Source organism: Sneathiella sp. P13V-1 (assembly GCF_015143595.1).
In the GTDB taxonomy this organism is placed as follows: domain Bacteria; phylum Pseudomonadota; class Alphaproteobacteria; order Sneathiellales; family Sneathiellaceae; genus Sneathiella.
On sequence record NZ_WYEU01000002.1, the window covers coordinates 115,343 to 173,013 of the forward strand.

52 protein-coding genes (2 of these 52 running past the window's edge) are annotated in these 57,671 nt (G+C 47.1%); 33 read left to right on the forward strand and 19 right to left on the reverse strand.

Annotated features, from left to right (window positions below; genetic code table 11):
• The 11 genes from mraY to lpxC form a co-directional block, all read left to right on the forward strand.
• Positions 1–987, forward strand: the 3' portion of a protein-coding gene (gene mraY, locus GUA87_RS07480; RefSeq protein ID WP_193715948.1) for a phospho-N-acetylmuramoyl-pentapeptide-transferase. 102 nt of this gene lie to the left of the window's left edge; 987 of the gene's 1,089 nt are visible here — the last part of the coding sequence; its start codon lies off the left edge, out of view; the stop codon is at positions 985–987.
• 4 nt (positions 988–991) lie between these two features.
• Positions 992–2,359, forward strand: coding sequence for a UDP-N-acetylmuramoyl-L-alanine--D-glutamate ligase (murD, locus tag GUA87_RS07485; RefSeq protein ID WP_193715949.1), 1,368 nt, complete (start codon positions 992–994; stop codon positions 2,357–2,359).
• A complete protein-coding gene (gene ftsW / locus GUA87_RS07490) occupies positions 2,356–3,477 on the forward strand; it encodes a putative lipid II flippase FtsW (RefSeq protein ID WP_193715950.1) in 1,122 nt (373 codons plus the stop codon). The genes murD and ftsW overlap by 4 nt, the downstream gene beginning before the upstream one ends.
• Positions 3,477–4,619, forward strand: a complete 1,143-nt coding sequence (gene murG / locus GUA87_RS07495; RefSeq protein WP_193715951.1) for an undecaprenyldiphospho-muramoylpentapeptide beta-N-acetylglucosaminyltransferase — start codon at positions 3,477–3,479, stop codon at positions 4,617–4,619. The genes ftsW and murG overlap by 1 nt, the downstream gene beginning before the upstream one ends.
• Positions 4,616–6,043 (forward strand): UDP-N-acetylmuramate--L-alanine ligase, encoded by a 1,428-nt coding sequence (gene murC, locus GUA87_RS07500; protein WP_193715952.1) that lies wholly within the window; start codon positions 4,616–4,618, stop codon positions 6,041–6,043. The genes murG and murC overlap by 4 nt, the downstream gene beginning before the upstream one ends.
• Before the next feature lie 17 nt (positions 6,044–6,060).
• Positions 6,061–6,969, forward strand: coding sequence for a UDP-N-acetylmuramate dehydrogenase (murB, locus tag GUA87_RS07505; protein WP_227711796.1), 909 nt, complete (start codon positions 6,061–6,063; stop codon positions 6,967–6,969).
• The gene (locus GUA87_RS07510; protein WP_193715954.1) at positions 6,966–7,874 is read left to right on the forward strand and encodes a D-alanine--D-alanine ligase; all 909 of its coding nucleotides are present in this window, start codon (positions 6,966–6,968) and stop codon (positions 7,872–7,874) included. Before murB ends, GUA87_RS07510 begins: the two co-directional genes overlap by 4 nt.
• Positions 7,862–8,863, forward strand: a complete 1,002-nt coding sequence (locus GUA87_RS07515) for a cell division protein FtsQ/DivIB (protein WP_193715955.1) — start codon at positions 7,862–7,864, stop codon at positions 8,861–8,863. Before GUA87_RS07510 ends, GUA87_RS07515 begins: the two co-directional genes overlap by 13 nt.
• Before the next feature lie 35 nt (positions 8,864–8,898).
• Positions 8,899–10,140, forward strand: coding sequence for a cell division protein FtsA (gene ftsA / locus GUA87_RS07520; RefSeq protein ID WP_193715956.1), 1,242 nt, complete (start codon positions 8,899–8,901; stop codon positions 10,138–10,140).
• A 107-nt stretch (positions 10,141–10,247) separates the two neighbouring features.
• Positions 10,248–11,954, forward strand: a complete 1,707-nt coding sequence (gene ftsZ, locus GUA87_RS07525) for a cell division protein FtsZ (protein WP_193715957.1) — start codon at positions 10,248–10,250, stop codon at positions 11,952–11,954.
• A 193-nt stretch (positions 11,955–12,147) separates the two neighbouring features.
• The gene (lpxC, locus tag GUA87_RS07530; RefSeq protein ID WP_227711797.1) at positions 12,148–13,083 is read left to right on the forward strand and encodes a UDP-3-O-acyl-N-acetylglucosamine deacetylase; all 936 of its coding nucleotides are present in this window, start codon (positions 12,148–12,150) and stop codon (positions 13,081–13,083) included.
• Between the two features lie 67 nt (positions 13,084–13,150).
• Here lpxC and GUA87_RS07535 read toward each other — a convergent pair whose 3' ends face one another.
• Entirely contained in the window at positions 13,151–13,537 is a 387-nt protein-coding gene (locus tag GUA87_RS07535) for a helix-turn-helix domain-containing protein (protein ID WP_193715958.1), read from the reverse strand.
• 338 nt (positions 13,538–13,875) lie between these two features.
• Between GUA87_RS07535 and GUA87_RS07540 the strand changes: the two genes are divergently transcribed.
• From GUA87_RS07540 to ligA, 3 genes are read left to right on the forward strand one after another with little or no spacing between them, the layout of a single operon-like run.
• Positions 13,876–14,742, forward strand: coding sequence for an outer membrane protein assembly factor BamD (locus tag GUA87_RS07540; protein WP_227711798.1), 867 nt, complete (start codon positions 13,876–13,878; stop codon positions 14,740–14,742).
• A gap of 13 nt (positions 14,743–14,755) precedes the next feature.
• Complete coding sequence (recN, locus tag GUA87_RS07545; protein ID WP_193715959.1) at positions 14,756–16,417, forward strand: DNA repair protein RecN; 1,662 nt, start codon at positions 14,756–14,758, stop codon at positions 16,415–16,417.
• 4 nt (positions 16,418–16,421) lie between these two features.
• Entirely contained in the window at positions 16,422–18,521 is a 2,100-nt protein-coding gene (gene ligA, locus GUA87_RS07550) for an NAD-dependent DNA ligase LigA (RefSeq protein WP_193715960.1), read from the forward strand.
• Here ligA and GUA87_RS07555 read toward each other — a convergent pair.
• On the reverse strand, positions 18,511–20,544 hold the full coding sequence (locus tag GUA87_RS07555; RefSeq protein WP_321575888.1) for an aminopeptidase P family protein: 2,034 nt from the start codon (positions 20,542–20,544) through the stop codon (positions 18,511–18,513). The genes ligA and GUA87_RS07555 overlap by 11 nt on opposite strands.
• A gap of 192 nt (positions 20,545–20,736) precedes the next feature.
• On the opposite strand from GUA87_RS07555, the gene GUA87_RS07560 reads away from it, so the two are divergent.
• Positions 20,737–21,024: a hypothetical protein gene (locus tag GUA87_RS07560; protein WP_193715961.1), complete on the forward strand. Its 288-nt coding sequence runs from the start codon at positions 20,737–20,739 to the stop codon at positions 21,022–21,024.
• A 43-nt stretch (positions 21,025–21,067) separates the two neighbouring features.
• Positions 21,068–21,595 (forward strand): DUF1127 domain-containing protein, encoded by a 528-nt coding sequence (locus GUA87_RS07565; RefSeq protein ID WP_193715962.1) that lies wholly within the window; start codon positions 21,068–21,070, stop codon positions 21,593–21,595.
• Between the two features lie 51 nt (positions 21,596–21,646).
• Here the strand turns inward: GUA87_RS07565 and GUA87_RS07570 are convergent, their stop codons facing one another.
• The 5 genes from GUA87_RS07570 to gpt form a co-directional block, all read right to left on the reverse strand.
• Positions 21,647–22,513: a 50S ribosomal protein L11 methyltransferase gene (locus GUA87_RS07570; RefSeq protein ID WP_193715963.1), complete on the reverse strand. Its 867-nt coding sequence runs from the start codon at positions 22,511–22,513 to the stop codon at positions 21,647–21,649.
• On the reverse strand, positions 22,497–24,764 hold the full coding sequence (locus GUA87_RS07575; RefSeq protein WP_193715964.1) for an ATP-dependent helicase: 2,268 nt from the start codon (positions 24,762–24,764) through the stop codon (positions 22,497–22,499). The genes GUA87_RS07570 and GUA87_RS07575 overlap by 17 nt, the downstream gene beginning before the upstream one ends.
• A 58-nt stretch (positions 24,765–24,822) precedes the next feature.
• Positions 24,823–26,592 carry a chloride channel protein gene (locus GUA87_RS07580; protein WP_193715965.1) on the reverse strand — a complete coding sequence of 590 codons (1,770 nt, stop codon included), beginning with the start codon at positions 26,590–26,592 and terminating at the stop codon, positions 24,823–24,825.
• A gap of 111 nt (positions 26,593–26,703) precedes the next feature.
• Positions 26,704–27,489 (reverse strand): 2-oxo-tetronate isomerase, encoded by a 786-nt coding sequence (otnI, locus tag GUA87_RS07585; RefSeq protein WP_193715966.1) that lies wholly within the window; start codon positions 27,487–27,489, stop codon positions 26,704–26,706.
• Positions 27,490–27,494: 5 nt separating this feature from the next.
• Positions 27,495–27,989 (reverse strand): xanthine phosphoribosyltransferase, encoded by a 495-nt coding sequence (gene gpt, locus GUA87_RS07590; protein ID WP_193715967.1) that lies wholly within the window; start codon positions 27,987–27,989, stop codon positions 27,495–27,497.
• A gap of 109 nt (positions 27,990–28,098) precedes the next feature.
• Between gpt and GUA87_RS07595 the strand changes: the two genes are divergently transcribed.
• Positions 28,099–28,329 carry a hypothetical protein gene (locus GUA87_RS07595; RefSeq protein ID WP_193716996.1) on the forward strand — a complete coding sequence of 77 codons (231 nt, stop codon included), beginning with the start codon at positions 28,099–28,101 and terminating at the stop codon, positions 28,327–28,329.
• Between the two features lie 119 nt (positions 28,330–28,448).
• The gene (locus GUA87_RS07600; RefSeq protein WP_193715968.1) at positions 28,449–29,144 is read left to right on the forward strand and encodes an NnrU family protein; all 696 of its coding nucleotides are present in this window, start codon (positions 28,449–28,451) and stop codon (positions 29,142–29,144) included.
• Positions 29,145–29,148: 4 nt separating this feature from the next.
• Here GUA87_RS07600 and GUA87_RS07605 read toward each other — a convergent pair whose 3' ends face one another.
• On the reverse strand, positions 29,149–29,598 hold the full coding sequence (locus GUA87_RS07605; protein ID WP_193715969.1) for a PaaI family thioesterase: 450 nt from the start codon (positions 29,596–29,598) through the stop codon (positions 29,149–29,151).
• A gap of 142 nt (positions 29,599–29,740) precedes the next feature.
• Between GUA87_RS07605 and GUA87_RS07610 the strand changes: the two genes are divergently transcribed.
• The 4 genes from GUA87_RS07610 to GUA87_RS07625 all read left to right on the forward strand — a co-directional run bounded on the left by GUA87_RS07610 (position 29,741) and on the right by GUA87_RS07625 (position 33,078).
• Positions 29,741–30,211: an Lrp/AsnC family transcriptional regulator gene (locus GUA87_RS07610; RefSeq protein ID WP_193715970.1), complete on the forward strand. Its 471-nt coding sequence runs from the start codon at positions 29,741–29,743 to the stop codon at positions 30,209–30,211.
• Positions 30,204–30,845: a LysE family translocator gene (locus GUA87_RS07615; RefSeq protein ID WP_193715971.1), complete on the forward strand. Its 642-nt coding sequence runs from the start codon at positions 30,204–30,206 to the stop codon at positions 30,843–30,845. Before GUA87_RS07610 ends, GUA87_RS07615 begins: the two co-directional genes overlap by 8 nt.
• 54 nt (positions 30,846–30,899) lie before the next feature.
• Positions 30,900–32,075: a M20 aminoacylase family protein gene (locus GUA87_RS07620; protein ID WP_193715972.1), complete on the forward strand. Its 1,176-nt coding sequence runs from the start codon at positions 30,900–30,902 to the stop codon at positions 32,073–32,075.
• Between the two features lie 142 nt (positions 32,076–32,217).
• Positions 32,218–33,078 carry an MBL fold metallo-hydrolase gene (locus tag GUA87_RS07625; RefSeq protein WP_193715973.1) on the forward strand — a complete coding sequence of 287 codons (861 nt, stop codon included), beginning with the start codon at positions 32,218–32,220 and terminating at the stop codon, positions 33,076–33,078.
• On the opposite strand, the gene GUA87_RS07630 is transcribed toward GUA87_RS07625, so the two are convergent.
• The gene (locus GUA87_RS07630) at positions 33,075–33,956 is read right to left on the reverse strand and encodes a LysR substrate-binding domain-containing protein (RefSeq protein WP_193715974.1); all 882 of its coding nucleotides are present in this window, start codon (positions 33,954–33,956) and stop codon (positions 33,075–33,077) included. The two genes, GUA87_RS07625 and GUA87_RS07630, sit on opposite strands and share 4 nt — an antisense overlap.
• Positions 33,957–34,031: 75 nt before the next feature.
• On the opposite strand from GUA87_RS07630, the gene GUA87_RS07635 reads away from it, so the two are divergent.
• From GUA87_RS07635 to GUA87_RS07660, 6 genes are all read left to right on the forward strand, one after another.
• On the forward strand, positions 34,032–34,745 hold the full coding sequence (locus tag GUA87_RS07635) for a histidine phosphatase family protein (protein ID WP_193715975.1): 714 nt from the start codon (positions 34,032–34,034) through the stop codon (positions 34,743–34,745).
• A gap of 50 nt (positions 34,746–34,795) precedes the next feature.
• Positions 34,796–35,251 (forward strand): MarR family winged helix-turn-helix transcriptional regulator, encoded by a 456-nt coding sequence (locus GUA87_RS07640; protein WP_193715976.1) that lies wholly within the window; start codon positions 34,796–34,798, stop codon positions 35,249–35,251.
• A 22-nt stretch (positions 35,252–35,273) separates the two neighbouring features.
• The gene (locus GUA87_RS07645) at positions 35,274–35,825 is read left to right on the forward strand and encodes a response regulator (RefSeq protein WP_193715977.1); all 552 of its coding nucleotides are present in this window, start codon (positions 35,274–35,276) and stop codon (positions 35,823–35,825) included.
• A gap of 9 nt (positions 35,826–35,834) precedes the next feature.
• Positions 35,835–36,335: a hypothetical protein gene (locus tag GUA87_RS07650; RefSeq protein WP_193715978.1), complete on the forward strand. Its 501-nt coding sequence runs from the start codon at positions 35,835–35,837 to the stop codon at positions 36,333–36,335.
• A 97-nt stretch (positions 36,336–36,432) separates the two neighbouring features.
• A complete protein-coding gene (locus tag GUA87_RS18200) occupies positions 36,433–41,799 on the forward strand; it encodes an RHS repeat-associated core domain-containing protein (RefSeq protein ID WP_193715979.1) in 5,367 nt (1,788 codons plus the stop codon).
• Positions 41,800–41,888: 89 nt separating this feature from the next.
• On the forward strand, positions 41,889–42,437 hold the full coding sequence (locus GUA87_RS07660; protein ID WP_193715980.1) for a hypothetical protein: 549 nt from the start codon (positions 41,889–41,891) through the stop codon (positions 42,435–42,437).
• A gap of 5 nt (positions 42,438–42,442) precedes the next feature.
• Here GUA87_RS07660 and GUA87_RS07665 read toward each other — a convergent pair whose 3' ends face one another.
• Both GUA87_RS07665 and GUA87_RS07670 read right to left on the reverse strand, forming a co-directional pair.
• The gene (locus GUA87_RS07665; protein WP_193715981.1) at positions 42,443–43,621 is read right to left on the reverse strand and encodes a vWA domain-containing protein; all 1,179 of its coding nucleotides are present in this window, start codon (positions 43,619–43,621) and stop codon (positions 42,443–42,445) included.
• A 14-nt stretch (positions 43,622–43,635) separates the two neighbouring features.
• Positions 43,636–44,481, reverse strand: coding sequence for an AAA family ATPase (locus GUA87_RS07670; protein ID WP_193715982.1), 846 nt, complete (start codon positions 44,479–44,481; stop codon positions 43,636–43,638).
• A gap of 152 nt (positions 44,482–44,633) precedes the next feature.
• Here GUA87_RS07670 and GUA87_RS07675 point away from each other — a divergent pair, with 152 nt between their 5' ends.
• Positions 44,634–45,881 (forward strand): MFS transporter, encoded by a 1,248-nt coding sequence (locus tag GUA87_RS07675; protein ID WP_193715983.1) that lies wholly within the window; start codon positions 44,634–44,636, stop codon positions 45,879–45,881.
• A gap of 131 nt (positions 45,882–46,012) precedes the next feature.
• Complete coding sequence (locus tag GUA87_RS07680) at positions 46,013–46,894, forward strand: RNA polymerase factor sigma-32 (protein WP_193715984.1); 882 nt, start codon at positions 46,013–46,015, stop codon at positions 46,892–46,894.
• Positions 46,895–46,897: 3 nt separating this feature from the next.
• Here the strand turns inward: GUA87_RS07680 and GUA87_RS07685 are convergent, their stop codons facing one another.
• A complete protein-coding gene (locus tag GUA87_RS07685) occupies positions 46,898–47,635 on the reverse strand; it encodes an SOS response-associated peptidase (RefSeq protein WP_321575889.1) in 738 nt (245 codons plus the stop codon).
• 150 nt (positions 47,636–47,785) lie between these two features.
• Here GUA87_RS07685 and GUA87_RS07690 point away from each other — a divergent pair, with 150 nt between their 5' ends.
• Entirely contained in the window at positions 47,786–47,986 is a 201-nt protein-coding gene (locus GUA87_RS07690) for a hypothetical protein (RefSeq protein WP_193715986.1), read from the forward strand.
• A gap of 1 nt (position 47,987) precedes the next feature.
• On the opposite strand, the gene GUA87_RS07695 is transcribed toward GUA87_RS07690, so the two are convergent.
• Positions 47,988–48,737, reverse strand: coding sequence for a cytochrome c biogenesis CcdA family protein (locus GUA87_RS07695; RefSeq protein WP_193715987.1), 750 nt, complete (start codon positions 48,735–48,737; stop codon positions 47,988–47,990).
• A gap of 101 nt (positions 48,738–48,838) precedes the next feature.
• Here GUA87_RS07695 and GUA87_RS07700 point away from each other — a divergent pair, with 101 nt between their 5' ends.
• Entirely contained in the window at positions 48,839–49,858 is a 1,020-nt protein-coding gene (locus tag GUA87_RS07700; protein WP_193715988.1) for an NADPH:quinone oxidoreductase family protein, read from the forward strand.
• 86 nt (positions 49,859–49,944) lie between these two features.
• Here GUA87_RS07700 and GUA87_RS07705 read toward each other — a convergent pair whose 3' ends face one another.
• Positions 49,945–50,268 (reverse strand): ArsR/SmtB family transcription factor, encoded by a 324-nt coding sequence (locus GUA87_RS07705; RefSeq protein WP_193715989.1) that lies wholly within the window; start codon positions 50,266–50,268, stop codon positions 49,945–49,947.
• A gap of 537 nt (positions 50,269–50,805) precedes the next feature.
• Between GUA87_RS07705 and GUA87_RS07710 the strand changes: the two genes are divergently transcribed.
• Entirely contained in the window at positions 50,806–51,507 is a 702-nt protein-coding gene (locus GUA87_RS07710) for a cell wall hydrolase (RefSeq protein WP_193715990.1), read from the forward strand.
• Here GUA87_RS07710 and GUA87_RS07715 read toward each other — a convergent pair.
• The 5 genes from GUA87_RS07715 to GUA87_RS07735 all read right to left on the reverse strand — a co-directional run.
• The gene (locus GUA87_RS07715) at positions 51,504–52,388 is read right to left on the reverse strand and encodes a DMT family transporter (RefSeq protein ID WP_193715991.1); all 885 of its coding nucleotides are present in this window, start codon (positions 52,386–52,388) and stop codon (positions 51,504–51,506) included. The two genes, GUA87_RS07710 and GUA87_RS07715, sit on opposite strands and share 4 nt — an antisense overlap.
• A gap of 71 nt (positions 52,389–52,459) precedes the next feature.
• Positions 52,460–53,317 (reverse strand): AraC family transcriptional regulator, encoded by an 858-nt coding sequence (locus GUA87_RS07720; RefSeq protein ID WP_193715992.1) that lies wholly within the window; start codon positions 53,315–53,317, stop codon positions 52,460–52,462.
• A gap of 89 nt (positions 53,318–53,406) precedes the next feature.
• Positions 53,407–53,808: a Cu(I)-responsive transcriptional regulator gene (cueR, locus tag GUA87_RS07725; RefSeq protein WP_193715993.1), complete on the reverse strand. Its 402-nt coding sequence runs from the start codon at positions 53,806–53,808 to the stop codon at positions 53,407–53,409.
• 7 nt (positions 53,809–53,815) lie between these two features.
• Entirely contained in the window at positions 53,816–56,158 is a 2,343-nt protein-coding gene (locus GUA87_RS07730; RefSeq protein ID WP_193715994.1) for a heavy metal translocating P-type ATPase, read from the reverse strand.
• 160 nt (positions 56,159–56,318) lie between these two features.
• On the reverse strand, positions 56,319–57,671 hold the 3' portion of the coding sequence (locus GUA87_RS07735; RefSeq protein WP_193715995.1) for a sensor histidine kinase. It continues 87 nt past the right edge of the window; only the last 1,353 of its 1,440 coding nucleotides appear in the window; the start codon falls outside the window, past its right edge — the gene reads right to left on this strand; the stop codon is at positions 56,319–56,321.

The following is a 57,671-nucleotide window of genomic DNA, read 5'->3' on the forward strand; positions in this document are numbered from 1 at the left end:
CTGATCAGTTTTATCTTCGGTCCGACTGTCATCAACTGGCTTAAAAGCAAACAGCACCGCGGGCAACCAATCCGCGATGATGGACCTCAGTCCCATATTATCGCCAAACAGGGCACCCCAACTATGGGGGGCTTTCTGATCCTCATCGCGCTGGGGGTAGCCACCGTTCTGTGGGCGGATCTCACAAACCGCTATGTCTGGTCCGTGCTTCTGGTGACCCTTGGCTTTGGTGCTGTCGGGTTCATTGACGATTATCTGAAGGTGAGCCGTCACAATACACGCGGTATTCCCGGTAAGATGAAGTTACTGCTGCAGGTGGTTATTTCCCTAGCGGCAACGATGTGGATTGTCAGCGCCACAAATCCGGAACTCGCAACCAGCCTTACAATACCGTTTCTGAAAGATGTGTTGCTGGATCTCGGATGGTTCTACGTCCCCTTTGCCATGTTCGTTATGGTTGGTGCATCAAACGCCGTGAACTTGACAGATGGACTGGATGGTCTTGCCATTGTTCCTGTGATGATTGCGGGCGCTTCCTTTGGTCTGATTGCCTATTTGGTGGGTAACACGGTTTTCGCTGAATATCTTCAAATTCAATCTGTGCCGGGATCTGGTGAACTGCTGGTTTTCTGTGGGGCTCTTATTGGTGCAAGCCTGGGGTTCCTTTGGTTTAATGCCCCGCCTGCCATGGTCTTTATGGGGGATACCGGATCGCTTGCCATGGGCGGTGCGCTTGGCTCCATCAGTGTAGTGACGCGTCACGAAATCACCCTCGCTATTATCGGGGGCCTGTTTGTGCTGGAAACCGTCTCAGTGATCGTGCAGGTCGCGTCGTTTAAATTGACGGGTAAGCGCGTTTTCCGAATGGCGCCGCTTCACCACCATTATGAACAAAAAGGCTGGCAGGAGCCTACAATCGTTATTCGTTTTTGGATCATTGCGGTCATTCTGGCACTCGTCGGGTTGGCAACACTGAAACTAAGGTAGAAGTATGGAAAGCCGCGCCTATCAAAATAAGGGAATTGCTGTTTTCGGCCTCGGTAAAAGTGGGCTGAGCACGGCTAAGCACCTTCATGATGGCGGCGCGCGTGTTGTAGCGTGGGATGATAATCAAGATCGCCAACAGCAAGCCAAAGATATTGGCTTAACGGTGAAAGAGATCACTGCGGGGCTTATGGCCGAATGTGACTTTCTTCTGCTAAGCCCTGGTGTACCCTTGACCCATCCTGCCCCTCATCCTGTTGTTGAACTTGCGCATGCTGCAGGTGTTCAAATTATTGGGGATATCGAAGTTTTCCTGAAAGAAAAAACGGCAGGTAAGGTTATCGGTATTACGGGCACAAATGGAAAGTCTACAACCACATCCCTGATCCATCACATGCTGAAACATGCTGGACGGGATGTTGCCATGGGCGGGAATATTGGCACGCCGGTTCTGGAGCTCCCCAGACTATCTGAAAATGGCTTTTATGTTCTGGAACTCTCCTCCTACCAGTTGGATTTAACACCTTCTTGGCACGGAGATGCTGCTGTTCTTTTAAACGTCACACCGGATCATCTGGACCGACATGGCGACATGGCGGGATATGCGGCGGTAAAGAAAAAGATTTTCCAAAATCAATCTTCTGCAGATATTGCTGTAATAAATCACGACAATGTGGTTTGCGCAGCGATTGTTAATGATCTGGGTGGCGTTGATCAAGCGGTATTGGTCGAGATATCGACGGAGCAAAATCTTGAAAGTGGGATCTTTGCGAAAGAGGAAACCATCACTGACAATAGCCCCGGCGGAAATGGTGCGGAGTTCTCACTCGCCGGTGTCGAAGCACTGCGTGGAAAGCATAATCGGGAAAATGCCGCAGCTGCGGTTGCCGTATGTCGGGCAATGGGGCTTACGGACATTGAAATTGCTAGTGGTCTTCTTTCTTTTGGTGGGCTTTCCCATCGTATGGAAATGGTGGCTATCAAGAACGGTGTTCGTTATGTAAATGATAGCAAGGCGACAAATGCAGATGCTGCTGAAAAATCTCTAGCTACCTATGAAAATATCTTCTGGATAGCGGGCGGTCTTGGTAAAGCTGGCGGGATTAAGCCTCTGGTCCCATACTTTGATCGCATTACTCACGCCTTTTTGATTGGCAAAGATGCTACTGAATTTGCTCTTACATTGGAAGGTCATGTTCCTTATACAGTTTGCGGAACCCTGGATAAAGCTGTTGAACAGGCACGTCAGCAGGCGGTTCAAAGCAAAAATGCGACTGTCTTATTAGCCCCTGCGGCTGCAAGTTTTGATCAGTTTCCAAGTTTCGAAGCGCGGGGAGATAGGTTCCGCCAACTGGTTGAGGAGGAGGCTGCATGACCACTTTCTCACGTCTTGACAGATCTGTTGTTGGACGCTGGTGGTGGACAGTTGACCGCTGGACTTTGCTTGCCGTTATCCTGCTGTTGTGTATTGGGGGCGTGATGGTTTTGGCTGCAAGCCCTGCTGTTGCCAACAGAATTGGCCTTGATAATTTCCATTTTGTACGCCGTCAGCTTTTGTACCTTCCAATGGCTTTGATGATCATCCTTGGAATATCGTTAATGTCGCCCTTATGGGTTCGCCGGATGGCGGTTATTCTGTTCGGTGGTTGTATTTTCCTAACTTTGCTAACCCTGTTGATAGGCCCGGAAGTTAAGGGCGCGCAGCGTTGGTTGCAGTTTGGTAGTTTTACGTTGCAGCCTACTGAATTTCTGAAACCTGCCTTTGCTGTTGTCGCCGCGTGGATGTTTGCAGAACAACGTAAAGGCGCTGAAATTCCTGGAAATCTGATTTCCATTGGTTTGTATGTGGTTGTTGTCAGCCTTCTTCTTATGCAGCCGGATGTGGGTATGACCTTGGTGGTTTCTGCCGTTTGGTTTGCGCAGTTTTTCCTTGCAGGCTTACCGATCATGTGGGTGGTTGGATTTCTGGTTTTGGGAATTGTCGGTGCCGCGGGCGCATATGTTTTCTTCCCCCATGTGACGAAGCGCGTGGATCGTTTCCTCAATCCTGAGGGCGGTGATAACTATCAGATTGAACGCGCAATGGAAGCCTTTCAAACAGGCGGGTTCTTTGGTGTGGGGCCGGGTGATGGATCTGTTAAAACTGTCCTTCCTGATGCCCATACGGATTTTATCTTCGCTGTAGTTGGTGAAGAGTTCGGCGTTATATTCTGTCTAATTCTTCTTGGGTTGTTTACTTTTGTCGTCCTGCGCGGGTTTAGCCGTTTGCTGGTGGAAAAGAACTTCTTTGTTGTTTTGGCTGCAGCGGGACTTCTCACCCAGTTTGGTTTGCAGTCCATTATCAATATCGGTGTGAACTTACGCCTCATGCCTACCAAAGGCATGACTTTGCCATTTATCTCCTATGGTGGTTCTTCCATGTTGGCGCTTGCAATCCTTATGGGGATGCTGCTCGCCCTCAGCCGCCGCCGAGCCGGAACGGGAGAGTTGTAATGGTAGAAACTTATGGACACTTTATTTTGGCGAGTGGTGGCACCGGCGGCCATGTATTCCCGGCCCGCGCACTGGCGCAGGAGTTGCTAAAGGCGGGACACAAGGTATCACTGGTAACAGATCAGCGCGGCGAGAAATATGAAGCCATGTTCCCAGGGGTTCATATCCTGCAGGTGCACTCTGCTTCGCCCTCAGTTGGTGGATTGCTCGGCAAAGTAAAGGCTGCGATCAAACTTGGACATGGTGTCTTGCAATCCATTGGGTTGTTGCGCCGATTAAAGCCGCAGGCTGTAATCGGATTTGGTGGGTATCCTTCCATGCCTCCTTGTATGGCGGCTGGATTGTTAGGTATTCCTCTCATCCTGCATGAACAAAACTCCATTTTGGGGCGGGTCAATAAACTGCTGGCAGGTAAAGCCACATATATTGCGACTTCCTTTAAGGAAACCTATTCAGATACTGGTGCTATTACACAAAAAATGGTCTTCACAGGTAATCCTGTTAGACAGGAAATCCTGGCAAAAACGGCGACGCCGTATGACACCTCTGAACCTGGGCAAACGTTTAACTTGCTGGTTTTGGGGGGAAGCCAAGGGGCAACTGTTTTGTCTGATACGGTCCCGGCTGCGCTCATCTCCCTGCCGGAGCATATTCAAAAACGGTTGAGCGTGACGCAGCAATGTCGCCCGGAAGATATAGGACGTGTTGAAGCAGCTTACAGAGAAAGTGAAATCAAAGTAGAGCTATCTTCCTTTTTTGAGAATGTACCAGAGCTGATCTCGGACGCGCATCTAGTCATCGCCAGATCCGGGGCGTCTACAATGGCAGAAGTAGATGTGATCGGTAGGCCTGCGATTTACGTGCCTTACAAATTCGCCATGGACAATCATCAGCTTAAAAATGCTGAAAGCAGTGTCTCTGCAGGTGCAGCGAAAGTAATTGAACAGGACGACTTTAAACCAGAGAAGTTGAAAGAAATCCTACTGGAGCTGATGGATAACAGCCAACTGTTGCAGGATATGGCCATGAAGGCATTCGGTCAGGCAGATCCTCATGCAGCTGAGAAATTGGCAGAGCTGGTGATTGCCAGCTGCAATTTACAAAACACAGAAATGAAAACCCCTGGAAAGGTAGAGGAATGAGAGCCTTACCACTTGATATTGGTCTTGTGCATTTTGTCGGTATTGGCGGTATCGGGATGAGCGGTATTGCAGAAGTGATGCACACGCTTGGCTATCAGGTTCAGGGATCTGATCTTTCCAGAAATGCCAACGTCGAGCGACTTGAAAAGCTGGGTGTTAAAGTCTTTACCGGGCATGATGCAGAGAACTTGGGGGAAACCCGGGTTGTTGTCATTTCTTCTGCGGTGAAAGCGGATAACCCAGAAGTGAAGGAAGCACGGGCGAATATGATCCCGGTGGTGCGCCGAGCTGAGATGTTGGCAGAGCTGATGCGGCTTCGCTGGGCCATCGCGGTTGGCGGGACACATGGAAAAACCACGACAACCTCACTGTTGGCGAGTTTGTTAGATGCAGCCAATATGGAACCAACGGTTATCAATGGCGGTATCATCAATGCCTATGGCACAAATGCGCGTCTTGGAAATGGCGATTGGATGGTGGTGGAAGCGGATGAGTCCGATGGTAGCTTTACCAAACTCCCTGCAACCATTGCCATTGTAACGAATATTGATCCGGAACATCTTGACTTTTATGGTGATTTTGACGGTGTGCGGAAAGCTTTCCATACCTTTGTAGAGAATATTCCTTTTTATGGGTTTGCCGCCTTATGCATTGATCACCCTGAGGTGCAGGCCTTGATCGGGCGTGTGTCTGATCGGCGATTGATCACATACGGAATGTCCCCACAAGCAGACTATCGTGCCGTTGATGTCACTTTTGAAGCCGGCGGTGCGCGATTTAACGTAGCGGTAAGTGATCGCTTGGGCGGGGAGACCCGCACGATGAAAGGGTTCGAATTACCTATGCCAGGTGCTCACAATGTGCTGAACGCAATGGCGTCTGTTGCTGTTGGTGCGGAAATGGGATTTGACGAAGTTGTCCTTAAAAAAGGGCTGCGTGAATTTGGCGGCGTGAAGCGCCGTTTCACCAAAACAGGAACGGTTGGTGGTGTTACCATAATTGATGATTATGGTCACCATCCTGTAGAGATTTCTTCTGTTCTCGCGGCGGCGCGTCAAGCCTATGACGGTAAAGTAATTGCTGTGGTGCAACCTCATCGTTACAGCCGCCTTAATGATCTGTTCGAAGAGTTTTGTACCTGCTTCAACGATGCGGACACGGTAATTGTTGCGGATATTTTTGCTGCGGGAGAACAGCCGATTGAAGGTGTTAATCAGGAAAGTTATGTGGAAGGTTTACGTACCCGTGGGCATCGCCATGTCCTTCCGCTTAAAGGTCCTGAATATCTGGCTGATATGGTCTTGGATGAAACATCCGATGGCGATGTAGTTGTCTGTCTTGGTGCTGGTTCCATTTCTCTTTGGGCAAATAACTTGCCTTCTGAACTGGCAGCACGCAAAGACACCGATGGAGGCGATGACTGATGGGAGAGGGAGGCAATATGAAATTGCTGGATCGTTTGCCTGAAGTCGAAGGTCGCCTTCGCGAAGATGCAAACCTCTCTAAGGTCACCTGGTTTCAAGTAGGTGGCCCTGCGGATGTCCTGTTCAAACCCAAAGGCGAAGGTGATCTTTCGAACTTTTTGAAAAATACACCAGCAGACATCCCGGTTTTTGTTTTGGGTGTTGGCTCAAACCTGCTGGTTCGGGATGGAGGATATCGGGGCGTTGTTGTGCGTTTGGGACGTGATTTCACGGGCATGGATGTGCTGGATGGACATAAAGTCCGTGTGGGCGCGGGGGCGCTTGATGGAAATGTTGCCCGGTTCGTGGCGAGCCATTCTTTAACGGGGGCTGAGTTTCTGATTGGTATCCCTGGTTCTATCGGCGGTGCCCTTCGTATGAACGCAGGTGCCTATGGCTCTGAGGTCAAAGATATCTTTGTAAGCGCCGTTGCCTTAGATCGACAGGGCATGCGCCATGAGCTTACAGCGGCAGATATGGCGTTTTCTTATCGCCATTGCGGTATTCCAAAAGATTGGATTTTCACGGAAGCAGTATTTCAATTGCATCCGGGCGATGAAGTGGAAATATCCAAAGCCATGCAGGAAATAGCTAAGAACCGCGAAGATAGCCAACCCGTTAAAAGCCGTACAGGGGGGTCTACATTTGCAAACCCTGAGGGTAAGAAAGCGTGGGAGTTAGTGGACTCTGTGGGTGGCCGTGGCCTAACCATTGGTGGCGCACAAGTCTCTGAAAAGCATTGCAATTTCCTGATCAACAATGGTGATGCAACGGCAAGAGACCTGGAGGCTGTTGGGGAAGAAGTTCGACGTCGGGTTTTTAAGGAGCACGACACACTGCTCCGTTGGGAGATTGTTCGAATTGGCGAAGAAGGTAGCGTAGAATGACCCATGTAGCAGTATTGATGGGAGGCTGGTCAGCTGAGCGGGAAGTGTCCCTCTCAAGTGGCGAGGCATGTGCAAATGCACTTGAGCGAGTTGGCTATAAAGTTAGCCGTGTCGACGTTTCCCAGAATATTGCTGCCGTTCTGACTGAGCTGCGACCTGATGTCTGTTTCAACGCTTTGCATGGCAGATATGGTGAAGATGGCACCGTTCAGGGGCTTCTGGAAATTCTGGGTATTCCTTATACACACTCTGGGGTTCTCGCATCCGCGCTTGCCATGGACAAGCCAATTGCCAAAGAGATTTTTGCAGCTCATGGTATGGATGTGGCAAAGGGGCGGACTTTTACCCGCCAACAGATCCTTGAAGGGGAAGATTATCCGCTACCGCTGGTCATTAAACCGCTGAACGAAGGATCCAGTGTGGGGGTTACCATTTTGCTTGAAAATGAAAATCGCAAAATGGTGGACATTCCTTGGACCTTTGGCAATGAAGTGCTTGTTGAAACCTACATCCCTGGCCGTGAAATCCAGGTGGCTGTTATGGGAGATCAGGCGTTGGGTGCAGTAGAAATTCGCCCTCTCGGTCGTTTCTACGATTATGAAGCCAAATACACTTCTGGCAAGGCGGAACATCTCATGCCAGCACCGCTATCCCCTGAACAATATGAAGAAGTGCTGGAGTTAGGGCTACGGGCTCATCAAGCGCTTGGATGTCGGGGGGTGAGTCGAAGCGATTTCCGTCTTGATGACTCCGAAACGGGAGATGGAAAATTCATCATTCTGGAGACGAACACTCAGCCCGGAATGACAGAATTGAGTCTGGTGCCGGAGATTGCACAACATGCCGGGATCAGTTTTGAGGAACTGGTTCGTTGGATTGTGGAGGATGCCTCATGCGACCGATAAAAGTTGATCAAAATGATCGGCCCGTCCAAAATGCGCGCGCAACGAAGAAGAAACGAGTGCGTAATAAAAAAAGGTCACCAAATCAGGCCAGTATTTTGACAAAGCTAAAGTCATTTTCCATTCCGTTGAATTTCAAGTTTTGGAAAAGTTCAACCCAGAAAAAACGCACATCTGGCAAAGTGAAACGGCGTGTTGCCCCTTCTTGGGGAAGGTTTGCTGTGATTGGGGGATCATTAGCTGCTTTGGCTGTTTTAACCGGTTTTGTCGGATACCTGATGGTGCGTGACGCCTGGATTTCAAAAACCGGTATCTGGTTGGATGAACAACGGACTGCCGTCATCAAAGGAGCCGGGCTGGTACTTGCTGAAGTAAGTGTCGTTGGACGCAATAGAACAGATGCATCGGATCTTCTTGCCGCCTTGCAAATTGACCAAGGAGACAACCTTGTAGATTTCGACCCGGCGGAAGCCCGCCTTCGCGTTGAAAAACTGGGGTGGGTGGAAGAAGCAGCAGTTATGCGGAAATTCCCTGACGAGATTTTTATCCGCATACAGGAGCGTAGGCCTTTTGCAAGATGGCAAATGGATGGAAAAACTGCTGTCATCGACAGAAAAGGGGTTGTCGTTTCCCGAAAAACAGAAGCTGAGTTCGCGCACCTTCCAAAAGTTGTTGGCGAAGGGGCCAATGAACAGGCTGCTGAGCTTTTTGATATGCTAGCAGAAAAACCTGCCCTTTTCACACGGCTTCAATATGCCGTGCGGGTTCGAGATCGCCGCTGGAATCTGGAATTTGATAACGGCGTAAAAGTGCTTCTTCCCGAGGAGGGGACGGTTGCCGCCTGGACGCAATTGCATGAATTGCAGCAATCGCGAAAAATTCTGAATAAAGGTGTACTCGCGATTGATCTCAGGGCATCTGACCGGATGTTTGTCCGCCTTCGTGAAGGGGACGCTGAATTTTTGAGAACTGCGGATAGCGGAAGTAGCTAAGTAGAAAACGGCTATAGAGAAGGTAATTTAAGGAAATGGCCACAGGACGTAACGGACCTATTGCAGCGCTGGATGTGGGAACAACCAAAATTGGTTGTTTTGTAGCTGTGGAAGAAACCGGTGGTTTGCGCATCAAGGGCGTTGGGCATCAGGTCGCTCGCGGGATGCGGGCGGGGTCTATTACAAATATGGAAATGGCCGAGGATTCCATTCGCTCCGCCGTTGATGCTGCTGAGCGTATGGCCGGAGAGACTATTCGTGAAGTCTATGTCAGTGTGACAGCTGGGCAACCAGCATCGCAAACTGTTGAAGTCGAAATGTCCATTGGGGGACAGGAAATTGGCGACAAGGATCTAATTAAAACCCTGAAAGAAGCGCAAACCGGATATAAACCTGAAAACCGGACTGTTATTCATGCGTTGCCTGTTGGGTACAATGTTGATGGCAATAAAGGGATCAGGGATCCGCGGGGCATGTTTGGCGATCAATTCGGGGTCAGCATGCACATGGTTTCAGTCTTGAACAATCATGTTCGGAACCTCACCACTTGTGTTGAGCGATGCCATCTTGGTGTGGCGGGGCTTGTATCTGCCCCCTATGCAGCAGGACTTGCCTCGCTGGTTCAGGATGAAATGGACCTTGGCGTGACCGTTATTGATCTTGGGGGCGGTTCAACCTCATTTGCAGTCTTCTATGACGGTGAGATGGTTTACAACGAGACAATTCCAGTTGGCGGTACCCATGTCAGCAATGATATTGCAAGAGGATTGTCAACGACACTTGCCAATGCTGAACGTATGAAGACTCTCTATGGTAGTGCGCTCGTTAGTTCATCAGATGAAAAAGAGATCATTGATGTCCCCTTGATTGGGGAGGCAGAACACCATGTTGCCAACCATGTTCCGCGCTCGATGCTGGTTGGTATTATCCGCCCAAGAATAGAGGAAATACTGGAAATTGTCCGTGATCGATTGCTTGCGTCGGGCTTTGCAAAAGTAGCCGGAAGGCGTGCAGTAATCGTTGGCGGGGCTTCTCAACTGGCAGGCGTACAGGAGCTTGCCGGACGTATCCTGGACAAGCAAGTTCGGATCGGTAAACCAATACGAGTAAAATCTCTTCCTGATGCTACCGAAGGCCCCGCCTTCGCTGTAGCCGCGGGGTTATTGTCCTTTGCGGTCAAAGAAAATTTCAATGAGCAGCTGAGCGGCAATTTATTAGAGAAAACCCCGAAAAATCGGCTTTTACGAATCGGAAACTGGTTCAAAGAGAACTTTTAGCGGATAAAAAAATCTAATTTTTTTATCTATATGTAATAAGAAGGGTTCCATTACATACAATATTTGGTATTGTTGGTGTAGCCTGCGTTTTTTAGGAGGGACGTGCTGTGGGGATTAATTTATCAGTACCAGACCAAACTGAGCTTAAGCCTAAAATCCTTGTATTAGGAGTAGGCGGAGCCGGTGGGAATGCCGTAAACAACATGATCCGCTCCGAACTACAAGGGGTTGAATTTGTTGTGGCCAATACGGATGCGCAAGCGCTGAAGCAAAATTTGGCCGAGTCCCGAATTCAACTAGGAGCTGAACTGACTGAAGGGTTGGGCGCAGGATCCAAGCCACATATCGGTGCGAATGCTGCGGAAGAAGCGGCCGAAGAAATCAACGCCCACATGAAAGGCGTTCATATGTGTTTCATCACCGCCGGCATGGGCGGTGGGACGGGAACCGGTGCTGCCCCAATCGTTGCCAAGGCTGCGAAGGAGCAAGGTATCCTCACTGTTGGTGTTGTAACCAAACCCTTCCAGTTCGAAGGCAATCACCGTATGCGGATTGCCGAAGCTGGAATTGAAGAGCTGCAGAAATATGTAGACACACTGATTATCATCCCCAATCAGAACCTGTTCCGTATCGCCAACGAAAAAACCACGTTCGCTGATGCCTTTAACATGGCTGATGATGTGCTGCATTCTGGTGTTCGTGGCGTAACTGACTTGATGGTTATGCCAGGCCTGATCAACCTTGATTTCGCTGACGTTAATACGGTGATGAGCGAAATGGGTAAGGCTATGATGGGCACTGGCGAGGCTTCTGGCGAAAATCGCGCTATTGAAGCTGCCGAAGCGGCGATTTCAAATCCACTTCTTGACGATGTTTCCATGAAAGGGGCGCGTGGTGTTTTGATTAACATCACCGGCGGAATGGATTTGACACTTTATGAATTGGATGAAGCTGCCAATAGAATTCGTAGTGAGGTTGATCCGGAAGCTAATATTATTGTTGGTTCCACATTTAATACCGAAATGGAAGGCACCATGCGTGTGTCCGTAGTTGCCACGGGTATTGGCGCGGGCGAAGCCCTGCAGCCGGTCGCACCAAATGTAACCGCACTTCACAAACCAACGGCTTCTGTAAATCCAAATGTCGGGTATGGTTTTGGTCGTTCGGAAACTTCTTCACCGGTTGCTGATATCAGCGCTGCTGGCCTTACAAGTTTTGGTGCCACAACTCCGGATGCACCGGCTCATCCTTTGATGAACGCTTCTGAGGCGTCTGATAATGGCGGGATCAATATTGTAGGAACAACTGAGAGCCTGACGAGTGAAAGCAATCTCGCACGGGAGGTCGAGCCGGACCTACTGTCCGACATTGAAGATGTGTTGGAAGAAAGCTCACAAATTCAGGCAGAGAGTTCCGATACTCAGGACGTCTTTAAGGCACCTCCAGCGATGAAGGTCGAGCGTCAAGCTGAGGAGCGTATCAATCCTGTTGCGCGGCAAAGTGCAGAGGAAGCGGCACAGCCTAAGAAGAAACGCAAAGGTCCTAGCCTTTTTGAACGGATGACTGGTGTGGGTCGATTGAGCCGCAAAGTGGAAGCTGAGCGCAAAGAAGCAGGAATGGAGCAGCCTACCGTTCGCAAAGAGCCAAGTGCGCCTATTAGCAAACCTGCGGCATCTGCTACTGAGGCTCCGAAGCGGGAAACTCCAGTTCAGAAAGAAGAAGCATTGACACCTCCCTCTGTTAAAGTGGAGACCAAATCGGAAGATGAGGATCTGTTGGATATTCCTGCATTCCTTCGTCGTCAGGCTAACTGATCCAGAGCGAATATTATTAAAGGGGGGCGCTGTAAGGCGCCTCTTTTTTTTATGGATAATGTTGAGTGGCCAACAAATTTTAACCTTTGTTTCATTATAGAAATAATTGGTAACAAAAGGTGATTTGTCTTCTCAAAGGGTAATCTATACACATAAAGTCACAGAAAACTGTCAAGCAGGTAAGTGACTTAACATGATGACATATCAGAAAACACTTCGGAATAGCATTAGCTGTACAGGCGTTGGGGTGCACGGTGGTCAGGTTGTAAATATGACCTTGAAACCAGCCTCTGTAGGTACTGGTGTTATGTTCCGCCGAACTGATGTCGCTCCTGAAGTGGCGAATATTCCTGCCCGCTTTAACACTGTTACAGAACTTGTCATGTGTACAACAATCGCAAATGAAGCCGGCGTCAAGGTTGCAACCATTGAACATTTGATGGCTGCTCTGTCCGGAAGTGGTGTTGATAATGTTATTGTTGAACTTGATGGGCCTGAAGTGCCTGTTATGGACGGCTCCTCCGCACCCTTTATTTTCCTTATTGAATGCGCGGATGTTGTCGAACAGGATCAGCCGCGTCAGTACATCAAGATCTTGAAAGAGGTAGAGGTTCGCGAAGGGGATGCCGTTGCAACCCTGACACCTGCTGACAATGTATCTATCTCGTTTGAAATTGATTTTGATAATAAGCGCATTGGTCAACAACAATGCCGCTTTAATATGAGAAACGGCACTTTCAAGAAAGAGCTGTCCCGTGCACGGACTTTCGGTTTCTTGAGCGAATTGGAGCAACTCAAAGCGATGGGTCTTGCAAAAGGTGGCTCGCTTGAAAATGCGATTGTGCTGAGCGGTGAAGATGTGCTGAACGAAGAAGGTCTTCGCTACGATGATGAGTTCGTTCGCCATAAAGCATTGGATGCCGTGGGAGATCTTTATCTCGCCGGTGCGCCAATTATTGGTGAATTTAACGGTTATCGCTCCGGTCATGCGCTAAACAACAAACTGCTGCATGCTGTGCTTGAGGATAAAGATGCATGGTGCCTGACGACAGAGGCGCCGTTGCGTAATTCTCAGGTTGGCGGTGCCTACTGGCCGGAACAGAAAGCCGCGGCACCTGCGATGGCATGAGCCTTCAAATAATTCAATAAAAAAGGCACGGTGTAATCCGTGCCTTTTTTTGTGCGCTTAAGGGGTGTTACGCAGTTTTCCGTTTTCTTTCGCGTCCAGCCAGACTTTTGATTAGGCCACTTACAGCGGAGCGAACAGCAGGTTCGTCAATTTCACTGTAATTGCGGACCAGTTCGATGGTTGAGCGGTTCTTGCCGCCATGTTCCATTGGAGAGCTTGATGTGAGGGGCTCTAGCTGATCAAAGAAATAAGAAACATCTACTTCAAGTCGTTGTGCGATTTCATACAGACGACCTGCACTTACACGGTTGGCGCCAGTTTCATATTTCTGTACCTGCTGGTAAGAAATTTCAAGGGCTTGAGCCAGATGTTCCTGTGTAAGGCCCATCATCGTACGTCTCTCTCTGATGCGTTCACCGACGTGATCATCAACCCGTTTGGCGAGTTTACTCATTAGCTGGTACCTTTCTATTTTACTGAGGGCTCTGGAAAGCCCATAACAACACATTACTCTAGATATAGGGGTAGGAGGTCAGCGCTAACTAAAGCACCAAGCGGAATCTTCACGTGGAAGTTGGTGGTTTAATTCTCGTTTCCCTCGTGTGGATCGTAACACATCTTTAGATAAAAAGGAATGCTCTTAAATACATCTTATGATTAATCCTTATATATTAAATACTTAGGGTGAAGCGTTATATGCAATTTTAGCTAAATAATGAAATAATTGTGAAAAAGGTTCATCATACAAATATCTTGTAACAGCGCTTTTCAAGTGCGGGTTCATTGGATAAAATGCCTGAAAATAACCGCTTTGCCTTGGTAGGAAAAATGCCGCTCCGGAAACTTAAAAATACAGTGCGTTTAGTCGCCATCCCCTTGTTATTCAGCGGGTTTCTAGCTGCCTGTAGTAGCGATGACGCGGTTGAAGACTATCAGGAAGAAGCTGTGCAAGTGCTCTATAACAGGGCTCTTGTCCAACTTAATAATGAAGATTATTTGCTTGCGGCACGCAGCTTTGATGAAGTGGAGCGTCAGCATCCATATTCTGTGTGGTCCACCAAGGCGCAATTGATGTCCTCTTTCGCCTACTATCAAAGCAATAAATATGATCAGGCAATCCTTGCGGCGGATCGTTTTATCGAATTGCATCCGGGAAATAAGGATGTTCCCTATGCTTATTACCTGATTGCGATTTCCTATTATGAACAAATCACTGGTGTAGGGCGCGATCAGAAAGTGACACGGCAAGCGTTGGAAGCCTTGCAGAAAGTGGTGCGCCGTTTTCCAAATACGGAATATGCCCGCGATGCCCGGTTGAAAATTGATCTGACACGGGATCATTTGGCTGGCAAGGAAATGGAAATTGGACGCTATTATCTAAACTCCAAGCAATATGTCGCAGCTATCAATCGCTTTAGGCAGGTCATTGAACGTTTTCAGACAACGACCCATGTGCCGGAAGCCCTGCACCGTTTGACAGAAGCCTATTTGGCCCTTGGTGTGACCGATGAGGCGCAAAACGCGGCGGCTGTTCTTGGCTATAACTTTCCGGGAAGTGAATGGTATCAGGATTCCTATGCGCTGCTTGACGATAATTATCTAAAGCCTGAAGTGGACGAAGATTCCTGGCTGGTGAAAACCTGGAAAAAAGTTTTCTAGGTGACATGGGCTGATGCTGGCGTCCCTCTCAATCCGCAATATTGTTCTGATCAACAAGCTGGATCTATCCTTCGCTGAAGGCCTGTGCGTTTTAACCGGTGAAACCGGGGCAGGTAAGTCCATTCTGCTGGATAGTCTTGCACTTGCTCTCGGCGCACGTGCAGATACGGGTTTGATCCGTGCAGGTCAGGAAAAAGGAAGTGTGGCAGCGGAGTTTTCCTTACCCGCTGATCATCCTGTATATGGAATGCTGGAAGATCTGGATGTGGCGCGGGGTGAACCGCTTATTCTTCGGCGAACTATCAGCTCCGATGGTCGTAACAGGGCCAGCATTAATGATCAGGCTGTTAGCGCTGCGCTTCTCAGGTCTGTCGGGGATGGACTTGTAGAGATACATGGACAGAATGCTGAGCGTGGGCTGTTGGACGCCCGTGGTCACCGGACCGTACTTGATGTTTTCGCACAACTTGAAAAGACGCTTACTTCTGTCCGGAAATCATATGAAACCTTTGTGGATCTGACAGATAGATTAGCTCAGGCAGAAGACGAAATGGCCCGCGCGCGCGAGGATGAAGATTATCTTCGCCATGTGGTCGCAGAACTTGAGGAGCTCTCACCTGAAGAAGGTGAGGAAGAAGTTCTTTCTGAAACGCGAGCAAAACAGATGCACGCGGAAAAGATCGCAGAGGCACTACATGACGCAAGTAAGTCCCTCACTGATAATGGCGGGGTCGAGGGAAAAATCAGAACAGCGACACGTGCAGTGGAAAGAGTGTTGGATAAGGCGGGTGATAGTTTAGGGCCTGTGCTTGAAGGACTTGAGCGGGCGGCAATTGAACTATCTGAAGCCGTGATGACGATTGATGCTGTTGGCCGGGACCTTGATATGGATCCAACAGCACTGGAGCATGTTGAAGAAAGGCTTTTCGCCTTGAGGGCCGCCGCCAGAAAACACAAGTGCGACGTCTCTGCTCTTCCCAGCGTATTGGAGCAGTTTCAGGAAAGGCTGCGTGCCGTTGAATTTGGAGATGCTGAAATCCAGCGTTTGAAGGAAGAAGTTCAAAAGGCGCGCGCTGACTATATAGAGAAGGCAGAAGCGTTGAGAGCCCAGCGGATCAAAGCGGCGACCAAGATGGACAAAGCAGTGATGGCTGAGTTAGAGCCTTTAAGGCTTGGGGCAGCCCGTTTCATGACCCGTGTGGAGGAGTTACCTGAGAATTCCTGGTCAGCTACTGGAATGGATAAGGTTGAATTTCAAATCGCAACAAATCCGGGTAGTAACCCAGGACCACTGATCAAGGTTGCCTCGGGCGGTGAGCTTTCACGATTTATGTTGGCGCTGAAAGTGGTGCTCGCGCAATCCGGTTCTGCCCCAACTTTGGTTTTTGATGAGGTGGACCGCGGCGTTGGTGGTGCGACTGCGGATGCTGTGGGAGAAAGGCTTGCAAGACTTGCAGATGAATTGCAGGTTCTTGTAATTACCCATTCTCCGCAAGTTGCTTCCATGGGTGATGCGCATTGGCACATTAAAAAACACCAACAAGAAACCGACACTGTGACAGATGTCATTCCGTTGGATGAAGCTGCGCGCCTAGAAGAAGTGGCTAGGATGTTGTCGGGTGCAAAAATTACAGACGAAGCCCGGGCGGCCGCACGTACTTTAATTGAAGGATAATTCCATGGCTGAGAACACCCCCCTTTCGCTACAGGATGCAGCGGAAGAGCATGAGCGCCTGTCTGAATATCTGAAAGAGCAAAATCGCGCCTATTATCAAGAAGATGACCCTAACATCTCTGATGCAGAATATGACGCGTTGATGCTGCAATTGAAAGAGTTGGAAGCGGCTTATCCTGATTTGGTAAAAGCGGACAGCCCTACTCAGACGGTCGGGGCGGCCACTTCGCGCGGGTTTGGTAAGGTTCTGCATGCTGTGCCGATGCTATCCCTGGATAACGCCTTCGATAATGCGGACCTTCGTGAATTTGAAATACGGGTTAAGCGTTTTCTGGGTCGGCCGGTTGATGAAAATGTGGCTTTCTTTTCCGAACCCAAGATCGACGGCCTTTCTGCGTCACTTAGATACGAAAAGGGTGTGTTCGTCCGCGGTGCAACGCGAGGAGATGGTCGGGAAGGTGAGGATATTACCGAAAACCTGAAAACCATTGAGGATATCCCCAAGCAATTGCAGGGAGACAGTATTCCGGACGTATTTGAAGTTCGCGGTGAAGTTTATATGGCGATCTCTGATTTTCAGGAACTTAATGAAAATCAGGCGAAGAAAGATGCAAAAGTCTTTGCCAATCCGCGAAATGCAGCAGCGGGATCACTGCGTCAGCTGGATGTGAAAGTTACCAAAAGCCGGAAGCTGAAATTCTTTGCATACGCATGGGGGGAAGTTGCCGAACTTCCCGGGCAGACTCAAAAAGAAATTCTGGATCAGTTCAAGGCTTGGGGTTTTCAAGTGAACCCGTATTCGAAAGTATGCCTGAATATGGAAGAGGCCATCGAGGCATATAATCAGATCGAAGCAGATCGCGCCTCGCTGGATTACGATATTGATGGCGTTGTGTTTAAAGTGAATCGCCTTGATTGGCAGGATCGCTTGGGCTTTGTAAGTCGCAGTCCGCGATGGGCGATCGCACACAAGTTTCCGGCTGAAAAAGCGATTACCAAACTTCTGGCTATTGATATTCAGGTTGGACGCACTGGGGCGCTGACACCTGTTGCGCGTCTAGAGCCTGTGAATGTGGGCGGTGTTGTCGTCTCCAATGCCACGCTTCACAATGAAGAAGAAATCGAACGTAAAGATGTCCGCATCGGGGATACCGTTGTCATTCAGCGTGCCGGTGACGTAATCCCGCAAATTGTCGAAGTGCAACTGGATAAGAGAGAAGAGGGTGCTGAGGTTTTTGAATTTCCAAAAACCTGCCCTGTGTGCGGAAGCCACGCGGTACGAGAGAAGAACCCCACTACAGGGAAAGATGATGTGGTGCGGCGTTGTACGGGTGGACTGGTTTGCAAAGCACAAGCGGTGGAACGTTTGAAGCATTTCATTTCCCGTAATGCTTTTGATATTGATGGTTTGGGCGCAAAACAGGTGGAGCTTTTCTATAATCTTGAGAAAATCAAAACGCCTGTTGATATTTTCCGGCTTGAAGAAAATGACAAAAAAGATCTTCGCAAGATTAAAAACCTGGAAGGTTTTGGGGATAAGGCAGTCAGTAACTTATTCAATGCCATTGACGATCGGCGCTCGGTTGATCTGGACAGGTTTATCTTTGCCCTTGGCATCCGTCATATTGGTCAAGGTAATGCACGACTTCTGGCGAAGAATTATTTGACCATTGATGCCTTGATGAAAGCTTTCGACGCGGAGCAGACAGATCAGGGAGTCGCCTACACCGAGCTTCTCAATATCGATGGGATTGGTGAAGCAGTTGCCGATGCGGTTAAAGAGTTCTTTAGTGAACCACAAAACCGTGAGCTACTTTTTGATCTTATGAAAGAGGTAACTGTTATTGAATTTGAAGCCCCAGATCTGGAGAGTGAAGTCGCGGGTAAAACCGTTGTCTTCACTGGTTCACTGGAGCTGATGACCCGCGCCGAAGCTAAAGCTCAGGCAGAGAGCTTGGGCGCAAAGGTTAGTGGCTCGGTTTCTGCGAAAACAGATTATCTGGTTGCCGGTGCTAAGGCAGGATCGAAACTTAAAAAGGCAGAAAGCCTTGGTGTTCAGACCCTGACAGAGCAGGAATGGTTGGATATGATTACTAAAGACTGACTTGGAGCGGTTTTGTTGCTTCAATAAGCCAGTCTTTGACGTCACCTGACAGGAGAGGTGAGATCTTTTCTCTCACCTCAGCATGATAGTCATTAATCCAATCGATCTCATCTGAGTTTAGAATGGATGTCTCAATGAGTCTGTTGTCAATGGGTGCGAATGTCAGGTTTTCAAATGCTAATGTCTCCCGCTCTGCTCGGGTTGGGGCTTGGTGATCAACTACCGTCACCAGATTTTCGATACGAATGCCGTATTCACCTGTTTTGTAATAACCGGGCTCGTTAGACAGAACCATACCTTTGGTAAGGGCTACGGTGCTTGGCATTTTTGATACGCGGTGGGGTCCTTCGTGCACGGAAAGGTAGCTACCAACCCCATGGCCCGTACCGTGGTCATAATCCAGCCCTTCTTTCCATAAATGTTGCCGTGCAAGGGTATCCAACTGACTGCCCGTTGTCCCTTTTGGGAAGGCTGCTGTCGCGAGGGAAATATGCCCCTTTAAAACAAGCGTAAACCGCCGCTTCATTTCATCTTTCGGCTCACCAATGGCCACAGTGCGGGTGATATCCGTTGTACCATCAAGATATTGTCCGCCGCTATCCACTAGATAGAGATTTCCGCGCTCCAGCGTTTTGCAACTTTCTTCTGTCGCGCGATAGTGGACGATAGCACCATTGGAACCTGCGCCAGAGATGGTATTGAAACTGACATCTTGAAAATGCTCTCCTTCTGAGCGGAAGGCATATAATACACTTTCAGCTTCCAGTTCATTTCTTTTTCCATCTTGCGCCGCAGCCCCAAGCCAGTGAAGGAACTTGGCCATGGCAACGCCATCACGGATATGCGCTTTACGCATACCTTCAACTTCAACTTCATTTTTCGTTGCTTTAGGCAACAGACAGGGATCCTCTTTCCGTATGATTGTTGCTCCTGCATTCTCCAATTGATCAATGAACCATTGGCTTGCGGAAGTGGGATCTAACTGGACTTTCTTGCTGCCAAGTTCTGCAAGGCGCGCGGTCATTTCCTCTGGTGCCCGAACGGTTACGTCTGGGCTGAGTGATGACGTTACACTGGGGCTTAATTTACCCGGGTTGATAAACCAGTCTGCAGTGCCATCAGCGTATAAAATCACCTGCGACAAAGCGAAAGGTGTACAGGGAAGATCTGCCCCTCTCACATTCAGGAGCCAACACACAACATCCGGCAGGTTATGCAAAACAGCATCAATGCCGTCTTCTTTTAATATATTTGCGATTTGGGTACATTTCTCCGCACTTGTCTGACCCGCAAGGTCATCAGGATGAGACCTCACCAATGCCAGTGAATGAGGGGGGCGGTTTTGCCAAATGTTATCAATTGGATTTGAAGGGAGGGTAAGAAATTCCGCTCCTGCTTTGTCGGCAATGGACTTTAGGTTATTTACAGCACTTTCAGTATGTAGCCACGGATCAATGGCGAACCTACTATCGACTTTCAATGTTTCGAGCAACCACTCGCTCAGGGGCTCCTCGCTCACATGGCGAGGCGTGAAGAGTTTTGTATCCACTTCATTCTGCACCTGTAGCGTATATCTGCCATCCACAAATATTGCTGCGCTCTCCTGTGCGACTGCGGCAAATCCTGCTGATCCTGTAAATCCTGTCAGCCATTTCAGACGTTCAGCGGAAAGTGAGGTTGCTTCCCCATGAAATTCATCAGCCAATGGGACAAGGAAAACATCTACATTTTTCTCCCGCATGGCTTCCCGTAATTCTTCAAGTCGTTGGGAGCTGGCAGGTCGATTAAGAATATCAGCAAGCATTTCATCGCGAAGTTCGCTCACCAGTTCTGAGGCTCTTTTATGCAGAGAATCTGAAATGCCGGGAAAGAAATGCGGAATAAGTTGACTATTGTCGGGGCGTTTTGGCGCTGCAGCAATGGATTTCAGGGTTAACAAAAAGTTATCTTCTGTCCATTTCAGGCCATCTGCTTGTTGTTCTGTATTGATGTCTTTGCATAGCTGTTGAAGTGTGTCGAGCACCGGAATTCCCCGTTATTTCAAATGGTTGCCCTCCCTATATGACCTATCTTAAAGGTAATTTCAATTGGAGCTATGCATTTTCTGCAATGCACCATTTCCAACTTAGCGGGCAGATTTGGCCTCTAAGGCATTGTTTTTTATTGTGTGCGGTGCAATATAAACTTCATCAGGAACAAATGTACGGAGTTCACGATGTTTGCAAGAAATGAGAAATACGGAAAAGCCCTTCACCTGCCATATGGTTTTGAAGCCATCAATGCGGAAAAGAAGAATACGGCTGAGAAGACGACATTTTTCATGAAGCTCATGTCGTACTTCCTACCAGCGAGTGAGGTTCAGTCCATTGTGGATGTGAACCAGCAGCTGGAACTGAATCTGGATCGAGGATTTCTCAATCAGGCAGTTACCAGCGAACTAAGAAACCATGATTCAGCCGCAAACCAGAATGACGGTTTGGTGACTGAAGAGAAAATTGCTTAAATCAAGTCAGGCCCGCGTGACCTGCATTGTAGGAGAACACAAAATGTTCAGCTTTACTGAAAAAGATCTGGATGCCGTTGCCCTGCTGCGGCCTATTACAGCAAACAACAACAAAATTGATATCGAAGGTGCAATTGCCAACGCACATCAACTGCGTAGCGCATATTTCACAGCAACCTTCAAAGCAGTTTTTGGTGCAGTTGCTGATCGTTACAAAACATACCGTGCAAATCAGAATGCAATCGCAACACTGAACGGTATGTCAAACCGTGAACTGGCTGATATGGGCGTGACACGTTCTAACATTCATCACGCAGTACTCGGTGATGTTGTTGTTCGCCCATCGCTGACAAAGAAACTTTTCCAACTGGTTGTATCTGGTTTTGAAGGTTTCCGTCACTGGCGCAGCCAGAAAAACGGTTATGAGCAACTGATGGCTATGGATGCACGTCAGCTGAGCGACATTGGTCTGACACGTGGTGACATTGCAGCCGCTGTAAGTGGTAAAGGCTTACTTGCTAACGACAACTATACTGCTGCTAACGACGAAACAGGTCGTAAAGTCAGCTAAGTAGATGGTGTATAGTTGATCAGAAAAGCCCGGTTTTCACCGGGCTTTTTTTTATGTTCTCTCAAGAACAAGTGTATGCCATTGACCCACGGCATATCGACGTTTTAATGCCAGCCCTTGTAGGCGATAAGCATTGCGCACCATCACTTCCTGTTTTCCGAGCAATCCTGACAGTATAAGTGTTCCATTGACTTGCAGGGCTTTTGAAATTGTAGGTGCCAGGGCAACAAGCGGCCATGCGAGGATATTGGCAACGATCAAATCATATGGTGCTTTTTGCGATAGATAATTATCGTTAAGTCCAGTCGCTTCAATAGCGCGAATTAGCGGTAAAAGTTTGTTCTGGCGCGCGTTTTCATAAGTGACTGTAACGGCATCCGGGTCAATGTCGCTTGCTGTAACCGGACGGCCCCACGCTTTGGCAATCGCGAGCGCCAATACACCGGAGCCACATCCCAAGTCCAACGCATTCATTATATTTTTGCGTTTGTGCAGATCATCAATTGCGTTGAGGCACCCAAACGTTGTCTCATGAAGGCCTGTCCCAAAGGCACGACCTGCATCAATTGTAAGGTCGTGGTAAGAGGTAACCCTGTGTTTCGAGTCATGGGAGCCATGCACGTAAAATCGTCCTGCGGAAACAGGAGGAAGTTGCTTCTGACTTTCGCTCACCCAGTCTTTTTGCTCCAGCGGTGCAAGGGTATAATTTACATCCTCTGGAAGCTGGTCAACAATCCAGCCGTCTGGTTCTCCATCAAAAAGCGCATCCATACGCCAGACACTACCATCATCAACCTCCTCGGCCAATGAGGTGGTGAGGGCATGGTCTTCAAACAGCATTTCCAGCATTTGAACTCTATCCAGACTATCGGATAAAGAAAGTTGCCACAGGTTCGCGGCTTCAGGCGATTTGGACAAAATTTTCCATCACTTTCTTGGTTCCGGCCTTATCAAAGGCGACTTCCAGTTTAATTCCGTCTTTTTTCAGGACGCGGCCATATCCGAATTTCTGATGGAATACTCGGTCCCCTTTTTGAATGCCACTGTTGCCATCGTTGACAGCTTTAGCGCTATTATCAATAAGGGTTTCATTCTGCTTTGCGCGCCGCAATAAAATATCTGACAGATGGCCAGCTGTGCCACCAGACCATTGGCTGGTGCTTGCCGTTTCTGTATCACGCCGGCTGTAAAGGCCGTTTTCGCCGTGTTCAATTAAATGTTCCGCTGGAAGCTCACTGACAAACCGGCTGGCAATAGACGATTGCCATTGTCCATGTATGCGGCGGTTGCTTGCATGACTGATAAACAGGTTCTTTCGCGCGCGCGTGATGCCGACATAGGCAAGACGGCGTTCTTCCTCTAATGCTTGCAGACCGTTTTCATCCAAAGCCCGCTGATGAGGGAACAGGCCTTCTTCCCATCCGGGCAGGAATACAGTGTCATATTCTAGACCTTTTGCCGCGTGCAACGTCATAATACTGACCGCGTCATCATTTTTATTCTGGTCGTTTTCCATGACAAGCGCGACATGTTCCAGAAACTCATCAAGGCTTTCATATTCGGAAAGGGCGCGGACCAGCTCTTTCAAACCTTCAACGCGCTTCGGGCCTTCAGATGTTTTGTCATCCTTCCACATCTGCAGGTAGCCGCTGTCTTCCATAACCTGTTCGGCAAGTTCCGCCGGGGGAATGAAATCTTTTTGTTCCCGCCAGCTGTCGAACTTCTCCATCAGATCTTTAAGGGTCGTATGAGACTTGCCCTTGAATAAACTATGTTCAACCGCATATTCAGCGGCACGTGGCAAAGACATGCCAAGGTCATTGCCGATTTTTTGAAGGGTCTCCAGTGCCTTTTGACCTAAACCTCGTTTTGGCAAGTTATAGATCCGTGCAAAAGCAAGGCCGTCATCTTTTTGATTAATGACCCTAAGGTATGCCAGCATGTCGCGAATTTCTTTGCCTTCATAAAATCGCAGGCCACCGATAATACGATATTGGATGCCCAAAGAGAGGAACACCTCTTCGAACTCACGTGTTTGAAAACTGGCGCGAACGAGGATGGCAATGTCGTTTAAGCTCACTTTTTGGCGTTGCTGTGCTTCGATTTCTTCTGCAACCCATTTGGCTTCGGCTTGTCCGTCCCATATGGCTTTCAAGATAACTTTTTCACCATCGTTATCTTCGGTCCACAAAGTTTTTCCAAGGCGGCTTTCATTGTTATGGATCAGGCCAGAAGCAGCCCCCAGAATGTGGGCAGTCGAGCGGTAGTTCCGTTCAAGGCGGATAACATTGGCGCCTGGAAAATCTTCTTCAAAGCGAAGAATATTGCCGACTTCTGCGCCGCGCCATCCGTAAATGGACTGGTCATCATCGCCCACACAACAGATATTTTTATGCCCCTGCGCCAATAGCCTAAGCAGCAAATACTGTGCAACATTGGTATCCTGATATTCATCCACCAGAACATATTTGAAACGATTTTGGTACTTCGCCAGAATATCAGGGTGCGCCATAAAAATGCGTAAGGGATGCAATAGTAGGTCACCAAAATCACACGCGTTGAGACCCAGAAGCCGTTCCTGATAAATACGATAAAGCTCAGTTGCGCGGCCATGGGCGAAACTGTCCCCATCCGCAGATGAAATCTGATCCGGGGAAAGGCCTTTGTCTTTCCACCGGTCAATGACGGCAGCCAATCCACGTGGTGGCCACTTCTTTACGTCAATGCCTTCATCAAGCAGGATCTGTTTGATCAATCGCAACTGATCATCGGTATCTAAAATGGTATAGTTGGGAGATAGCCCAACAAGTTCCGCATGTTGTCGAAGCAACCAGACTCCAATTGAGTGGAAAGTCCCCAGCTTGATATCGATGGCTTCTGGCCCAATAAGGGCGGCTGTACGCCCCCGCATCTCCTGAGCGGCTTTGTTGGTAAATGTGACCGCAAGAATTTCCCATCCTCGCACATCCTTGGTATTCAGGATATGTGCAAGTCTGGTAACGAGAACCCTTGTTTTACCAGTGCCCGCGCCCGCCAAAACAAGAACGGGTCCATCGGTTGCTTCAACCGCAGCCCGCTGCCCTTCATTCAGGCCATTGAGATAGCTTGTATCCACTGTTTTTGCTTGTGGGGCGGCATCGAAAGCGGCCAGATCAAATTCGTTTTCCATAGGTCTTTGTATATCCTATGGTCGCGTTTTGTTCTAGTCTGTAAAGTGAGACTCAAGCCTATTTATTTTCTTCCTCGTCCCGTTCTTCAAGTTTAAGAAGGGCAGCGTTATACTCACGCAGTAAATCGTGGTAATGAAGCAAGCCAACAAGACGGGTTTCCGTTGCTGTATCGATAACCGGCAAACATTCCACTGCCGCCTCTGTCATGATCGAGAGGGCTGACTTAAGGCTGGAATCCGGAAAAATAACCGGTCCATCTGAATGAACCAGGTTGCCCGCAAGTGCTGGATCTTCATCCGTGTTTCCAAAAAGGTGGGGGCGAAGGTCTGCATATACCAAGCGGCCAACGAATGACTTGTTTTCAGGGTCAATTACCACAAACTTGTCATGATTATGCTGGCTGACGATGTGGCGTAGATCTGTCATATTGGTCGCAAAAGGAATTTCGATGAAGTCACGATCCATGATGCCGCGAACTTGTCGATATTTCAGAAATCGCAGTGCGCGGCTTTCTTTAACGTCAATGTTTCGACGTTCCAGTTGAACCTGGAAAATGCTTCGGTCGAGCAATTGTTTTGTGATGATCGTTGTCACCGCAACGGCCACCATGACTGCGATGGATAATCGGTAGTCGCCCGTTAATTCAAACACGATCAGAATTGTGGATATCGGCGCGCCAAGAACTGATGAGGCTACTGCTGTCATGCCGATAATGGCATATAGTCCGTGGCTTGCAGCCATTTCAGGGGAGATATAGGCGGCAATGATACCGAAGGCCCCGCCCGTCATCGCCCCGACGAAAAGGGACGGGGAGAAAAAACCACCGCCAAATCGGCTACCCGCAGTAATGCCCACTGCAATTGTTTTCACCACAATCAAGGACAGAAGCAGTATTAGATCATATTCTTCTTTAAGGGCCTGGTCCGTTGCTTCATAACCAACACCAATGATTTGCGGAAACGCGAGGGCAATAATTCCTAGAACAAATCCGCCAGCTGCAGGTCTAAAGACGTCCGGGATCTTAAACTTGTTGATCACTTCCTCAGAGAAAGTGATGCTCCAGACAAATAGAAGTGCCACTATGGCGGAGACGACACCCAGCAGAGCAATAGCCGGAAGTTCCCACCATGTGACGATGTTATAGTCAGGAATGATAAAGGCAGGGAAATCTCCAATGTGTATGCGGCTAACAACGGTGCCGACAACAGATGCCAGTACAATAGGAGCAACGGCCTGAGTGGCTAGCGATCCGATGACCACTTCAAGGGCGAAGAACATGCCCGCAATCGGCGCGTTAAAAGACGCCGCAACACCTGAGGCAACCCCGCACCCGATCAGAATTGGATAATATTTGGAAGGAAGTCGCAGTCGCTGCCCAACCTGACTGCCAAGCATTGCGGCAAAATGTACAACAGGGCCTTCCCGGCCTCCTGAAGATCCTGTTCCGAGGGAGACACCGCTTGCAAGAAAGCTGCTGATCCCAACCCAAAGTTTCATTTTTCCTTTTCGAAGGACAGAGGCCTCTATAACGTCCGCAACGCCTTGTATGCGGCGTTCTGGTACAGCGTATCTCAAGAAAACACCTATGATGAGGCCACCAATAACCGGGATCAGCATAATCTGCCACCACGGTAAGTCAGCAGTTCCGCTTACAACTAATTCATCATCGAAGCCGTAAAACAGATTTTGAGTTTCGGCAATCAAGAAGCGGAACGCCAAGGCTCCGTATCCTGCAAGTAAGCCTATGCCGAGGGAGCATAAGAGCAGTTTTACGGACAGGTTGTTCTTAACGGCTCCCGCAGAGGACCAGAGTTTCTTTTTTGACAAGTTAAACTCAGAGAAAAGCATGATGCGTGGAACCTTGGACTATAAGATTTTATTCTGTTTGTTATTTGTGAGTGTTAGCACTACCTGTTTTATGTCGATACTGCAAATCTTTCAACCGGTTGCGAGATAAGGGGCTGCCCATTTCAAAGATGATTTGGAGTCTTTAAGTGGCTTGTACTCACAGCCAATAAAACCGTCATAACCCTGCCTTTCTAAATGACTGAACAAGGGAGCATATGCAAGCTCACCCGTTCCAGGTTCACTCCTTAGTGGGGGGGAGGCGATCTGGATATGCGTTGTCAGAGGTAGATACTCCTGCAACCGATCGAGAACGGTCCCGTAAATGCGATGACAATGATAAAAATCGAATTGTAGTCTCAGGTTAGGGGAGTTGATATCTTTAACGATTTTTGCGGCTTGATCGAAGTCACACAAAAAATAGCCTGGCATATCAATTGGATTGATAGGCTCAATCGTCAATGTGATATCTTTTTGCGCTGCATGTTCAGCAGCCCAAGTCAAGTTTTGGACATACAGGGCTGTTTGCGCCTCTTTGGATATTTGTGAGGAGTTAAGGCCCGCCATAACATGCAGTTGCTTACATCCAAGTGCAGTTGCGTAAGAGATCGCCTGAAAGACGCTTTCTTGAAACTCAGACTGCCTATCGGGGAGGGAGGCAAGGCCACGCTCTCCTTTATCCCAATTGCCGGGAAATAAATTAAACAGTGCTTGAGTGAGATTATGGGCGGCGAGCAATTCTGCCAGCTCTGATGCGGTATATTCATATGGGAATAAATATTCGACGGCATCAAAACCGTCTTCGGCAGCAAGAGCAAAGCGGTCGCGAAAAGGAACTTCGGTATAGAGAAAGCTCAAATTCGCGGCCAGCTTGATCATGGGAATTATCCCTCAGTTTTCTTGATGATTGGTTCCGCGAAAGAGGGGGCCTGATCCCAGGGGAAGAGGATCCATGTGTCCTGACTGACTTCTGTAATAAAAGTATCTACCCGCTGGCGGCCTTTTGGCTTTGCATAGATCGTAGCAAAATGGGCTTCCGGAATCATTTCGCGGACATATTTTGCTGTAATGCCGCTGTCAACCAGATCGTCAACAATCAACCATCCCTTACCGTTGTTTGGAATATCCAGACCTTTAATGATATCGACTTCACCAACGGTTTTATCGTCGCGGTAGGCTGCAATACACACGGTGTCGATGTTGCGGATGTCAAGTTCTCGGGCCACAATCGCCGCTGGGACCAGACCGCCTCGTGTTACTGCAACAATGCCTTCAATTGGTCCGATTTCTGAAAGGCGCCACGCTAGCGCGCGTCCGTTTCTGTGCAACTCTTCCCAGGAGACAGGGAAATATTTCGTATAACCGGCTGGATCGCCCATGTTCACGCTCCTCACATGAAAAATGTTGCGCGGATTTTTATCTCGTTCGTGTGTAATTGAAAACCCCCAAAAATTGGGAAAAGGCTCAAAAGTGCTCTATATTGCCCATATGGGACAGAAAAAGCCGACAAAAGCACAATTGCGCTATCTGATGATGGGGAAATATCAGGCTGGAGGCAAGCTGCCACTTTTTGATCGTGATGGGCAAATGATTAAACCAACCACCATAAAATCGTGCGTTGAGAGTGGGTGGGCGGAGCCGTGGTTTAATAATCCAATTAAGCCGGATTGGTTGGTGTGCCGATTAACGGATGAAGGCCGTCAGCAGATACCAGACTAGATATCAAACGTGATCGCTGTCGCAATTATTGTGATTTATGTAAAAAAATACTGATTTATGCTCGGAAATTGGGCAATGTTTCACTGCGACGATTTGGATATATTCTAGCGGGGGAAATCGTGACAGATTCAATTGAAGGCCTTCTGGCGGCTACAGTTCTTTTCTTGGCAATTCACATTATTCCATCCAGCTTTTTAAGAGGCGCGCTTGTGAACAAAATTGGCGAGCCTGTCTATATGGCTGGCTATAGCATCCTGTCCGGTATTCTGATGGTGTGGATGGTGTTGGCATATTTTGGTGCTCCTTATGGCGATATAATTTGGGAAACCGGAAATTGGGCGCGTTATGCCGCCATACCGTTGATGTTTGTGGCCTCCGTTCTGTTTATTGGCCCGTTTACTGGAATGAACCCAACCGGAGCAAAGGCGCAGAAAACAATTGATAGCGTGGGGGCGTATTCCGGACTTAACGCCATTACGCGTCATCCGATGATGTGGTCTTTTGTGCTTTGGTCAATTGTGCACCTTATGAACAATGGCGATGTCAAATCCATCATATTCTTCTGTGGTTTTGGGGGATTGGCTCTCGCAGGGACATTGTTAATTGATGCCAAGCGTGAAAAAGAGTTGGGAGAGAAGTGGGATGAGTATGCACGCCGTACGTCAAATATCCCATTTGCAGCTATTCTAACGGGGCGTGCCAAGTTGAGTGTCAAGGCATTATGGTGGCGTGTGGCTATTGGCGTTGTAGTCTTTATGGCCTTCTACCACACGCATCTGATGGTGATTGGGGTTTCACCTTTTCCATTTAAATAACCGGTTAATCAGACATTACCATGCAAGTTGTGCTGCCGTGGGCGTACAACTTGCCATTTTCATCCACAAGGCGTGCCTCTGCGGTTGCCATTCTGCGCCCCTTGTGTACGACATGCCCTGTGCAGATAACTTTTCCCATGCCCGGCATCATGGCGCGAATGTACTTAACGTTGAGATCGATTGTCGTATAACGTTCGCCAGCTTCAAGGACGGAATGCACACTGCACCCCAGTGCGGAATCCAGCAATGTCGCAGCATAGCCACCATGTACCGTTCCAATTGGGTTTAAGTGCCCCGCAGCTGGGACGCCTTCAAAAACAACTTTTCCTTCTTCTGCTGAAACAAGATCAAAATCCATGGTGTCACCAATCGGGGCACGTTTTTGGCCTTGGTTAAAAGCGAGGTTTAACTGTTCTAGGCCTGTCAATTTACTTAAGTCGGGGGAGGTTTTCATTTGTCTTCTCTTGTTAGTTTATTTTTTGGACTATGCCTGTCTCATTTGTCAAAATCAATAACGGACATCACACTTTTCTTGAAAAATTTCCTAAATCCGAATAATTTACAGTAAATTATTTGATATACGGAAAAATATTCTGATGAATAAGGTCGATAGAGAAATTTTAAATATCCTGCAACTTGATAGCCGAAAATCCTATTCTTCAATTGGAGAAGTTGTGGGGCTTTCAGTAACCGCGGTTAAGGATCGTATCGACAAGCTGCAGGCCAAGGGCGTGTTCCAGAATTTCTCTATTAAGTTAAATCGAGAGCGTGTAGGTGCAGATGTATTGGCCTTCGTTCAAGTCGCGATTGATCGTCTTGAAGACTGTCAAACGTTTGAAACCGAAATGCGCAACACTGACAGCGTTTTAGAGTGCCATCATATTACAGGGGCATTTAATTATCTTTTGAAACTGGTGGCCCCCTCGATGGCAGAATTAGAGAAAATCCTCACTGATGACATAAAAATCGCTGGCGTGGTCGGGCGCACAGAAACAACTATTGTTTTTTCCTCCCAGAAAGACAGTGCCTTCATAAACTGTGTGAAAATGGGAGAGGGTAATGAATGAGCTTATTATTTTGTTCGCCAAAAGTGTCGGGATTGGCGTTGCTATTGCTGCCCCAGTTGGTCCGGTAGGAGTTCTCTGCATGCGAAGGGCTGTCTCTTCTGGACGGTTGTCAGCTATCACTACGGGGCTTGGCGCAGCAACCGCTGATGCAGTCTACGCATCAATCACCGCTTTTGGCTTAACCGCGATCGCGGATCTTTTGCTTGAGTTTAAAACACCGGCGGCGGCCATCGGTGGGATCTTTTTGATTTTTCTCGGGATTAGAATTGCGCAGTCAGCAATGAAAGGGTCTGAGGTCTCTGCGGCAGGATCCATAAGTACGAAAAACTTGCTGACGGGTTATTTTTCAACCTTTCTGCTAACGATGACCAATCCGGCAACAATTCTCTCCTTCGCGGCGATATTTGCGGGTATTGGTTTTTTGCAGAATCTCTCTGATAAATACTCAGCTGTTTTGCTTGTTGGCGGTGTATTTTTAGGGTCAACAATCTGGTGGATTATCCTTGCCAACCTTGCCACAGAATTAAAGAAACGCCTTGGTGCCAGGTTTGAAAGATACGTCAATTTTCTCTCGGCCATCATTATTGGCTTGTTTGGTGTGCTTGCGTTGGGTAGCCTTTTGCTCGACAATTAATTATTGTTGGGGCTGCAACAATTATTGAATCGATACATCTGACAGGAGTGGTAGATGAAAATTCTTCCAGAGATTGAAGCAATTCACGCGGAAATGACTGAGTGGCGTCATAAAATTCACATGCATCCGGAAACAGCATTTGAAGAATATAAAACCGCTGATTTTGTCGCTGAGAAGCTCGAGAGCTTTGGACTTGAGGTTCACCGTGGTCTAGCGAAAACCGGTGTCGTCGGAACATTGAAAGCCGGAACTGGTAATCGCGCCATTGGTCTTCGGGCTGATATGGACGCGCTGGATCTGCAGGAACTTAATGATTTTGCTCATAAGTCTCAGATTGACGGTAAGATGCACGGTTGTGGTCATGACGGTCACACTGTGATGCTTCTTGGTGCCGCAAAATATTTGTCAGAAAGCAAAAACTTTGACGGTACCGTTCATTTCATCTTCCAGCCTGCAGAAGAGAATGTTGCTGGTGGGCGCGTGATGATTAAAGACGGCCTGTTTGAAAAATTTCCGGTGGAAAGCGTTTATGGTATGCACAATATGCCTGGCTTTGAGGTTGGCGAATTTGCAGTGCGGACAGGACCGATTATGGCATCAGCCGATTTCTTCGAGGCAAAAATCACAGGTGTTGGTGGTCATGGGGCTTTCCCACACCTTACCGTGGACCCGATCGTTATCGCATCTGAAGTTATCGGTGCCTGGCAGAAAATTGTCAGTCGGAATGTTGACCCGCTAAAATCCGCGGTTATCACGGTCGGGCAGATTCATGGCGGTCACACAGGCAACGTGATCCCGGAAGAAGTTGTCTTTAGTGGAACAACTCGTGCTTTCGACCCGGAAGTTCAGAATATGATTGAATCCCATATGGAGCGTATGCTGAAAGGCATATGTGACGCCTATGGGGCGACATGCGAATTCACTTACGATCGTCGCTATGCGCCTACCATCAATACGCCTGATGAAACCGCGATGGCGATCTTAACCGCACAAGAGCTGGTTGGCGAAGCTGCTGTCGATAAGGATGTCACACCGGTAATGGGCGCAGAAGATTTCTCCTGGATGCTACAGGAACGCCCAGGCTGCTATATCATGATCGCCAATGGCGCAGGAGAAGGCAGCTGTCACGTCCATAATCCAAAATATGACTTCAATGATCAGATTCTGCCTCTAGGGGCGACTTATTGGAGTCGTTTGACTGAACGCATTCTCACAAAAGACGCGGCGTAGTAATAAAATTACCGCATTAGCCCGATATGGCGTCGGGCTAGTGACGGAGAACACAAATGCGTGATTTAGGGTTTTGTGTTTTATTATCTTGTTGCCACATTAAGTCTTACACCCGTTCCAAACTAATGGAGTGATGTTTGGTATGACAGTACAGGTAAAATTCTGGGGCGTTCGAGGGTCGATTGCGACACCTTCACCTAACCATATTAAATATGGAGGGAATACCTCTTGCGTGGAATTGATCCTGGACGATCAGATTATTATCTTCGATGCCGGAACAGGGGTACGTAATCTGGGTGATTGCTTGCTGGGAAGAGGTATTACAGATTACCTGTTCTTGCAGTCCCACACCCACTGGGATCATATCAACGGCTTCCCTTTCTTTGCGCCTGTGTACCGCGATGATGTAAACATCAAGATTTATGCAGGCCATTTGGGGCATAGTTGTGGCATCCGTCATGTTTTGTCGACTCAGATGTGTCAGCCTACTTTCCCGGTTCCTTTCGACGCTTTATCTGCTGAAATTGATTTTTGCGATTTTAAAGCAGGTGAGAGCTTCTCGTTAGGTAAAGGCATTGAAGTTTCAACGGCTCCACTTAACCATCCTGATGGCGGTACAGGATACCGTGTTGAATATGATGGTGTCAGTGTTTGTTATGTTACCGACACGGAACATACACTTGGTAAAATGGATGAAAATATCCTGAAACTAATCGAAGGGGCTGATCTTGTCATTTATGACAGCACCTATACCGATGAAGAATTCAGTAAATATATCGGTTGGGGGCACTCCACCTGGCAGGAAGGCGTAAAGCTCTGTCAGGAGGCAGGCGCAAGGCAGCTTGCCATTTTCCATCACGACCCTTCCCATGATGACGAAAAGATGGACAAAATTGCAGAGGCTGCTGCCAAAGAATGGGATGGTACATTGGTTGCTCGTGAAGGGATGACCTTGGAGCTTGAAAAGAACAAAGTCCCGCTTCTGGTTGATCTCGCCTGTTAATCTTTGCTGACCAGTGATTGATAGAAAGCCTCTATTAACGGGGTATTTTCTTTGCTGCGATGCATAATAAGATACTCACGACGTTTGATGTCGCTGTCATTTATTCGCACCGATTTCAGCCTTTTGTCATGCATGATTTCCCGGCGGGATAGGAAAGTACCCCCTAGATTATTGGCTGCAGCTTCAATAACCATATCTGTGTTGGGATAATACTGAGCTGTATTCTCCGTCAGTTTGAGATGTTGCAGAATGGTTTTTTGAATGCTTTCTTCCAGAGGGTTATCGGAAACCAGAATAATATCATTGCTTCCAATCTCACTTGAAATGACCTCATTATAATTGGCAAGAGGATGCGACTTGTTGACGCTAAATGTTAGTGGCTCTTCTGCAATCGGAAAGCTAACGAGATCATCATGGCTTGAAGGTGAGCCTGAAATTGCAATATCCACAAGAAAATCCTGAAGGCTGGTTTCCAGAGTGGTTTGATCTTCTATGGAAAAACTTAGCTTAATGTCTGGGTATTTGTTTCGAAAAGAAGCCGTTGTAGGGAACGCACGAGCGGCAATGTCGCAGGCAATTCGGAGTCTGCCTGATTTCATCTGCATAATTGATGTTAGTAAATGATGTGCTTCTTCTGCAATGTTGAAGTATCGATCGGACAGGTTCAGCAGTAAAGATCCGGTTGACGTTAGAGTGACGGACTTGCCAACGCGCTTAAAAAGTTCAGCGCCATATTGAGTTTCCAGGGATTTGATTTGTTGTGTTACAGCAGGTTGTGTAAGGCCCAGAAATTTGGCCGCAGCGGTAAAGCCGCCAGTTTTTGCAACGGCGTGAAAAGCCTTCAGCTGAGTGTGAGTGATTGTCGGGTTTTGTACCATGCCCGGCTGATTTCCTTTTGTTGTCACTTTCACGATCTCGGCTTTACAAAATACTTTAGTTAAAAAGAACCTATAATGGAATATAAAATATTTATAATATTTAAAAGGTTGTGTTGGCGTTATGCCCAACTCTTAGCACAAATTCTTCCAACCATTTTAAAGGAACTGAATGACGACAGAAACTGCTTTCCACAAGTTTGTTCAATTGTTAAACAAAATAAAAACAAAAAATATGAGGGAAGAATGCTCTATTTTATTCGTCATGGTGAGGCGGCAAGTTCTTGGGATCAGTCTACTGATCCTGAGTTAAGTGAATTGGGGCGCAAGCAAGCGCAGCACGCCGCTAGAATAATGAAAGAGGAAATAGAGCCGATTTCGATTTTCAGCAGTCCATTGAAACGTGCCCAGGAAACCGCTGCGCCGCTTGCTGAATATTGGAATAGTGTACCTAAGATAATTCCCAACATTGCAGAAATACCTTCAGATGGTATTCCGTTCGATAAGCGTCGAGAATGGTTGAACGAGATCATGGTTTCCGGGTGGAAGGATCAGGCAGATAACTTGCTTGAGTGGCGTAACGGTATCCTTGATATAGTCAAAAACCAACGCGGTGATGCTGTTTTCTTTACTCATTTTATGGTGTTGAATACAATTGTTGGTGCAATTGATAATGTGGATGCCATAATGAGCTATCGACCGGATAATTGCTCGATCCTGAAAATCGATAACTCAGGATCGGAACTATCTATTGTTGATAGAGGCTTGGAAGCATCTACTGTGGTGGGATAACGGCCTGACCAAAGAGTGTTTAAGTTAAGAGCTTTACCGGAGTGTTTAAAATGACGGATGAGACTGCTCAACATCAAGATGACCAGAGGAATGATGGCTATCAGGTTGAGGAACAAATTGGTTTCCTGCTGCGGAAAGCCCACCAAAGGGCTAGTGCCATTTTCCAAGGGCAATTTAACGATCATCAGATCACTCCAACACAATTCTCAACTCTTGTAAAACTGCGGGATCGCGGGGAAGCTTCACAAAATCATCTTGGGCGACTTACGGCTATGGATCCCGCTACCATTCAGGGAGTTACCCGTCGTTTGATTGACCGTGGACTTGTTGCCACAAAGGCAGACGAGCAGGATAAGCGGAAAATGCTACTTAGCTTGACGCCAGAAGGTGTAGCGCTGATTGAAAAGCTTGTCGATAAAGGGAAAACGGTAACAGAACTTACGCTGGCTCCTATTAGCGCTGAGGAGCAAAAGCAACTATTAGATCTTTTGAAGAAGATCACTTAATGCCAATCAAAAGGGGTTTAACTTGGCTGAATTAGATCTAACGGGTTTTAACATCGTCCTTGTGGATGATAATTCCTATATGGTGTCTCTTCTTCGCAGAACCTTTGCGGGGCTTGGGGTTGGTAACATAAAGACTTTTACAGATGTGAAAAGTGCCATCGATTTTATCAAGTTGGTAAAAGAAAACCCAACGAAGGCGGGCATGATGAATTTGGATTTCATCGTGTCAAATTGGCAAATGGCCCCGATTGATGGTTTGATGTTCCTGAGATGGATCCGTACACACAGCGAAAGTCCGAACAAATTTATTCCATTTTTGATGGTCACAGGCTTTGGAGACAAATCAAAAGTGGAAGAAGCCAGAGATCTTGGGGTGACGGAAGTGTTGGCAAAACCGTTTTCCGTGAATTCCGTCGCGGATAAAGTCTTGCAACTATTGAGTTCTGGACGGCAATTTGTTCAGAATAAAGACTATTTCGGACCGGATAGAAGACGTCAACTCCTTCCCTACGAAGGAGAAAACAAGCGATTGCTGACGGAAAAAGATCCACGTGTCAAAGTGATTTACGAGTAGGAGGAGACGATGAATAAGCCAAAAATCGAAGTGCGTCTTTATCGTATGAGAAATCGCTTGATGGAGAAAGCGGGTGGTATTGGGGCGACTGCAGAAAACAGTGATTTCCCTGTTCATATTCTTGAAGAGACAGAGCATCTTTTTCAGGAAATGATCTCTGACTATCCAGACTGGGTGCAGGACAGCTTAAGCAAGCTTAGTGGTTACGTGGAAGTTTGTATAAATTTTGAAAACAAGCGCATTGTTACCTATAAATCGATTAACGAAATTGCTCATGAAATGAAGGGGCAGGGGGGGACGTTTGGCTATCCGCTTGTGTCAACATTTGGCGATAGCCTTTATGATTTTACAGGGCCGAACGCTGGCTTATCAGACAACCATGTCCAGATTATCAAAGCCCATGTGGACGCAATGAAAGCCACCATCAACGGCCGAATACAAGGGGATGGCGGGCAGATTGGACAAGAATTAAAGAAAATGCTGTCCGCAGCGATCAGACAATATCAGTAACCAAGCCTCTTTCACATTATAGGCATAGATACCGTTTTGTTCTGAAGGCCTCTGCTTAAAAGCAGAAGGCTCATCAGTCTTATTGCGGGAAAGATTTATGCTTAAATTCAGAGTGTTGTCTAAAAACTTTGTGACGTTTGGTTTAGCTGTTTTTTTCGGGATGTCCTCAACAGTTGCTAAAGAGGCGTTTCAGAACAAACAATCTCCTGATCGTACCATTTTACAGAATATGCAGGAAAAGCGTGTCTGGAATGACCCCGCTGAAGCACATGAAAACCCGTTGTCAGATAAGGCGGGAAACCAACCTAAGGCGATCCCTTATGAAAAACCAACCCGTTTTATTTCTCCCGATTTAAAGTCCGGTGATGTACATTTTAGGCATCCCGTAGCGGCATCACCTGGCGTAAACGGGCTAACGCCTGATATTGAAATTGCTTTTAACAATATCGATCCCAAAATGTCTGCACTGATCGTCCAATTGGGCGAAATAGCCGTCTGCCTTGATGAGCCTGAATACTACTGTCTTTCTGATAAAAAGCTTATCCAGAAAGATCTGAAAAAAGAGACACAGAGTTACCATCACCCCTTATGGCCGGGAGTGAACATTGCCCGGAAAGATAATGCGTGGGTATTAGAAAATAGAGATGGGCTTAAACGGGTCTACTTGTCAAATGATGGGCAAAAGAGTTTTCAGCTAAACTATGTCGAAGACGAATTTGGAAACTTTATTGATTACAGATATGACCAAAATAGCAAGAACTTGCTGACTGTGAGTTATGGGCCGCAGAGTGTTACTTCTAAAGGGGTGAGACGTATCGATTTTCGCTATCATGAAGGTGAACTGACACAAGTATTGTCCTCTATCGGACGAGATGTATTTCATTCGATTGAGGTAAGTCATTCTCAAGATGTGGCTGCGCGAGTGCGGGAATGTTCGAGAGTTATCCAACGGATATATTGTAGGCCAGAAATTAACTTCAAATGGACCCAAGGTTCATCTCCTAGGTTGGAAGCTGTGAGTTACGGCCGAGATCTCGTGGCAAAAGTCCATTACGAAGAAATGGAGGAACAACATATCCTGAAACAGGTGGATTTTCTTCTGAAAGGTAAACGTGTTAGAGCGGATCAATATGAGTTTCTTGACCCTATTAAAGATGGGGGGAAACAGAAACATTATGGTCGCGTTTATTGGTATAAATCGGACCAGCAAAATGGGCGGTTTTTACAATATGGCCGTGGGGTTGAAGCCGATCTTGTTATCTTAAGCGGGCAATTTAAAGCCCCGCAAGGGGGGGCAGTTCAGCTAAGTGAGCAACCGAAGTTAGCTGAAACTAGAAATAGCTACGGTCTTCATGAGTTGGAACACGGAACTTTCTTGCTGAAAAACTCTGTGGAAACAGTCAATCTGGTAGATCGAAAAAAAACACTTTCGCAATTCAGGTATGATAATTCAGGCAGGCTTGTGGAGGAAAAAACTGGAGACATTGTTAGAACCTCCAAATATTGGGTGCCCAATGTAGATGAAAATCCTCATCATCTGAACAGATTGCAATCGATTACAGTCGAAAACGAGGCAGAGAAGACAAAAGTCTCACGGTCGTTCAACTATAAATTTGAAGATGGAAAGCTACGTTCCGTAGATGAACGAGTGATAGATTCAAGCAATAGCAATAATCATGTGTTCTTGAAATATGTATTCGATGAGCATGGAAATGTTATTGAGCACCTTGGTAAAGGTGGGGTTGCGACCAAGATAAGTTACGAGAAAATTTATGCTTCCTTCCCTGAGAAATTGGCCATAGAGGGTCCGGGCCGAAACGAAGTGGCGGTCCTGACTTTTGATCCTCGTTTTGGAATACAGACATCATCTATATATGATGATGGTAGTTTCGAAAGAGTAGAGGTTGGGCCTTTTGGCTTGATACAGGCACGTAGTGAAAAATATACTGACCCAGTTGACAAAAGTGCTACCTCTGTAGCCTATACCGCCACGGAATTTATAGAATATACCGCTACTGAAAGCGGTGGACTGCGAAAAAGTTTCCATAAAGCACAAAAAGCGCCGGATCAACAACAGGTCACAATCTCAAAAATAAACCAGACAACCGATGCTTTTGGACGTCTGGAAAGCATGAGTTCCGCAAAGCATGACACCACAGGCAGAGTGATCGAGGAAGTAAGGATCGAGCAGAGCTTTGTTGAGGGTAATCGTCATCTTAAGCTGATTAGAGATAATCAACTTTTTCAGGAAGTACACTTTGATCAGTTCGGGCAGGTCACTTTTGAAAAGAGTGGTGAATACGGCGAAAGTCGTTTTACTTATGATGAAAATGGACAAGTTATTGCCGTTGAAAAAGGTGGAGAGAGCTTAACCTTGCGTTATGACCAATTTGGTCGCCTGATTGAAAAAATACTTCCAGCCGGTCAGCGTTACAACATTCTGTACGATGCCGTTCATAAAAACAAACCAGCTACGGTTCACTTACCATCTGGAAAGAAAATCTCATATTTCTACAACGCCAAAGGTCTCACAACACAAAAAACCGTCCATATTCCAAATGCCAGATCAAAGAAGGGGTTTTTGAAATTTGACATCTCTTACAGTTATGTTGGAGATCGCCTTTCGGAGGTGTTGTATCCAAACGGTAGTCGCATTGGTTACACTTATGACAATAGTCGGCTGAAAGACATACATTGGATTGAAGTTGCGAATAAGAAATGGATGGAACAAGGAACCATTATCTCCAGATATGAGCCGGATATCACGAAGGGCCAAAAATCACTCAAGAAGTATTTAGCCAATGGTATGGTGGAAACTTATCGCTGGGCGGCTAATGGTTCCATAGAAGGGATTAATTTCAAGAATGAGGCCTCTGATTTAAGTGATGAGTTTAGTGTTTCTTATCTACACAATTCTTCAAACAATCTTCAAAGCGAAATACTTGAAAGAAAAGCTGTAAACACATCAACCTCGGCCCTCTTGGCATATGAATATGATGCGCTGGATCACTTAAAATCTGTTCTGTTGTCGTCAGAAAAGTCTTCTGCTTCTGACATGAAGTTGGCTTTCGATAGTTTGGAAAATCGTCTTAGGGGTGCCAAAAGAGACCGTTTCGGGAACTTAATATCGAACAATCGAGCTGACCGAACTATCGCAGCCCATACATTTGATATGGAAAACAAACTGACTTCCAGTGTTATTCAGAAAGGGAACAAACAGTCCCTCGTGGAATATGATTATGACCATTTTGGAAAACGTCTTTCGAAATCTGTGAAAGGCGTTGGAGCAAAATACTACATTGATCCATTCTACGAACTGCAGATTGATGAAGATGGTGCATTGCAGGAAAGCCTGTATGTCTGGGACCATATGGGTAAGGTCGCAGTGTTTAAAAGGCAGTTGGACGAAGAACATCTTTCTGCACTCTATGCTGGAATCTCATTGGCTGATTTGGAATTGGGTGATCAGTTTTTAAGTGAGGCAAACAAGAAGATTGATCAAGCAACAGATAACGCCTTAACTTTCTTGAAAGTTGAAAAGGAGACCTTAATACTTCTTTCGGTTGCTGCCATTGTTCTTATTTTGATTTTGCGATTAAACACAAAAACGGGTTGTGGGTTTTTTCGTAGCACGACCATTAACACCGTATTGATTTCATATCTGTCGCTTTGCATGTCACCCACCGCCTATGCATTGCAAGCGATCTCCGATCAGGAAATCACGGATGAAGAAATTGTTTTCTTCCATCACGATGTTCGGGGCAGTTTGGTCGCAAGATCTGGTGGCGATGGTGTGGCTCATTTTTTGCCTCGTCCGACGCCTTTTGGGGCAATGCCGGATGCCGGTGCCGACCAGAAATATCGTTTTGCAGGTTTAGAGTATGATACCGAAACTGGCTTATATTATGCGGGAGCAAGATATTATGATCCTGTGCTGGGTGTTTTTCTTAGCCCCGACCCAATTAGGGCAAGTAATAATCCTTACGAATACGCAAATGATAATCCAGTAAATCTTGTCGATATATCAGGGATGATGCCGCATGAGCCAATTCCCTTAACTGCACCTGATGCTGATCATCCGGAGGCAGATCCGACACTGGAAGTTGCCGTTTCAGCAGGTTCCCCTAGTGCTCCCGCGAGCGCAATTGAAATGTCCGCTGCAGCTGAAGACGCGCCTCAGGTATCGGATGAAGAGGAGGAAGACGTAATCGACGAGCCGGATAGATGGGTTCGATATCCAACCTTCTCCCGCCTTACTTTTGGGTATCAAGAAGGTGTTGAAATACCTGAATATGATGATCGGGAACCCGAATATGAAGAGGCTGATGAGGAAGAGTATAATCGACATATTCGGGGTGAGTATATGCAAGGCTGGACCCGCTTCGGTGGCTTCGTTCAGGCTCTGGGTTCGGCGTTTTTGTTGGCCTTGTTCGCCTCCACATCCTTTGAATATGAAGATGGAGATATCGCAGAGGCAGGCTTTGGTAGGGATCTACTGGCTAATTTTCTAACGTTGTTGGTTTTTATCGGCTTTAGTTATGGGTATTCAGGCAACGAAGCAGATTACTGGGCGGGTGTACAGAAGCACAAGGCCAAAGAACGAGACTATTGGATCGTATCTGCGCGGCGCGTGGTTTGGAAGGTTTCCTTCCAGCTTGTCACTTTTCCTCTTCTGATGGTCGCGAGAAACTCAATTCGGGGATATCCAGCATTTGCAGATGAAGACCCCAGTGCAACAGATAAGTTAAACTATCTGTTCTATAATATGTTGCGGTTTACACCCTATAGCATGATTGGAAATATGGCGTTGCTCCCGTTTTTCGCCATTTTTAAAGAGCCTTATCCTGGATATGATGACGCTATGACAGAGGAGAAACTGTCCAATCGTCCTTGGCTTCGTCGCCAACTTATTAGAGCAGGACTTGCGTATCGTGGGTTTTCTGGCCGCAAAGGTTTCTGGGATCAAGAGTTTGAAGAAGGAAGTTGGAGTAGGCGCGTTCAATATGCCTGGTATCCGTTGTATATGTTGCAACTTTACATGTGGTTTGCTGTTGGATCTTGCGGATATTACGGGGGGATGGCCACTATGATCGGTAAGGTTCCGGGGTTTGATCAAGCGGCATTTTATAAAATATGGCGATCCAATGCTATTCTGTTGAGCTTATGTCCTCCCGCAAGCCCAGTGACCATTATTAATTTCTGGCATAGAAAATCGTTCACGATCATCAAGAAAAGATCGTGGAAGCATCCGAGAACTGAGGGATTTCTATTTAGAGTCCTGGGCCCTATCGAGGGCCTGAGAGTGGCAAAATTTGATGATAGTAGCTATTTAAGTGTCCATGATTGGTTGCCTAAGCTACAGGTCATCCGCGACGCTGAAAGGGATGCGGACGATGCTGGCTCGGCGGCTGAGCATCATGATCATTTTATGAATGATCATGATGCTGTGGAAGTTGCACCATAGTATAGGGGAGGGAAGAAGGATATCTTCTTCCCTTTCTTCTGGTAATCCTGTCCTCATAACTTATAAAGAAGGCTCGAGGAGAGGGGAAAATGAAAGAGCTTTTCAAGACATTTCTGGTGGGAATGGCACACCGTAATACTATTGCCAAACATTCTCAGGGTCTGGACAGATATTTGGGTGTTTTATGTATGTTGTCGGCGGCCTGCTTGGGGATCGCGATTTTTACCCCAATCGCAACCATTCCCGAATACAGGGGTTTGGAAGGAACCTTCGCTATTCTGGACGCCCTTCTGGTACTGTTTAAAGCCAATCGTCTCCCAGATGCCGCAGTGCTCGGACTCACATTCATTCTTTGGCCAGTCTATAGCCTCTCAGTGGCATTTGATGTCTGGTACAAGTACCCTGTTCAGGAAGATAAGTTCTTAAAAGCCTCCGGCCGGTTACGTTTCTTTGGTCGGATTTGGTACCTGATCGCCATTTCTACAGTGGGTATGGTGTATATAGTGCAGGTGGAAGCAGGCGGCGTGGTTCATTTACCAGTATACGCACTTATTCTGTCAGTGATTTTGCAAAAGCTCTGCTTCACCCGAATGCTGGGCATGGTGAACCGTATTCAGTTCGACGAGGTGGATGACTGAGCCGACTAGCGGCTCAGTTCTTTCATGGCATCTTCCAAACCATGAATGGTAAGCGGATACATGCGGTCCGTCATCAACTGTTTCATCATTTGGACCGAAGGGGTGTATTCCCAATATTTCTCGGGCACCGGATTAAGCCAAACCGCTTTGCTGTAGATATTCAACACGCGTTGCATCCAGTCTTGACCCGGCTCTTCGTTCCAATGCTCAACACTACCGCCTGCATAGGCAATTTCATAAGGTGACATGGTCGCGTCTCCCACGAAAATTACTTTGTAATCAGATGGGTAGGTGTGCAGAACATCCATCGTTGCGATGAAGTCTTTGTGACGCCGCGCGTTGTCCTTCCATAGCTTTTCATACAAGCAATTATGGAAATAGTAGAACTCAAGATGCTTGAATTCTGTACGACAGGCAGAGAAAAGCTCTTCACAGGCTTTGATATGGTCATCCATAGAACCACCGATATCAAACAGGATCAGCACTTTAACAGCGTTATGGCGTTCCGGGCGCATTTTTAGATCAAGGTAACCAGCGTTCCTTGCTGTTGACTTGATCGTGTCGTCCAGATCCAACTCTTCGGCGGCGCCTTGACGGGCAAACTGGCGAAGACGTTTTAGTGCAACCTTAATGTTACGGGTGCCGAGTTCAACGTCATCATCGAGATTTTTATATTCCCGTTTATCCCATACTTTAACAGCACGCCTGTGACGACTTTCTTTCTGGCCAATGCGGACCCCTTCGGGGTTGTAACCATAAGCGCCAAAAGGAGAGCGGCCGGCGGTACCAATCCACTTGTTGCCGCCCTGATGGCGCTTTTTCTGCTCTTTCAAACGCTCCTGAAGAGTTTCCATGAGCTTTTCCCAGCCACCCATGGCTTCCACTTGCGCTTTCTCTTCATCGGTTAGGGAAAGTTCCGCAAGTTTCTTAAGCCACTCATCAGGAAGTTCCACGGCTTCACTGTCTGAAATGAACTCGATCCCGTTGAAGCAGTGACCAAAGACCTGATCAAATTTGTCGAGATTTTTCTCATCCTTCACCAAAGTAGTTCTGGCGAGGAAATAAAAGTCGTCTACGGAATATTCAGCAACCCCGGCCTTGATGGCTTCAATCAGCGTAAGATATTCCCGTAATGTGACGGGTATCTTGGCGTCTTTCAGGTTGAAAAAGAATTTCACAAACATTGGGGGAGCCCCTTTTACCGTTGATCCCGACGGTGCAGGAAGGCAAGCCGTTCAAAAAGATGTACGTCCTGCTCGTTCTTCAATAGCGCCCCATGAAGTGGCGGGATCAATTTAGATGGATCACGGGATTTCAAAATTTCTTCTGGCAATTCTTCCGCCATCAACAGTTTCAACCAGTCAAGCAATTCACTTGTGGAGGGTTTTTTCTTGAGGCCTGCTGTGTCACGTACATCGAAGAAGATGTTCAGCGCCTCGCGTACCAGTTCCTGCTTTGCATTAGGATGGTGAACTTCAACAATCTGCTGCATTGTTTCTGCATCAGGGAAACTGATGTAGTGGAAGAAACAACGGCGCAAGAAGGCATCAGGCAGTTCTTTTTCGTTGTTGGATGTGATGATCACCAGCGGACGGTTTTTAGCCTTAATGGTTTCTTGTGTCTCGTACACAAAGAACTCCATCCGGTCCAGTTCCTGAAGAAGGTCGTTCGGAAATTCAATGTCGGCTTTGTCGATTTCGTCGATCAGAAGGACAGGGGCGTTGTCTTTTGTGAAGGCTTCCCAAAGTTTACCTGGTCGGATGTAGTTGGAAATATCGTGAACCTTATCATCACCCAACTGACTGTCGCGAAGGCGAGAGACAGCGTCATATTCGTAAAGCCCTTGCTGCGCTTTTGTGGTGGATTTTACGTTCCATTCAATAAACTCTTTGCCAAGTGCTTTCGCAACTTCTTTGGCGAGAACGGTTTTACCCGTACCTGGTTCACCTTTAATCAAAAGCGGGCGTTCAAGTGTTAAGGCGGCGTTCACCGCAATCATAAGATCTTCTGTTGCTACGTAGGAATCTGTACCTTGGAATTTCATCTTCTACTCTCGGGTTCTGTTCTTATTCGTTCGGCGCAATGGCGCGGCATTTATTAGCTATGAAAAGTAGGCATAGAAGCCAAATTGATCAAGTGATTTGACAAAAAGTCAAAAAAGGCAGAACGTAAAGGAAAAAAGAAAGCCACCATATAATGTCCAGCGGCCAAGCCACCCAGAAGTCGGTAAGTGTCAGAGCCTACTACATATTTTTAATCAGTGCGGTTCTATTTGGAATAGGACAGTTTCACCGCTTGTCCGGTGCGGTTACAATTCCGCCGATCGCGAATGACATTGGTATTGCGGTTGAAAATCTTGGTGGCATTGCGGCAATCCTGTTTTTCACGTCTGCAGTTTTACAGATTCCCAATGGGTTGTTGCTGGATCGTTATGGCCCTAGACGGGTGATGCCATTTTATGTGGGAGCCGCCATCGTTGGCTGTTTGGTTATGGCATTCGCACAGAGCTTTGAAGAAGTGCTGTTATCGCGAATGCTTTTGGGCGGCGGATTTTCTGTAACAATGATGTCAGCCTATGTGCTGTTTGCAAAGTGGTTTCCAGTGGATCGCTTTGCCACCATCGCTTCATGGATGATGGCAGCGTCAAGTATTGGCAGTATCTTGGCATCTTATCCACTGGCCTACTTCATCGAAACCTTTGGATGGCGGCCAGCCTATTTTATCGTCGCAGCTTTTACGTTATTGGCCGTCTTTATTGGCGTTATGGTGATACGGGATGCGCCCGATGAATATGTTCAGGATGCGAAGCAGCCCACAACGCTTATTGCCAGCATTAAGGGGTATGTCGAGGTTCTGAAATTCCCTGGTTTCTTTTATTTCTTGGCCATGGGTTTTGTTGCCTTTGGTCCCTCAACTGCGATTTTAGGAATGTGGGGCGGGCCCTATTTGCAGGATATATATGGGCTGGATGGTGTGGCGCGCGGTGAAATACTGTTTATGATGGTTGTCGCAATTCCGGTCGGGGCGTTGTTTTTTGGACCTTTGGACCGTGTAATCCCTAGCCGAAAGATGATTGTTTATACAGCTGTTGGATTTGAGATCGTCGCTTTTACAGTTCTGGGGTTGAATGACGGGCTGCCACTTTGGGCTATAGCTGGACTGTTTGTATCTATCGCCTTTCTTCAACAGCATTATATTGTGCTTGCGGCACAGTGCCGGGCCGCTTTCCCCGATTATTTTGTGGGGAGAGCAAATTCGACTTTAAATATGGTCAGTATCCTTGGCGTAGGGGGGATGCAAATGCTGGTGGGATGGGGGCTCTGGCTGTCACCAGAACACGGGTACGAGATATCCTTCTTAGGGATCGCCGCCCTGCTGGTCACTGCATGTATTTTCTATTTCTGGTCTTTTACAGGTAATCCCGAAAATAACCTAAAAGAGTAGTCATCGAATTTTGTATATTTATTTCTTGTAATATTAGATTTTTGAGGTAATAGTTTAGAATATAATAATTCTAATAAAGTAGTTTTATTGGGGGGATTGAAGTTTTCACTTTTAACAAGGGGTGAAGATAGATGCCCAAAAACGATACCACCGGCACAGTTAAACAAAATAGAGCCTTTATCTCTACCATTATGGCTGCTCCCATGCTCAGCAGGGAACGTGAGTTTATGTTGGCAACCAGATGGCGGGACGAGGAGGATGAGGAAGCTCTGCACGAACTTGTAACGGCATATGTCCGGCTTGTTGTGTCCATGGCTTCAAAATTCACACATTATGGCTTGCCTCTCAGCGATCTTGTTCAGGAAGGCAATATTGGCTTGATGCAAGCTGCCTCCAGATTTGAGCCTGAGCGGGAAATCAGATTTTCAACATATGCGAGCTGGTGGATTAAATCTGCAATGCAGGACTATATACTTCGCAATTGGTCGATCGTCAGATCTGGGACAAGCGCCACTCAGAAATCGCTATTCTTTAATTTGCGTTGGCTTCGGGCAAAAATCCAAAACCCTGAAGAAGGCAAAGTCTCTACAGAAGCGTTACAAAGTATCGCAGAGAAGCTACGTGTGGGGCTTAAGGATGTAGAAAATATGTCCAACCGGCTGGCAACTCGAGATCAGTCCTTAAACGCACCCATTAGTGAAAATGGGGACGATAGTGTCGGTGATTTTCTGCCCGATACCATGCCAAATCCCGAAGAAGTGACCATGCGGGTGCATGATGGTCAGATCAGAGGGAAATGGCTTAGAACTGCGATGACAGAGCTGACAGATAGGGAGCAACTTATTATTCGTGAGCGCCGCCTGACAGAAGATAAGGTGACACTTGAAGCATTAGGTGTGCGTCTTGGAATTACCAAGGAACGTGTCCGGCAGATAGAACACAAAGCCTACGAGAAGCTGAAGTCATCAGTTATGCGCATTAGTCAGGAAGAGGAAATTCGCATCAAACACTGATGACTAAAATAAATCTCCCTGAATTGGTCGAATGGGGATCGGGGCAGGTCTAATCAGATCTGCCCCTTCTTCTTTTACGTTGCCAACTTTGCGATCAACAGAATGGAATTTTAAATTTGGATCCTGATCTGAAGGAGGGAGAGAGGCGGCATCATTTCCCGTTAGCCAGGTTTCAAAGTCCTCAGAACGAATGATGACCGGGGCTCTGTGGTGGATATTTTCCATATATGAAGGGGCCTTGGTTGTCAGGATCGTGCAACTTTCCACCATGCCTTGCTCCCCTCCGTCCCACTGTTCCCACAGTCCAGCGAAAGCAAGAGGATGGTTATCTTTTGACGTGAAATAGAAGGGTTGTTTCTTTCCATCTGGCTGCTTTTGCCATTCGTAAAACCCATCTGCGGGTATCAGGCACCGTCTTTTTCTGAAGGGGCTTCTAAAGGATGGTTTTTCCGAAACACTCTCAGAGCGTGCGTTAATCATTCTGACAGCAACTGATGTGTCTTTAGCGAAAGGCGGTATCAATCCCCATTGAGGCATAAAGGCCTCACGTTTAGCCTTATCTTTTGCTGATAATCTAACGGCTAAAATTTTTGTTGTCGGAGGAATGTTGTAGCGCGGGGCAAAATTCGGGCTTCCCGCAAAATCGAAAAGTTTACGCAAAGCCTCTAAAGGGCTGGTTAAGCTAAATCTAGAGCACATTGCCAGAACTTTTCTATTTTCAAACCATATGCAAGGTATCATCAATGTGATGGCTGTTACAGAAAAATTGGAAAGGAAGTAGTCTCGATCACAGTTGCTTGATTAGGCGTTGAAGCTTTCAAATTGTCCACTAAATCACGGGGTACAAACGGCGTAGTTTTTCCTATTTGAGTATTTGGTGAAACATTATTTATGAGCAGAGCAATGCAGGACAAGGCAACAGCAACATGGGTCATCGCGGCGGCACTAATCGGTGCGATGCTATTGCTTTCCTATTTCCCCACAACAGAAACGGTAGCAGAACCCCATATGACTTATGGGGCACATCAGGACACTTTGGGCACGGTCCTGGGTGAAAACTTAGGCGCAACTGTAAATAAGTTTACGAACTAATTCATCCGAGGTTAGCCAGGCCAGGAAAGAATTCCAGGAACCAATAAGCCAGGACCTGAAACTGGCCTGTAAAGATCAAGAGACCGGTTGCCATTAACATGGCGCCGGTCCCAACTTCCACCGCCCTGAAATACCTCCGAAATCCCTTCATAAAATTCATAAATGGATTAATCGCGAGAGCCGCGAGCAGGAAGGGTATACCTAATCCAAGGGCATAGACGGACAGCAGGCTTATACCAAAGCTCAAGGAACTATCACTCGCCGCAATCGCCAGAATGGTTCCCAGAATAGGGCCAATGCAAGGTGTCCAACCAAACCCAAATGCCAACCCAATGACATAAGCTCCCAACCAGCTTTGTGGCTTATCAACATTGTTGAAGCGAGCCTCGCGGTACAGAAGCGGAATACGGATAAGGCCAGTCATGTGGATGCCGAAAATCACGATGACAGCTCCGGCGATTTTGGAGAGAATATCCAGATGCTGAATGAGGAGTTTATTGATAAATGAGGCCCCTGCGCCAAGCAGAATAAATACTGTGGAAAAACCCAGCACAAATATCAGGGCCATCATAAACACCTTGGTTGGGTTTACGCGTTTACCTGTTGTACTTTCGTTGTCGCTTAATTCATCAAGACTGGTACCTGCTACCAGACATAGATAGGCTGGAACCAAGGGCAGTACACAAGGGCTAAGAAAACTGGCGATACCTCCGCCAACTGCTGCCAAGTAGGATATTTCTGAACCAGCCATAAATTTGTCCGCAAATTGATTTGATTGTGTTCACACATAAACCTTAAAGTGAGTACAATCCAGTAACAAGATTGTCGCAGCAATGTGAAGACTGAAAAGTGATGGAAAATAAAAACAAGAACGCATCAACGCGCAAGGTCATTGATACCCCAGCAAGTATCGTTGATAGGCTAGAGGGTCCTCAAGCTATCTCACAAGGTTGTTTTCCTTTGCCAACGATGTCCTCCAAGTCAGTCCTTGTAAAAGTGAAAGCAGCGGCTCTGAATTTTCCTGATCTTTTGATGACATATGGAAAGTATCAACATCGTCCCGAACTTCCTTTTGTCCCCGGCATGGAAGGGGCGGGAGACGTGATCGAAACCGGATCAGACGTAAAAAATGTCAAAGTTGGCGATCGGGTTATGTTTAAAGGCAAAACGGGTGCTTGTGCGCAACATGCAGTTGTAACTGAAGAGAATGTTACATTAGCCCCTGAGAGCTTAACCTGCGAACAGGCAGCCGCCTTTGCGGTGACGTTTCAAACGGCTTATGTGTCATTAGTCCGAAGGGGACGCCTTCAAAAAGGAGAAACAGTTCTTATTTCTGGCGCTGGAGGAGGGGTTGGGCAGGCTTCTGTTGCTGTTGCCAAAGCACTGGGTGCAACTGTCATCGCTGCGGCGAGCAGTACAGAGAAACTTAAGATCGCAGCGGAAAGCGGAGCGGATTTTTTAATCGACTATTCTCAATCGGATTGGAAAGAAAATATTCTGCGGTATACCAATGGTGCAGGTGCTGATCTGTTTCTGGATCCTGTTGGCGGACAGATATTAGAGACAGGGATTAAAGCTCTTAGGAGAGGCGGGCGCGTTCTTCTTGTCGGATTTGCTTCGGGCGCTTTCGGACAGGTAGATCTTCGGGACTTGAGGGATAGAGAGATCAATCTGATAGGAGTTAGAGCGGGTGAGTATGGTCGCCGCAACCCGGAGGCGGGTCGCTCCGCCTGGCTTGAACTGGTGAAGTTAACAGAAGAAGCAGAACTGAAACCTTACATTGGTCAAGTTTGGAAGGAGGATCAAGTGGCAGAAGCTTTAACGGCAATGGAGCAGCGCCAAGTGTCCGGAAAACAGATTGTCCTGATTTAGATTTGTTTGGTAAGTCCAAAAAAAAACTTCGCTAAGCAGTCATATAACTGCTCAAGCGAAGCCTTTTCAAAAACCTGTCTTACGTATTACGCGACGTCTGCGAGAGAACCGTCTTCTTCACCAAGGAAGATGTCGTACAGAACCTCCAGAACATCAATCACGCTCTCATCATCGAGAGAATAGTAGATTGTCTGGGCTTCACGGCGTGTCTTCACGATTTCTTCTTTACGTAGGCGCGCCAAGTGCTGGGACAGAGCGGACTGGCTCAGTCCAACAATTTTTTCCAGCTCACCGACGGACCGTTCAGCGTCCACCAGATTACACAGAATCAAAAGGCGGTGCTTGTTAGACATTGCTTTTAAAAAACGGCTGGCTTCCAGAGCCTTGTCTTGAAGTGCTGTGATATCCATTTACTCAACCAATACAATAATGTGGAATTAAAATTCAGAACAGCTGATATAACGAAAACCTACTTTGATGCAAGTAAAACAATTCAATTCTGTGAAAAAAATTCTGATTTTGTGTGTATATCACATATTACTAAAAAAATAATCCAATAAAATCAAAGTCATGCAAATATGACACAGTATCAGAAAAATATTATATACAACAAAAGTAGTAATCCTGACTAATAAGCGCGAAACGGGTGAAAAATGATTTTTTTAATACTGTGATTTACGTCACAATTAGTCGATGAATCATGTTTTATAGTGCTTGGGTTAAAATCTATTCTTTAGTTTGTATCTGCTGAATTTCTCTTAGTTTCCCTGCAAATATGCAAAAAAATGAGGAAGATCCTCTCGTATAGTTAACAAAATCACAGTTTTATCCTCAATTTGCCACGCATATGAGGGATGAAAAAAATGCAATACACATTATATTAATCGTTCGTTAATAAAGGGCGTGGGCGTCACTGTGTGATGATGAGTGTGATTGGATAAGAACTAATGTTGAAGTCATTCGGAAAATTCTGGACGGCGGAAAAGGCAGGACTTGTCGTGGCAAGTGCGGCTGTCGTCGCCATGCTGCTATCCGCGAGCCTCGTTCTTCTACAAACAGTTGTCGGAGATCCGACACTTGAGAAGAAGTACGCGTTTAACCGTTATAATGTTTCTTCTCCTGAAGAACTTAATAAGAAGTATGAGCAGATCGGTAAGATCTCCTCTCGCCAACTGGCAGAACTTAAAAATCTCGATATGCCAGATGTGGCAAAGGTTGAGGCTTCGATTGCGCGCACTGATTTGTTTGATCATAGCTTTACCAGACAGGAGCTTTGTTTAGCTCAGGCTGTTTACTTTGAAGCAAGAGGTGAACCTTTGATCGGCCAAGTTGCTATTGCCGAAGTCATTCTGAACCGCGTGCACAGCAAGAGATTTCCAAATACTGCTTGTGAAGTGGTGTTCCAGAACGAAAAACTGTTTAACAGATGCCAGTTCTCCTTTGCCTGTGATGGCAAAAAAGACCGCCCTACAGATATTCGCGCTTGGGAGAGATCTTTGAAAGTAGTGGCGCTTGTTATGTCTGGTGAACGCAGTGGCGTTGCGCGACAGGCCACACATTATCACGCTGATTATGTGGCTCCAAAGTGGCGTCTAAGCCTTGCCAAAGTGGGAGAAGTCGGCCGTCACATTTTCTATACGGATATCTAGAGCGTCTGCGCGCCGGTTTTTCTGGACCGTGATGTATAGATCGTATGAGCAGCAAGGGTCGCTAAGACCAGAATACCACCCGCCAATGTTTCGTTGGCGGGTTTTTCGTGGACGATAAGCCACACCCACAATGGACCCAAAAAAGTTTCCAGCAGCATTAATAGGCTAACTTCGGCTGCGGGAATGAAGCGTGGCCCTATGGTGATAAGCGCAAAAGACAATGGCAAAACCAGACAGCCGAGAATGAGAACCAGATAGAGATTATTTCCTTCTGGGATGCCTGTTGAAGCTCCAAAAAGCAGTGCGATTACTGAAATAGCAATGCCACTGACAATGAGGGAGGGGACCATATCCGTATTTGGAGAGCTTCTCACCGTGGTGATTTGTCCTGCAAGTGACAAGGCGGCACAAAGTGCAAAGATATCCCCAATTAAGTTGTCACCAGACAGGCTTTCACTGAAGATAAAGGCGATACCAAGTAAGCTGACAAGTATGGCGATCCAGGTAGCTCGCTCCAGTTTTTCCTTTAGAAATACTCGTCCTAAAAGCGCCGCAAATAGGGGGGCCGTAGCAATCAAAACAAGTGTGTTCGCCACACTGGTGTTGTGTAGCGACTGAACGAAAAATAATGTGCTGGAGGTAAAACAGGCTGCCGCCAACAGTCCGGCTTTCCCCATGGAAGTGAAAATGGATAAAAATGACTTCCTGTGCGTGGCTAAATAGAATAGCGAAATGGCCAAACCGAAAAGGCAGCCTCTCCAAAATAAAAGCGACCAGGCATCCAGATCGATTAAGCGGACCAATAACCCATCCGGGGTCAGAACCAACACTCCGAGTGTGGTCAGAAGAGTACCTTTTTGTCTTGTGGAAAGCAGGGGCATGGCCAGATAACCGAAGGAATGTTGTTGTTATCTTTCGGTTACCTGAACAAGCGGGATAGGGCAAGCAGCATTTAAGTTTTTGCTGCGAGCGGCAAATAAATATCGGTTAGTAATTCTGTTGGTGATGTTTCCCGCGGGCTGTTGAGATAATCTTCAAAACAAGGGGCATTGGCGGGTTCCTCATCGGTGTCCATCAACCATTCCTCAAAAAGCCACCCATATGCTTTTCGCATATCTGTATAAGGGCCTTTATAGTGCAGAACCGCATATCTGGACGCAGGCAATTCTATCTCCTCCAACGGGGCTTTGATTTTAAAATCATAACCAACGGTGACTCCAGCGAAAGATCTGAGTTCGCTCTCTGATGTCGTGTCGGGGTCATCAAGATAAACGCCAACGCTTCTGCTGAGTGACCAGTCAATCGTTGATGGATCAAGACTGCCATACATCTTATCAAAAGCGGCACCGATGTTGATATAGGGACCGATGTGAGGAACTGCGGCAATCCGCGATTTGGGATGATCTACGACACTTACTTCAAACATATCTTCCTCCAATTGATTAAAAGGTTTGTCGAAGCGTGCATGTGGACCAGATTTGCGATAGTGCGCAGGAGGGACACCGTAGTGTTTTTTGAACACGCGGGTGAAATACTGAGTATTTTGAAACCCGCAGCTCTCTACAATCTCAGCAATATTTCTGCTGGTATTGGTGAGTAGATGTGCTGCTTTTGCCAGACGTAGTCTGCGCACCGTAGCCGTAATCGTTTCCCCATGTACGGCCTGATAAATTCGGTGCCAGTGATACGGGGACATGCACGCAATATCAGCCAAATGCAGAAGGTCGATATCCTGATCCAGATTCTCATAAATGTAATCTGTTACGCGTTGCAGGCGTTGTTCGTATCTTTGAACATTTGCTTTTCGCATCAGGCTCTCCTTGTTTGTTTAGCTGATGCGTGTGTTTAGATCATAAGTCGAATTGACAAATCTTGCGGTTTTGAAATTGCATCTTCATGTTATTTGCCGACCTTATGATCCCCCGCAATATTGTCAAGAATTGGACAGTCAGGGCGATCATCTCCGTGGCATTTTCCAGCAAGATCTATGAGCATATTTTTCATAGAGGTCAGTCCCGCAATTTTGTGTTCGATATCTTCAATTTTGTGAAGCGCCAGTTTCTTTACTTCAGAGCTGCTCCGCGCGCGATCATTGTAAAGGGAGAGGAGTGCGCGACATTCATCGATTGAAAATCCAAGGCTTCGCGATCTTTGAATAAAGTTCAAATAATGAACATGTTCTTCAGAATAATCACGATATCCGTTTTCTGATCGGGCCGGCGTAACCAGTCCGATATCTTCGTAATAACGGATTGTTTTGGCAGTCAGGCCAGATTTTGTGGCTGCGGTACCAATATTCATGTCGCACCTATAATTTCAATTTCTTAAGGCGAAGTGCATTCGCGATGACTGATACTGAGGAGAGGGACATTGCTGCCGCTGCAATCATTGGTGACAACAATGTACCCGTAACGGGATAAAGAATACCGGCGGCAATCGGAACGCAGAGCGCATTATATCCGAATGCAAGAATCAGATTTTGTCTGATGTTGGAAATACAACCTTCTGCAAGCCGGAAAGCCCGATCGATACCAGTGATATCGCCATGGAGAAGCGTAATCCCCGCGCTTTCCATACTCACGTCAGAACCCGTTCCCATGGCGATACCCACATCACCTTTGGCGAGAGCAGGGGCATCATTCACACCATCACCGGCAACAGCAACGACAAAGCCTTCTTTTTTAAGGCTGTCAACCAGGGTTAGCTTTTCAGCTGGTAAGCATTCGGCATGTACCTCATCAATTCCAAGCTCTAAAGCGACCCTTTCCGCGACCGCTTTCTGGTCACCAGTGGCCATGACTATCCTTACATTCCTTGATTTAAGGTTCGCTACGACTTTTTTGGCAGTTTCCTTAATCGGATCAGTAATCGCAAATATGGCTGTAAGCTGACCGTCGCATGCCAGATAAATATGGGCTTGTCCTGCCTGATTGAAACGCTTCAAAAGATCAGTTGTTTGGGATAGATCAATATCATTCTCTGTCATAAACCGGCTATTTCCAACCAGTACGATTTTACTTCCAATTACTCCGCTAATGCCTTTACCGCTAACGCTTTTAAAGTTCTCAACTTCAGCCAGAGTGATTTTCTCCACTTCGGCCTTTTTCAATATGGCTTTGGCGAGAGGGTGTTCAGAACCCTTCTCCAGGCTTGCCGTCATTACTAGAGCATCCTCTTGTGCCGTGCCGGAAAATAAATGAATGTCCGAGACGGTCGGTTTACCTTCGGTCAAGGTTCCGGTTTTATCAATCACAATCGCGTTGACACTGTTCATCTTTTCAAGTGCGTTGGCATCCTTGATCAAAATCCCATGTTCAGCGCCACGGCCTGCTGCTGTAGTGATGGACATCGGTGTTGCAAGACCAAGGGCGCAAGGGCAGGCGATGATGAGGACGGAAACCGAAGAGAGCAGGGCAAAGATAAAGCGTGGATCCGGGCCAAAGATTGACCAAATGACAAAGGACAAAATGGCGATACCTACAACGGCAGGTACGAAATAGGCTGCAACTTTGTCAGCTATGGCCTGAATGGGTGCCCGTGACCGTTGAGCTGTTGAGACCATTTCGACGATTTGGCCGAGCATTGTCTGAGTGCCGATTTGATCGGTCATCATGACAAAGCCGCCACTTCCGTTTAGTGTGCCGCCAGTTACCCTTGCCCCGGCGGTTTTCGAAACAGGCAAGGGTTCACCTGAAACCAGGCTTTCGTCAATATCTGATGACCCTTCAAGAATATGGCCATCAACGGGGATCCGTTCACCCGGGCGAATTCTGACACGGTCGCCAGGCAAGATATTTTCCAACGGAACTTCTCTCTCTGTGCCGTTGTCGTTAATCCTCATTGCTGTTTCAGGTGTAAGCCCCATCAGAGCTTTGATGGCTTCCCCTGTGCGTTCTCTCGCCTTTAATTCCATAATCTGCCCTAAGAAAACCAGCGTGATGATGACCGCAGCGGATTCAAAGTAAACGGGCACCGCACCTGATTGCAGTTGAAATTCTGGTGGAAAAATGCCGGGAAAAAGTGTCGCGACTGTACTGTAAATGAAAGCCACACCGACACCGATTGCAATCAACGTCCACATATTAGGGCTTTTATTGATGATGGAGCCGTATCCGCGCACGAAAAAGGGCTTTGCGGCCCATAGGACAATAGGCGCTGCAAACAGCAGTTCAAGGTAAGCGGAAATACGCTCCCCAAGCCAGTCACGTAACGGAATACCAATCATCGGCAGCATTGTGAGAGCAAGGATGGGGACAGTGAGGCCGATCGAAATCCAAAACCGCCGCGTGAAATCGACAAGTTCTGGGTTCGGGCCATCCATGGGGGCACCCATGGGTTCCAATGCCATGCCGCACAAGGGGCAGTCTACCAGCTTATCTTCAATGATTTCCGGGTGCATGGGGCATGTGTATTTAACATCCTTTGGCGCGTAATCCACTTTTCGCTTATTGGCACCGGTGAGATAAAACTCCGGATCAGTTTCAAATTTATTTCGGCAGCCAGTGCTACAAAAATGGTAGGTCTCTTCCATATAGTCGAAGAATGGCTTGCCTGCTGTCGTGTCCACATTCATCCCGCATACAGGATCAATGGCCGTCTTGCTTTGATCGTTCTGCCCTGATGATCCGCAGCAACTTGTTTCCGCCGTCATAATCTTCAACCTTATAAAAAATTCCGATTAATAGATCATATAGGGCTTCCAGTTACTGGAAGGTCAAGGTTCATTTTTTCAGCATGAGTGATAGTCAACTTGAGCCCTATTAAAGGCTGCAAACAGTTCGAGATGTTGATTGGTATTTCAGTTGGAGGAGCTAACGGGCGCGCGGAAGGTACAAGCGAACAGTTGTTCCTTTACCAACTTCACTTTCAATTGATACGTGGCCATTTGACTGGCGGACAAAACCGTACACCATTGAAAGCCCGAGGCCAGACCCTTTGCCCACTTCTTTAGTTGTGAAGAAGGGCTCAAACGCATGTAGCATTGTCTCTTCATCCATTCCCGCGCCTGTATCCGTGATGGATAGCATCACAAAGTCACCCGGCTTTGCATCTTCATTGTGTACGAGGTCTATGTCAGAAAGCACACAGTTGGAGAGGGTTATTGTCAAAGTCCCTCCTCTTGGCATGGCATGATCCGCATTGATTGCAAGATTTAGAATGGCGTTTTCAATTTGACCCGCATCGCCCAGTGCTGACCACAAGTCATTGTGAACCTCTATGCGGATGTCATTTTCTGCTCGCATGGCTCGGTGCAAAAGCTGCTTGAGATCACTTGCCAACTCATAAAGATCAACTGCGCGGGTATTGAGCGGTTGTTGCCTGGAAAATGCAAGCAGCCTTTGAGTGAGTTCTCCGCCACGCTCAGTTGCTCTAAGGATAGGGCGGAGAAACTTATTGACCTTATCATCTGCTTTGATTTCAAGAAGTTCTGCGTTTCCTTGAATAACTGCGAGAAGGTTATTGAAGTCATGGGCAATGCCGCCCGTAAGCTGACCGACAACTTCCATTTTTTGGGATTGAACGAGTTTTTCTTCCAGAAGTTTCCGTTCGTCCATTTCCGCTTTTAAGGAGGCATTCGTATCAAGGAGTTCTTGAGTGCGCTCCTCAACTCTTTGCTCTAAGGATAGAGTTAAGTCATTAAGCGCCTTGCGATCACGATAGAAGATGATGGCAACGATAAAGCCACTCAACAACATACTTGGTAAGAGAATTTTCGACCAGAGATCTACCTCGTCGATACTGTTGAATAATTCCAGATTACTGACATTGGTTCGATGAACTGTCTTCAATCTTAGCGCGTTGAGCGGGGCGACTAATGATTTAAAGTCCGCGATCAAACGGTCAATTGTTTCATGGTCTGAGACATCGAGATTGGTAATATCTCCCTCAGTCTCAGTCAGGACCTGTTTTACAACAGACAGTAATTCAGGAACCCCATCAATTTCAGAGAGGTTTCTACCTACATTTCCTGATGTCAGAGTTGTGATGCGACTCCAGAAGATGTCATATTTGATAATCAAATCGCTCTGACTAACCCCTTTACGACCAAGGCGTAATTGGTAAAGGGTATCAATAAGGCTGAACAACTCTTTGTTGGAATGAGAAGTGAGACCGACAATGGAATCGCGGGTGAAGCTCTCAATTCTTTGGCTTTCCTCCACGAC

Coding starts and splice junctions, on each gene's coding strand:
- murD (WP_193715949.1), top strand. CDS start 992: ATGGAAAGCCGCGCCTATCAAAATAAGGGAATTGCTGTTTTCGGCCTC.
- ftsW (WP_193715950.1), top strand. CDS start 2,356: ATGACCACTTTCTCACGTCTTGACAGATCTGTTGTTGGACGCTGGTGG.
- murG (WP_193715951.1), top strand. CDS start 3,477: ATGGTAGAAACTTATGGACACTTTATTTTGGCGAGTGGTGGCACCGGC.
- murC (WP_193715952.1), top strand. CDS start 4,616: ATGAGAGCCTTACCACTTGATATTGGTCTTGTGCATTTTGTCGGTATT.
- murB (WP_227711796.1), top strand. CDS start 6,061: ATGAAATTGCTGGATCGTTTGCCTGAAGTCGAAGGTCGCCTTCGCGAA.
- GUA87_RS07510 (WP_193715954.1), top strand. CDS start 6,966: ATGACCCATGTAGCAGTATTGATGGGAGGCTGGTCAGCTGAGCGGGAA.
- GUA87_RS07515 (WP_193715955.1), top strand. CDS start 7,862: ATGCGACCGATAAAAGTTGATCAAAATGATCGGCCCGTCCAAAATGCG.
- ftsA (WP_193715956.1), top strand. CDS start 8,899: ATGGCCACAGGACGTAACGGACCTATTGCAGCGCTGGATGTGGGAACA.
- lpxC (WP_227711797.1), top strand. CDS start 12,148: ATGATGACATATCAGAAAACACTTCGGAATAGCATTAGCTGTACAGGC.
- GUA87_RS07535 (WP_193715958.1), bottom strand. CDS start 13,537: ATGAGTAAACTCGCCAAACGGGTTGATGATCACGTCGGTGAACGCATC.
- GUA87_RS07540 (WP_227711798.1), top strand. CDS start 13,876: ATGCCTGAAAATAACCGCTTTGCCTTGGTAGGAAAAATGCCGCTCCGG.
- recN (WP_193715959.1), top strand. CDS start 14,756: ATGCTGGCGTCCCTCTCAATCCGCAATATTGTTCTGATCAACAAGCTG.
- ligA (WP_193715960.1), top strand. CDS start 16,422: ATGGCTGAGAACACCCCCCTTTCGCTACAGGATGCAGCGGAAGAGCAT.
- GUA87_RS07560 (WP_193715961.1), top strand. CDS start 20,737: ATGTTTGCAAGAAATGAGAAATACGGAAAAGCCCTTCACCTGCCATAT.
- GUA87_RS07565 (WP_193715962.1), top strand. CDS start 21,068: ATGTTCAGCTTTACTGAAAAAGATCTGGATGCCGTTGCCCTGCTGCGG.
- GUA87_RS07575 (WP_193715964.1), bottom strand. CDS start 24,764: ATGGAAAACGAATTTGATCTGGCCGCTTTCGATGCCGCCCCACAAGCA.
- otnI (WP_193715966.1), bottom strand. CDS start 27,489: ATGATCAAGCTGGCCGCGAATTTGAGCTTTCTCTATACCGAAGTTCCT.
- gpt (WP_193715967.1), bottom strand. CDS start 27,989: ATGGGCGATCCAGCCGGTTATACGAAATATTTCCCTGTCTCCTGGGAA.
- GUA87_RS07595 (WP_193716996.1), top strand. CDS start 28,099: ATGGGACAGAAAAAGCCGACAAAAGCACAATTGCGCTATCTGATGATG.
- GUA87_RS07605 (WP_193715969.1), bottom strand. CDS start 29,598: ATGAAAACCTCCCCCGACTTAAGTAAATTGACAGGCCTAGAACAGTTA.
- GUA87_RS07610 (WP_193715970.1), top strand. CDS start 29,741: ATGAATAAGGTCGATAGAGAAATTTTAAATATCCTGCAACTTGATAGC.
- GUA87_RS07615 (WP_193715971.1), top strand. CDS start 30,204: ATGAATGAGCTTATTATTTTGTTCGCCAAAAGTGTCGGGATTGGCGTT.
- GUA87_RS07620 (WP_193715972.1), top strand. CDS start 30,900: ATGAAAATTCTTCCAGAGATTGAAGCAATTCACGCGGAAATGACTGAG.
- GUA87_RS07625 (WP_193715973.1), top strand. CDS start 32,218: ATGACAGTACAGGTAAAATTCTGGGGCGTTCGAGGGTCGATTGCGACA.
- GUA87_RS07630 (WP_193715974.1), bottom strand. CDS start 33,956: ATGGTACAAAACCCGACAATCACTCACACTCAGCTGAAGGCTTTTCAC.
- GUA87_RS07635 (WP_193715975.1), top strand. CDS start 34,032: ATGGAATATAAAATATTTATAATATTTAAAAGGTTGTGTTGGCGTTAT.
- GUA87_RS07640 (WP_193715976.1), top strand. CDS start 34,796: ATGACGGATGAGACTGCTCAACATCAAGATGACCAGAGGAATGATGGC.
- GUA87_RS07650 (WP_193715978.1), top strand. CDS start 35,835: ATGAATAAGCCAAAAATCGAAGTGCGTCTTTATCGTATGAGAAATCGC.
- GUA87_RS18200 (WP_193715979.1), top strand. CDS start 36,433: ATGCTTAAATTCAGAGTGTTGTCTAAAAACTTTGTGACGTTTGGTTTA.
- GUA87_RS07660 (WP_193715980.1), top strand. CDS start 41,889: ATGAAAGAGCTTTTCAAGACATTTCTGGTGGGAATGGCACACCGTAAT.
- GUA87_RS07665 (WP_193715981.1), bottom strand. CDS start 43,621: ATGTTTGTGAAATTCTTTTTCAACCTGAAAGACGCCAAGATACCCGTC.
- GUA87_RS07670 (WP_193715982.1), bottom strand. CDS start 44,481: ATGAAATTCCAAGGTACAGATTCCTACGTAGCAACAGAAGATCTTATG.
- GUA87_RS07675 (WP_193715983.1), top strand. CDS start 44,634: ATGTCCAGCGGCCAAGCCACCCAGAAGTCGGTAAGTGTCAGAGCCTAC.
- GUA87_RS07680 (WP_193715984.1), top strand. CDS start 46,013: ATGCCCAAAAACGATACCACCGGCACAGTTAAACAAAATAGAGCCTTT.
- GUA87_RS07685 (WP_321575889.1), bottom strand. CDS start 47,635: ATGATACCTTGCATATGGTTTGAAAATAGAAAAGTTCTGGCAATGTGC.
- GUA87_RS07690 (WP_193715986.1), top strand. CDS start 47,786: ATGAGCAGAGCAATGCAGGACAAGGCAACAGCAACATGGGTCATCGCG.
- GUA87_RS07695 (WP_193715987.1), bottom strand. CDS start 48,737: ATGGCTGGTTCAGAAATATCCTACTTGGCAGCAGTTGGCGGAGGTATC.
- GUA87_RS07700 (WP_193715988.1), top strand. CDS start 48,839: ATGGAAAATAAAAACAAGAACGCATCAACGCGCAAGGTCATTGATACC.
- GUA87_RS07705 (WP_193715989.1), bottom strand. CDS start 50,268: ATGGATATCACAGCACTTCAAGACAAGGCTCTGGAAGCCAGCCGTTTT.
- GUA87_RS07710 (WP_193715990.1), top strand. CDS start 50,806: ATGTTGAAGTCATTCGGAAAATTCTGGACGGCGGAAAAGGCAGGACTT.
- GUA87_RS07715 (WP_193715991.1), bottom strand. CDS start 52,388: ATGCCCCTGCTTTCCACAAGACAAAAAGGTACTCTTCTGACCACACTC.
- GUA87_RS07720 (WP_193715992.1), bottom strand. CDS start 53,317: ATGCGAAAAGCAAATGTTCAAAGATACGAACAACGCCTGCAACGCGTA.
- cueR (WP_193715993.1), bottom strand. CDS start 53,808: ATGAATATTGGTACCGCAGCCACAAAATCTGGCCTGACTGCCAAAACA.
- GUA87_RS07730 (WP_193715994.1), bottom strand. CDS start 56,158: ATGACGGCGGAAACAAGTTGCTGCGGATCATCAGGGCAGAACGATCAA.